The sequence below is a fragment of the Arthrobacter sp. 01N442 genome (assembly GCF_056399345.1).
The window spans coordinates 57,672-115,342 of sequence record NZ_JBFTRD010000001.1; the positions used below are offsets into that span (position 1 = coordinate 57,672).

General features: G+C 68.0%; 50 protein-coding genes (2 of these 50 cut by a window edge). 40 read left to right on the plus strand and 10 right to left on the minus strand.

Annotated features, from left to right (window positions below; genetic code table 11):
* The 14 genes from AC1DNC_RS00250 to nusB form a co-directional block, all read left to right on the plus strand.
* Positions 1-926 carry the 3' portion of a replication-associated recombination protein A gene (locus tag AC1DNC_RS00250; RefSeq protein ID WP_476860579.1) on the plus strand. It extends 526 nt beyond the left edge of the window, so only the last 926 of its 1,452 coding nucleotides appear in the window; the start codon falls outside the window, past its left edge; its stop codon occupies positions 924-926.
* Positions 927-1,155: 229 nt separating this feature from the next.
* Positions 1,156-1,782 carry a 30S ribosomal protein S4 gene (gene rpsD / locus AC1DNC_RS00255; protein WP_476860580.1) on the plus strand — a complete coding sequence of 209 codons (627 nt, stop codon included), beginning with the start codon at positions 1,156-1,158 and terminating at the stop codon, positions 1,780-1,782.
* A gap of 146 nt (positions 1,783-1,928) precedes the next feature.
* Positions 1,929-2,303 (plus strand): DUF948 domain-containing protein, encoded by a 375-nt coding sequence (locus AC1DNC_RS00260; protein WP_476860581.1) that lies wholly within the window; start codon positions 1,929-1,931, stop codon positions 2,301-2,303.
* Positions 2,304-2,325: 22 nt separating this feature from the next.
* Positions 2,326-2,580: a hypothetical protein gene (locus tag AC1DNC_RS00265; protein ID WP_476860582.1), complete on the plus strand. Its 255-nt coding sequence runs from the start codon at positions 2,326-2,328 to the stop codon at positions 2,578-2,580.
* A gap of 182 nt (positions 2,581-2,762) precedes the next feature.
* Positions 2,763-5,441: an alanine--tRNA ligase gene (gene alaS / locus AC1DNC_RS00270; RefSeq protein ID WP_476860583.1), complete on the plus strand. Its 2,679-nt coding sequence runs from the start codon at positions 2,763-2,765 to the stop codon at positions 5,439-5,441.
* Positions 5,442-5,456: 15 nt separating this feature from the next.
* Complete coding sequence (ruvX, locus tag AC1DNC_RS00275) at positions 5,457-6,074, plus strand: Holliday junction resolvase RuvX (RefSeq protein WP_476860584.1); 618 nt, start codon at positions 5,457-5,459, stop codon at positions 6,072-6,074.
* Positions 6,055-7,761, plus strand: coding sequence for an endolytic transglycosylase MltG (gene mltG, locus AC1DNC_RS00280; protein ID WP_476860585.1), 1,707 nt, complete (start codon positions 6,055-6,057; stop codon positions 7,759-7,761). Before ruvX ends, mltG begins: the two co-directional genes overlap by 20 nt.
* Positions 7,758-8,636: a shikimate dehydrogenase gene (locus AC1DNC_RS00285; RefSeq protein WP_476860586.1), complete on the plus strand. Its 879-nt coding sequence runs from the start codon at positions 7,758-7,760 to the stop codon at positions 8,634-8,636. Before mltG ends, AC1DNC_RS00285 begins: the two co-directional genes overlap by 4 nt.
* A gap of 26 nt (positions 8,637-8,662) precedes the next feature.
* The gene (aroC, locus tag AC1DNC_RS00290; RefSeq protein WP_476860587.1) at positions 8,663-9,862 is read left to right on the plus strand and encodes a chorismate synthase; all 1,200 of its coding nucleotides are present in this window, start codon (positions 8,663-8,665) and stop codon (positions 9,860-9,862) included.
* 59 nt (positions 9,863-9,921) lie between these two features.
* Positions 9,922-10,476 (plus strand): shikimate kinase, encoded by a 555-nt coding sequence (locus tag AC1DNC_RS00295; RefSeq protein ID WP_476860947.1) that lies wholly within the window; start codon positions 9,922-9,924, stop codon positions 10,474-10,476.
* Positions 10,473-11,564 (plus strand): 3-dehydroquinate synthase, encoded by a 1,092-nt coding sequence (aroB, locus tag AC1DNC_RS00300; protein ID WP_476860588.1) that lies wholly within the window; start codon positions 10,473-10,475, stop codon positions 11,562-11,564. Before AC1DNC_RS00295 ends, aroB begins: the two co-directional genes overlap by 4 nt.
* The gene (locus tag AC1DNC_RS00305; protein ID WP_476860589.1) at positions 11,564-12,082 is read left to right on the plus strand and encodes a tetratricopeptide repeat protein; all 519 of its coding nucleotides are present in this window, start codon (positions 11,564-11,566) and stop codon (positions 12,080-12,082) included. Before aroB ends, AC1DNC_RS00305 begins: the two co-directional genes overlap by 1 nt.
* 206 nt (positions 12,083-12,288) lie before the next feature.
* Positions 12,289-12,852 (plus strand): elongation factor P, encoded by a 564-nt coding sequence (gene efp, locus AC1DNC_RS00310; protein ID WP_018773146.1) that lies wholly within the window; start codon positions 12,289-12,291, stop codon positions 12,850-12,852.
* Complete coding sequence (gene nusB / locus AC1DNC_RS00315) at positions 12,852-13,262, plus strand: transcription antitermination factor NusB (RefSeq protein ID WP_175321028.1); 411 nt, start codon at positions 12,852-12,854, stop codon at positions 13,260-13,262. Before efp ends, nusB begins: the two co-directional genes overlap by 1 nt.
* A gap of 101 nt (positions 13,263-13,363) precedes the next feature.
* On the opposite strand, the gene AC1DNC_RS00320 is transcribed toward nusB, so the two are convergent.
* Entirely contained in the window at positions 13,364-14,641 is a 1,278-nt protein-coding gene (locus tag AC1DNC_RS00320; RefSeq protein ID WP_476860590.1) for a PrsW family intramembrane metalloprotease, read from the minus strand.
* A 200-nt stretch (positions 14,642-14,841) separates the two neighbouring features.
* Between AC1DNC_RS00320 and pyrR the strand changes: the two genes are divergently transcribed.
* The 13 genes from pyrR (at position 14,842) to AC1DNC_RS00385 (ending at position 31,072) form a co-directional block, all read left to right on the plus strand.
* Positions 14,842-15,456 carry a bifunctional pyr operon transcriptional regulator/uracil phosphoribosyltransferase PyrR gene (pyrR, locus tag AC1DNC_RS00325; RefSeq protein WP_476860591.1) on the plus strand — a complete coding sequence of 205 codons (615 nt, stop codon included), beginning with the start codon at positions 14,842-14,844 and terminating at the stop codon, positions 15,454-15,456.
* A complete protein-coding gene (locus AC1DNC_RS00330; protein WP_476860592.1) occupies positions 15,453-16,460 on the plus strand; it encodes an aspartate carbamoyltransferase catalytic subunit in 1,008 nt (335 codons plus the stop codon). The genes pyrR and AC1DNC_RS00330 overlap by 4 nt, the downstream gene beginning before the upstream one ends.
* Positions 16,460-17,845: a dihydroorotase gene (locus tag AC1DNC_RS00335; RefSeq protein ID WP_476860593.1), complete on the plus strand. Its 1,386-nt coding sequence runs from the start codon at positions 16,460-16,462 to the stop codon at positions 17,843-17,845. The genes AC1DNC_RS00330 and AC1DNC_RS00335 overlap by 1 nt, the downstream gene beginning before the upstream one ends.
* Positions 17,845-18,363, plus strand: a complete 519-nt coding sequence (locus tag AC1DNC_RS00340) for a PH-like domain-containing protein (RefSeq protein WP_476860594.1) — start codon at positions 17,845-17,847, stop codon at positions 18,361-18,363. Before AC1DNC_RS00335 ends, AC1DNC_RS00340 begins: the two co-directional genes overlap by 1 nt.
* A gap of 34 nt (positions 18,364-18,397) precedes the next feature.
* The gene (carA, locus tag AC1DNC_RS00345; protein ID WP_476860948.1) at positions 18,398-19,642 is read left to right on the plus strand and encodes a glutamine-hydrolyzing carbamoyl-phosphate synthase small subunit; all 1,245 of its coding nucleotides are present in this window, start codon (positions 18,398-18,400) and stop codon (positions 19,640-19,642) included.
* Complete coding sequence (carB, locus tag AC1DNC_RS00350) at positions 19,642-22,968, plus strand: carbamoyl-phosphate synthase large subunit (protein ID WP_476860595.1); 3,327 nt, start codon at positions 19,642-19,644, stop codon at positions 22,966-22,968. Before carA ends, carB begins: the two co-directional genes overlap by 1 nt.
* Positions 22,961-23,827: an orotidine-5'-phosphate decarboxylase gene (gene pyrF, locus AC1DNC_RS00355; RefSeq protein WP_476860596.1), complete on the plus strand. Its 867-nt coding sequence runs from the start codon at positions 22,961-22,963 to the stop codon at positions 23,825-23,827. Before carB ends, pyrF begins: the two co-directional genes overlap by 8 nt.
* A 1,018-nt stretch (positions 23,828-24,845) precedes the next feature.
* Complete coding sequence (mihF, locus tag AC1DNC_RS00360) at positions 24,846-25,163, plus strand: integration host factor, actinobacterial type (RefSeq protein ID WP_476860597.1); 318 nt, start codon at positions 24,846-24,848, stop codon at positions 25,161-25,163.
* 39 nt (positions 25,164-25,202) lie between these two features.
* Positions 25,203-25,775: a guanylate kinase gene (gmk, locus tag AC1DNC_RS00365; RefSeq protein WP_476860598.1), complete on the plus strand. Its 573-nt coding sequence runs from the start codon at positions 25,203-25,205 to the stop codon at positions 25,773-25,775.
* Between the two features lie 39 nt (positions 25,776-25,814).
* Positions 25,815-26,078, plus strand: a complete 264-nt coding sequence (gene rpoZ / locus AC1DNC_RS00370; protein ID WP_138769242.1) for a DNA-directed RNA polymerase subunit omega — start codon at positions 25,815-25,817, stop codon at positions 26,076-26,078.
* A gap of 26 nt (positions 26,079-26,104) precedes the next feature.
* A complete protein-coding gene (locus AC1DNC_RS00375) occupies positions 26,105-27,385 on the plus strand; it encodes a bifunctional phosphopantothenoylcysteine decarboxylase/phosphopantothenate synthase (RefSeq protein WP_476860599.1) in 1,281 nt (426 codons plus the stop codon).
* A 79-nt stretch (positions 27,386-27,464) separates the two neighbouring features.
* On the plus strand, positions 27,465-28,700 hold the full coding sequence (metK, locus tag AC1DNC_RS00380) for a methionine adenosyltransferase (RefSeq protein ID WP_476860600.1): 1,236 nt from the start codon (positions 27,465-27,467) through the stop codon (positions 28,698-28,700).
* Between the two features lie 176 nt (positions 28,701-28,876).
* Complete coding sequence (locus AC1DNC_RS00385; protein ID WP_476860601.1) at positions 28,877-31,072, plus strand: primosomal protein N'; 2,196 nt, start codon at positions 28,877-28,879, stop codon at positions 31,070-31,072.
* 79 nt (positions 31,073-31,151) lie between these two features.
* Here AC1DNC_RS00385 and AC1DNC_RS00390 read toward each other — a convergent pair whose 3' ends face one another.
* The 4 genes from AC1DNC_RS00390 to AC1DNC_RS00405 are packed head-to-tail and all read right to left on the minus strand — an operon-like array spanning position 31,152 to position 35,048.
* Complete coding sequence (locus tag AC1DNC_RS00390; protein WP_476860602.1) at positions 31,152-32,231, minus strand: glycosyltransferase family 4 protein; 1,080 nt, start codon at positions 32,229-32,231, stop codon at positions 31,152-31,154.
* Positions 32,228-33,157, minus strand: a complete 930-nt coding sequence (locus tag AC1DNC_RS00395) for an alpha/beta fold hydrolase (protein WP_476860603.1) — start codon at positions 33,155-33,157, stop codon at positions 32,228-32,230. Before AC1DNC_RS00395 ends, AC1DNC_RS00390 begins: the two co-directional genes overlap by 4 nt.
* Positions 33,158-33,167: 10 nt before the next feature.
* Positions 33,168-34,037 carry an aldo/keto reductase gene (locus tag AC1DNC_RS00400; RefSeq protein WP_476860604.1) on the minus strand — a complete coding sequence of 290 codons (870 nt, stop codon included), beginning with the start codon at positions 34,035-34,037 and terminating at the stop codon, positions 33,168-33,170.
* A 48-nt stretch (positions 34,038-34,085) separates the two neighbouring features.
* Positions 34,086-35,048 (minus strand): sugar-binding transcriptional regulator, encoded by a 963-nt coding sequence (locus tag AC1DNC_RS00405; RefSeq protein ID WP_476860605.1) that lies wholly within the window; start codon positions 35,046-35,048, stop codon positions 34,086-34,088.
* Between the two features lie 125 nt (positions 35,049-35,173).
* Here AC1DNC_RS00405 and AC1DNC_RS00410 point away from each other — a divergent pair, with 125 nt between their 5' ends.
* The 8 genes from AC1DNC_RS00410 to holA all read left to right on the plus strand — a co-directional run bounded on the left by AC1DNC_RS00410 (position 35,174) and on the right by holA (position 47,453).
* A complete protein-coding gene (locus AC1DNC_RS00410) occupies positions 35,174-36,982 on the plus strand; it encodes a glycerol-3-phosphate dehydrogenase/oxidase (RefSeq protein WP_476860606.1) in 1,809 nt (602 codons plus the stop codon).
* Positions 36,983-37,138: 156 nt separating this feature from the next.
* The gene (locus AC1DNC_RS00415) at positions 37,139-37,891 is read left to right on the plus strand and encodes an MIP/aquaporin family protein (RefSeq protein ID WP_476860607.1); all 753 of its coding nucleotides are present in this window, start codon (positions 37,139-37,141) and stop codon (positions 37,889-37,891) included.
* Between the two features lie 83 nt (positions 37,892-37,974).
* Complete coding sequence (gene glpK, locus AC1DNC_RS00420; RefSeq protein WP_476860608.1) at positions 37,975-39,489, plus strand: glycerol kinase GlpK; 1,515 nt, start codon at positions 37,975-37,977, stop codon at positions 39,487-39,489.
* A 343-nt stretch (positions 39,490-39,832) separates the two neighbouring features.
* Entirely contained in the window at positions 39,833-42,361 is a 2,529-nt protein-coding gene (leuS, locus tag AC1DNC_RS00425; RefSeq protein ID WP_476860609.1) for a leucine--tRNA ligase, read from the plus strand.
* 70 nt (positions 42,362-42,431) lie between these two features.
* A complete protein-coding gene (locus tag AC1DNC_RS00430) occupies positions 42,432-43,457 on the plus strand; it encodes a DegV family protein (RefSeq protein WP_476860610.1) in 1,026 nt (341 codons plus the stop codon).
* Positions 43,458-43,724: 267 nt separating this feature from the next.
* Entirely contained in the window at positions 43,725-44,444 is a 720-nt protein-coding gene (locus AC1DNC_RS00435; protein ID WP_476860611.1) for a ComEA family DNA-binding protein, read from the plus strand.
* Between the two features lie 268 nt (positions 44,445-44,712).
* Positions 44,713-46,506 (plus strand): ComEC/Rec2 family competence protein, encoded by a 1,794-nt coding sequence (locus AC1DNC_RS00440; protein WP_476860612.1) that lies wholly within the window; start codon positions 44,713-44,715, stop codon positions 46,504-46,506.
* Entirely contained in the window at positions 46,440-47,453 is a 1,014-nt protein-coding gene (gene holA, locus AC1DNC_RS00445) for a DNA polymerase III subunit delta (protein WP_476860613.1), read from the plus strand. Before AC1DNC_RS00440 ends, holA begins: the two co-directional genes overlap by 67 nt.
* Before the next feature lie 151 nt (positions 47,454-47,604).
* On the opposite strand, the gene rpsT is transcribed toward holA, so the two are convergent.
* The gene (rpsT, locus tag AC1DNC_RS00450) at positions 47,605-47,865 is read right to left on the minus strand and encodes a 30S ribosomal protein S20 (protein ID WP_476860614.1); all 261 of its coding nucleotides are present in this window, start codon (positions 47,863-47,865) and stop codon (positions 47,605-47,607) included.
* 223 nt (positions 47,866-48,088) lie between these two features.
* A complete protein-coding gene (locus AC1DNC_RS00455; RefSeq protein ID WP_476860615.1) occupies positions 48,089-48,649 on the minus strand; it encodes a type II toxin-antitoxin system PemK/MazF family toxin in 561 nt (186 codons plus the stop codon).
* 302 nt (positions 48,650-48,951) lie between these two features.
* Here AC1DNC_RS00455 and lepA point away from each other — a divergent pair, with 302 nt between their 5' ends.
* On the plus strand, positions 48,952-50,805 hold the full coding sequence (lepA, locus tag AC1DNC_RS00460; protein WP_476860616.1) for a translation elongation factor 4: 1,854 nt from the start codon (positions 48,952-48,954) through the stop codon (positions 50,803-50,805).
* 2 nt (positions 50,806-50,807) lie between these two features.
* A complete protein-coding gene (gene hemW / locus AC1DNC_RS00465) occupies positions 50,808-52,046 on the plus strand; it encodes a radical SAM family heme chaperone HemW (protein WP_476860617.1) in 1,239 nt (412 codons plus the stop codon).
* Positions 52,047-52,083: 37 nt separating this feature from the next.
* On the opposite strand, the gene AC1DNC_RS00470 is transcribed toward hemW, so the two are convergent.
* Entirely contained in the window at positions 52,084-52,503 is a 420-nt protein-coding gene (locus AC1DNC_RS00470) for a DUF4870 domain-containing protein (protein WP_476860618.1), read from the minus strand.
* A gap of 121 nt (positions 52,504-52,624) precedes the next feature.
* On the minus strand, positions 52,625-53,473 hold the full coding sequence (locus AC1DNC_RS00475; RefSeq protein WP_476860619.1) for a DUF3097 domain-containing protein: 849 nt from the start codon (positions 53,471-53,473) through the stop codon (positions 52,625-52,627).
* A 243-nt stretch (positions 53,474-53,716) separates the two neighbouring features.
* Between AC1DNC_RS00475 and hrcA the strand changes: the two genes are divergently transcribed.
* From hrcA to AC1DNC_RS00490, 3 genes are all read left to right on the plus strand, one after another.
* Positions 53,717-54,730 carry a heat-inducible transcriptional repressor HrcA gene (gene hrcA / locus AC1DNC_RS00480; RefSeq protein ID WP_476860620.1) on the plus strand — a complete coding sequence of 338 codons (1,014 nt, stop codon included), beginning with the start codon at positions 53,717-53,719 and terminating at the stop codon, positions 54,728-54,730.
* A gap of 79 nt (positions 54,731-54,809) precedes the next feature.
* Entirely contained in the window at positions 54,810-55,937 is a 1,128-nt protein-coding gene (gene dnaJ, locus AC1DNC_RS00485; protein ID WP_476860621.1) for a molecular chaperone DnaJ, read from the plus strand.
* A 2-nt stretch (positions 55,938-55,939) separates the two neighbouring features.
* Complete coding sequence (locus AC1DNC_RS00490; RefSeq protein WP_476860622.1) at positions 55,940-56,710, plus strand: 16S rRNA (uracil(1498)-N(3))-methyltransferase; 771 nt, start codon at positions 55,940-55,942, stop codon at positions 56,708-56,710.
* A gap of 59 nt (positions 56,711-56,769) precedes the next feature.
* Here the strand turns inward: AC1DNC_RS00490 and AC1DNC_RS00495 are convergent, their stop codons facing one another.
* Positions 56,770-57,671, minus strand: partial view of a GerMN domain-containing protein gene (locus AC1DNC_RS00495; RefSeq protein ID WP_476860623.1) — the 3' portion only. The gene runs 109 nt beyond the window's last position; the window shows 902 of its 1,011 coding nt (coding positions 110-1,011); its start codon lies beyond the right edge, outside the window; the stop codon is at positions 56,770-56,772.

Genomic DNA, 57,671 nt, shown 5'->3' on the forward strand with positions numbered 1-57,671 from the left:
ACCCGTCCTTCTCCGTGGTGTCGCCGCTGCTGTCCCGTTCGCTGCTGCTGACGCTCAAGCCGCTTACCGACGCCGACGTCGAAGGTCTGCTGCGGCGGGCCGCCGAGGATCCGCGGGGCCTGAACGGCAAGGTGGAGCTCGATGGGGAAGCCCTCGCCCACCTGGTCCGGCTATCTGGCGGGGACGCGCGCCGGGCGCTGACAGCCTTGGAGGCGGCGGCCGGCGTCGCCTTCGGAGACGCAGACGACGCCGACGGCGTTCAAGCAGCCGACGGCGCCGGTGAGGCTCCCGTCAAAATCGAACTCAAACACACCGAACGGGCGCTCGACGTCGCCTCGGTGCGCTACGACCGTGCCGGCGACCAGCACTACGACGTGGCCAGCGCGTTCATCAAGTCCATCCGGGGATCCGACGTCGACGCGGCGCTGCACTACCTGGCCAGGATGCTGGAGGCGGGGGAGGACCCCCGCTTTGTGGCCCGCCGGATCGTGATCTCCGCGGCCGAAGACGTTGGCATGGCCGACCCCACCGCCTTGCAGACAGCGGTGGCCGCAGCCCAGGCGGTGCAGCTGATCGGCATGCCCGAGGGGCGCATCATCCTGGCCGAGGCAGTCGTCCACCTCGCCACCGCCCCGAAGTCCAACGCGGCCTACATGGGCATCAACCAGGCGATCGCCGACGTCCGTGCCGGCCTCGGGAACGGCATCCCGGCCCACCTGCGGGACGCGCACTACCCGGGATCCAAGCAGCTCGGCCACGGCAAGGGCTACAAGTATGCCCACGACGCGCCGCATGCGGTGGCCAAGCAGCAGTATCCGCCGGACGACCTCGTGGGCCGGAACTACTACGAACCCACGGCCAACGGCGCAGAACGGGACATCTCCACCCGGCTGGAGCGGCTGCGGAAGATCATCCGGGGCAAGTAGGGCCCGGGGCAAGTAGGGGGGTAGCAGCGGCAAGCAGGCGCCAGGGATCGCCATGGTAGGATGGTTCGTTGTCTGGCAAGGCACGGACGCACAATCCACCAGTTTTCGGCAGTTCATGCTGATTTGATGGGTTTGCCCTGTGCCCAGTAGCAAAAGGCAGCGGTTGGCCGATGCTCTCCATCGTGGAGGCCAGTAACACTGACACACCGCAGATATTGGAAGGACACAAGTGGCTAACAACACTCGTGCTCGCCGTACCGCACGCCTCTCGCGTGCACTCGGCATCGCTCTGACCCCCAAGGCCGCCAAGTACATGGAGCGCCGCCCGTACGGCCCCGGTGAGCATGGCCGTGCCCGCAAGAAGCAGGACTCCGACTACGCCGTACGTCTGCGCGAAAAGCAGCGTCTGCGCGCCCAGTACGGCATCCGCGAAGCCCAGATGACCCGTGCCTTCGAAGAAGCGCGCCGCACCAAGGGCCTGACCGGTGAAAACCTGATCGAACTGCTCGAAATGCGTCTCGACGCCCTCGTGCTGCGTGCAGGCTTCGCCCGCACCATCGCCCAGGCCCGCCAGATGGTTGTGCACCGCCACATCCTCGTCGACGGCATCCGCGTTGACCGCCCGTCTTTCCGCGTCGGTGAGGGCCAGCTGGTCCACGTCCACAGCCGCAGCGAGACCATGCCTCCCTTCCAGGTGGCAGCAGCCGGCGCGCACCGCGATGTCCTGCCGATGGTTCCGGCCTACCTGGACGTCAAGCTTGACGCCCTGCAGGCCCGCCTGGTCCGTCGCCCGAAGCGCTCCGAGATCCCCGTGACCTGCGAAGAGCAGCTCGTCGTGGAATTCTACGCACGCTAGATCCAACGCGACACCTTACGAAGAAGCCCGTGGCAAGCGCCACGGGCTTCTTTGTATGTAAGGTACTTGGGGGAGTTCTCCGCCTGCCGTGTCCGGCAGCGGAGGTCGACGCAGGAATCCACGTAGTTTCAAGGAGATGAACATCTATGTCTGGTGGCGATATTGCCGGCCTGATCGCGGCCGGTGTGTTTGCACTGCTGGTCCTGCTGCTCGCCGTGCCGATCCTCAAGCTCGGGGGAGTCTTCGACGAGGTGCGCAGCAGCATCCGGTCGATCAGCGACGGCGCCACCCCGCTCATGGACGAGGTCACCGCCACCGTCTCCACCACCAACCAGCAGCTGAAGAAGGTCGACGGGATCGCCTCCAACGTCTCCGACGCCTCCGCCAACATCTCGGCCTTGTCCTCGCTGGTCGCCGCGACGGTCGGTTCGCCGTTGATCAAGGTTGCCGCCTTCAGCTACGGCGTGCGGTCCGCGTTCTCGGCGCGCAAGAAGCCCACTTCCGGCCGCCGCAGCCGCTGACCCAACCCTGAGAGGACCTGACATGAACAGAATCATTTGGATGGGTATCGGCGTCGCGATTGGCGTCATCGCCTTCCGTAAGCTCACCGAGGCGCAGTCCACCCTCGGACCGGAAGGCCTCAACCGGGCCGTCGGCCGGCTCGCCGACGGCGTCTACGATTTCGCCGACGCCGTCCGAGTAGGCATGCGGGAGCGGGAAACCGAGCTCCGCACCGCGCTTGGGGTCGATGGAGCCGCTGACGGCGCCATCGCCGGTCGGGATGCGGTCCGGCGTTAGCCGGGAGAGAATTAGAAACAAGGGTGCCCCGCGGGGCGCCTGCCGGAACCAGGCCGGCACATCAGAGTGTTCCGAAAGACCGGCAGCAAGGTGTCTGCCGTCTACTCCGCCGTGAGTACCGCTGGCAAGAATCCGGCCGGAACCAACGACGTAGTGCATATTGAAGGGTAAGTAACCAGGTTATGAAGTCGCAGGAGATCACCAAGCGCTGGATCGACTTTTTTGTCAGCAAGGGCCACACGGCGGTGCCTTCCGCCTCCTTGGTCTCCAGCGACCCGTCCCTGCTGTTCACGGTTGCCGGCATGGTGCCGTTCATCCCGTACCTGACCGCGCGCGAGGAAGCCCCTTACTCCCGTGCCACCAGCGTGCAGAAGTGCATCCGCACCGGCGACATCGAGGAAGTCGGCAAGACTGCCCGGCACGGCACCTTCTTCCAGATGTGCGGCAACTTCTCCTTTGGCGATTACTTCAAGGAAGACGCCATCAAGTTTGCCTGGGAACTGCTTACCACGAGCGTCGACGACGGCGGCTATGGCCTGCCGCCTGAGCGCCTCTGGGTCACCGTCTACGAAGAAGATGACGAGGCCAAAGAGCTTTGGCTGAAGAACACCGGCGTTCCGGCCGCGCGGATCCAGCGGATGGGCAAGGCGGACAACTACTGGTCCACCGGCCAGCCCGGCCCCGCAGGCCCGTGCTCCGAGATCTACTACGACCGCGGCCCCGCCTACGGCATCGAGGGCGGCCCGCTGGCCGACGAGACCCGTTACATCGAGATCTGGAACCTCGTGTTCATGCAGTACCAGATCGACAACGTGCGCTCCAAGGTGGACTTTGACATCACCGGCGAACTGCCGAAGAAGAACATCGATACCGGCCTCGGCATGGAGCGCCTTGCGATGATCCTGCAGGGCGTCGAGAACATGTACGAGACGGACCAGGTCCGCCCGGTGATCGATAAGGCCGCCGCGCTCTCCGGCAAGGAATACACCTCCGCCGAGACCCCGGAAGACCCGCACCACACGGACGACGTCCGGATGCGCGTCGTCGCCGACCACATCCGTTCGGCCCTGATGCTGATCGCCGACGGCGTCACCCCCTCAAACGAAGGCCGGGGCTACGTGCTGCGCCGCCTGATCCGCCGCGCCGTGCGTTCAATGCGGCTTCTCGGCGTCGAAAAGGCCTGCCTGCCCGAGCTGCTGCCCGCGTCCCGGGACGCCATGAAGGGTGTCTACCCGATCGTGGAGACCGACTTCGACCGGATCAGCCGGATTGCTTACGCCGAGGAGAAGGCGTTCCTGCGCACCATCGCTTCCGGCACCGCCCGCCTTGAGGACGCCGTGAAGGAATCCAAGGCCGCCGGACAGCCGCTCTCCGGCGCCGACGCCTTCGCCCTGCACGACACCTACGGCTTCCCGATCGACCTCACCCTGGAAATGGCCGAGGAAGCCGGGCTCAAGGTCGACGAGCCCGAGTTCCGCAAGCTCATGCTCGAACAGCGCCAGCGCGCCCAGGCGGATGCCAAGGGCAAGAAGGGCGCCCACGCCGACCTGTCCGCTTTCCAGGAACTGCTGGCCGGCGGTGAGACCGTCTTCACCGGCTACACCGAACTCGCCGGCGAGTCCAAAGTCCGCGGCATCCTTGCCGGCGGCCGCAAGGTCTCGCAGGCGTCCACCGGCGAGGAAATCGAACTCGTCCTCGCCGAGACCCCGTTCTACGCCGAAGCCGGCGGCCAGGCCGCCGATACCGGCCTCATCACCGGCGACGGCTTCGTCGTCGAGGTCCTGGACGTGCAGCGGCCGATCAAGGGCCTGAGCGTGCACAAGGCAATCGTCCGCGAAGGCGAAATCGGTGCCGACTCACAGGTCCTCGCCGCCGTCGACCGGGAACGCCGGCACGCCGCCGAGCAGGCGCACACCGGCACGCACATTGTGCACGCGGCGCTGCACCAGATCCTTGGGCCGGAGGCGCTGCAGCGCGGCTCCTTCAACAAGGCCGGCTACCTCCGCTTCGACTTCGCCTGGGGTGAAGGCCTGAGCGCCGCCACGCGCTCCGAAATCGAGGAAGTCTCCAACATCGCCATCCGGAACAACTTCCAGGTTCAGACCAAGGTCATGGGCCTTGCCGAGGCGAAGGCCCTCGGCGCCATGGCGCTGTTCGGCGAGAACTACGGCAACGAGGTCCGCGTCGTCGAGATCGACGGCGCCTGGTCCCGTGAGCTCTGCGGCGGCACGCACGTTTCGAACACTTCGCTGATCGGCAGCCTGTCGCTGCTGGGCGAACAGTCCGTCGGTTCGGGAAACCGCCGCGTGGAGGCCTTCGTCGGCATGGACGCGTTCCGGCACCTCGCCGCTGAACGCGCCCTGGTGACCGAACTCACCGAAATGCTGAAGGTTCCCTCCGGCCTGCTCACCGAACGCATCGCCAGCACGCTGAGCAAGCTGAAGACGGCCGAGAAGGAACTTGAGCGGCTGCGCAAGGAACAGCTCACGGCCGCCGCCGCCCAGTTGGTGGGCACTGCCAGGGACGCTGCCGGGGTCAAGGTCATCGCGCACGACGCCGGCCAGGTCAGCGGAGCCGACGACCTTCGCGGCCTCGCCCTGGACCTTCGCACCCGCCTCGGCTCCGAGCCGGCCGCCGTCGCGGTCGCCGGCGTCAGCAATGACCGCCCGGTCATCCTGATCGCCACCAACGAGGCAGCCCGGTCCGCCGGCGTCAAGGCCGGTGCGCTGGTGCGTCTCGCCGCGGGTATCCTCGGCGGCGGCGGTGGCGGCAAGGACGACGTTGCCCAGGGCGGCGGCACCGACGCTGCCAAGGTCGGCGCTGCCCTGACCGCGGTCGTGGACGCCATCACCAAGCGCTGACCCCCGGGACCCTGAATGACTGAAGCAGCCGTGCCCGGCGTCTACCCCCAGGGCGTGAAACTCGGGGTAGACGTCGGCACCGTTCGGGTGGGCGTCGCGGTATGCGACCGCGACGGCATCCTGGCCACGCCGCTGCGGACGCTGACCCGGAACGTGAAGAAGAACACCGACGTCCGGATCCTCGCCAACCTTGCCGTGGAGCTCGGTGCTGTCGAAATTTTTGTGGGCCTGCCACGGACCATGAAGGGCGAGGAGCACGCTTCCGCCCGAATGGCCACCGAATATGCGAAGCTACTGGTCAGTAAACTATCGGAGGCCGGATCTTGCCTGCCGGTGAGGCTGATCGACGAGCGACTGAGCACGGTGACAGCCCACCGCGAGCTGCACCAAGCTGGCATGAGCAGCAGGGACCATCGTAAAGTAGTTGATCAGGTCGCGGCCGCAGGTATCCTGCAACATGCGATCGATATGCAAAAGGCCAGGGGAACGGATGTAGGAAGCCGCGTTAGCGCGGACGACCTCCAACCGGGGCCACCCGGCGACGGCGCTCTGCCCGTCCCGGAAGTACACACGCATTCTGCACAACGCATTCTGCCCAAAATGGAAGGCTACAGTGAGCCCGGTCAACAATGACGACTCCTCTGGTGTTGCCGACGGCGGCGCCGGCCGTCCGCTGACGCGCAAAGAAATCAGGGCACAGGAGAAGTTCCTGGCCACTCAGGGTCACGACGTCATCCCGCCCCAGGCCTTCGAGACCGGACGGGAGGCTCCGGCTGCGCCGCAAGCCGACGCCTCGGCCCCGGCTGAAGCACCCCGGCAGTCCTCCGCCGGCGCCCAGGAGCTCCCGGACGCCGCGCCGACCGTTCACGAGCCGCTGGACGAGGTCCCGGCAGCTGAACCCGTGCACCAGGAACCCGAGCACGAGGAGCCCGTCCCCGCAGCGGAGGGGTACCAGCAGCCAGAGCATGCGGCGTTCCAGCCGGACGAGCCCGTTCACGACGAGCCCATCGACGAAGCTCCCCTCCATGACGCACCCCTCCACGACGAGCCGGTGCACGAATACGCTGGCGGGATGTCCCGCGAGGAGACTCTCCGCCGCGCTGACGCCTTGCAGTATGGCCACAGCCTTCATCACGAGGCGGAAGTCCACCCGGCCTACTCGGACCACCCCGATGATGAGGCCCACCACGTCTACGACGACGAGCCCGGCCACGACCTGATGGCTGGCGCCCCCCGTATTCCCACCACCAAGGGTCCCTCGAAGAAGGTCCGACGGCGCCGCCGCTTCCTGGCACTCGTCCTGACGCTTGCCGTCTTCGTGGTCGCGATCGTCGTCGGAGCTCAGTTCATCAAGCCATTGCTTGGTGGCGACAAGCTCGCTGACTACCCGGGTCCGGGGACCGGCTCGGTGACCATCACTGTTCCGCCTGGCGCCGGACCCCGGTCCGTTGCAGCCGAGATGGAATCCAAGAAGGTGATTGCGAACGCCGACACTTTCGTCAAGCAGTTCGTCGCCGCGGGCGGCGCCCTGAGCCCCGGAACCTTCACGATGCGCAACGAAATGAACAACGCGGACGCCGTGAACGTGCTGTTGAACAAGGGCCAGGAAAAGGTCATGTACTTCGCGCTGAGCGCCGGCATGAGGATCAACGAATCGCTGCAGTCCATCTCCGAAGGCACCGGGATCCCGGTCGGCGAACTCAAGGCCCTCAGCGACTCCCCGAAGCAGTTCGGCGTGCCGTCCAAGGCCAAGAACCTTGAAGGATTCCTCTTCCCGGGTGAATACCGTTTCCCGCTCGGCACCTCCGGCAAGGACGTGCTGCAGAAACTGGTCGGCAGCACCCTCGAGGAACTGAAGGCCCAAGGCGTGACGGACCCGGCCAAGCAGTACGACGTGCTGACGGTCGCAAGCATCGTGCAGGCCGAAGGCGGCCAGGCCGAATACGGAGACGTCGCCGGCGCCATCTACAACCGGCTCAAGCCCAACAACACCGAGACGAACGGGCTGATCCAGTCCGACGCCACGGTGACCTACGGGCTGGGCATCCGGAGCTTCCACATCGACGAGGCCCAGAAGGCCGATAAGTCGAACAAGTACAATACCTACGCCAATACAGGCCTCCCGGCCGGCCCGATCGGTTCGCCGGGCAAGCGGGCCATCGACGCAGCGGCCAAGCCGAAGAAGAACGACTACCTCTACTGGGTCACGATCAACCTGGACACCAAGGAAACCAAGTTCTCCAAGACCCTGGCCGAGCACAACGGCTACGTGGCCAAGTACAACGCCTGGTGCGAGGCCAACCCCGGACGTTGCGTGTGACACTGCGGGCCGCCGTCCTCGGGCATCCCATCAGCCATTCGAAGTCACCGGCCCTGCATCGCGCCGCCTACGCAAGACTCGGCATTGAGATGGACTACGACGCCGTCGACGTCACCGAGGATGCCCTTGCGGCCTTCATGGCCGGCGTCCGCGGCGACGAACGGTGGCGCGGGTTGTCCGTGACGATGCCGCTCAAGGCCGCCATGGCTGCCGAGGTGGACGAGATCCGCGGCATCGCCCGGCAGCTGGGCGTCATCAACACGGTGGCATTCGAGCCCGGGGACGCGGCGCGCGGCCCCCGCCTGGTGGGCTACAACACTGACGTCGCCGGGATCGTCAACGCCCTCCGGTACGCCGGCGCGGCCGCAGAACCCTCCGCCGTCGTCCTCGGTGGCGGCGGGACAGCAGCAGCAGCCATCGCCGCCCTGAAGGAACTCGGAGCGCCGTCCGCGGCCGTCTACGTACGGGACGTCGGCCGTGCCGTCGAAGCCCGGGCCGCGGTCGATGCCGTAGGTCTCCCGCTTGAGGTGCTGCCGCTGAACGCAGCAGCGCCTGCGATGGCAGCAGCCGACGTCGTGATCTCCACCTTGCCGCCGCGGGCCGCGGACGGCTTGGCGGGGGAACTGGCGGCAGAACTGGCCCGGCACGGCGCTCACGCCAGGGGTGTGCTGCTCGACGTCGCTTACGACCCCTGGCCCAGCCGGCTCGCCGCGGCCTGGACGGACGCGGGCGGACGAGTGGTCCCCGGCCTCGAAATGCTGCTGTACCAGGCGGTCGAGCAGGTTCGACATTTCACCGGCCTGGAGGGCGCCGTGCCCGCTGAAGTCATAGATGTGATGTGTGACGCAGTCGGGGCACCCCGACGGGTGTTCTAAGTGCCTCGCATGGCAGGATGGATTTTATGTTGCGTTGGTTGACTGCCGGAGAATCCCATGGTCCGGCCCTGGTCGGAATTATCGAAGGCGTCCCCGCAGGTGTTGAACTCACCCGGGACCAGATCGTCGAGGCGCTGGCCCGACGGCGCCTCGGATACGGCCGCGGTGCCCGGATGAAGTTCGAACAGGACGCTGTGACGGTCCTGGGCGGCGTCCGGCACGGCCTGACCCAGGGCGGTCCCGTCGCTATCCAGGTCGGCAACACCGAGTGGCCCAAGTGGGAGCAGATCATGTCCGCCGATCCGGTGGACCCCGAAGCCCTCGCCGACCAGGCCCGCAACGCGCCGCTTACCCGGCCCCGGCCGGGCCACGCCGATTTCACCGGCATGCAGAAGTACGGCTTTGACGAGGCCCGTCCGGTCCTGGAGCGCGCCAGCGCCCGGGAAACCGCCACCCGCGTGGCCCTGGGCGCCGTCGCCTCCGCGTTCCTCAAGCAGCTCGGCATTGAACTGGTCTCCCACACGGTGTCCGTTGCCAGCGTTTCCGTCCCGGAAGGCCGGCCGCTGCCGGTGCCGGACAACGTGCTGGCGCTCGACGCCGACCCGCTGCGTTGTTTCGACCGCGAAACCTCCGATGCCATGGTCGCGGAGGTGGACATGGCGCACAAGGAAGGCGAAACCCTCGGCGGCGTCGTCGAAGTCCTCGCCTACGGACTGCCCCCGGGACTGGGCAGCTACGTGCACTGGGACCGGCGTCTTGACTCGCGCCTGGCCGCTGCCCTGATGGGCATCCAGGCCATCAAGGGCGTGGAAGTCGGCGATGGTTTCCTCACCGCCTCGCGCCGCGGCTCCGCAGCCCACGACGAAATCGTCAAGGACCAGGACGGCAGGATCATCCGCACGTCCAACCGGGCCGGCGGCATCGAAGGCGGCATGAGCATCGGTGACGTGCTCCGGGTCCGGGCCGCGATGAAGCCAATCGCCACGGTGCCGCGCGCCCTCAAGACGGTCGACATCAGCACCGGCGAAGCGGCCAAGGCACACCACCAGCGCTCGGACGTCTGTGCCGTCCCGGCCGCCGGCGTGGTGGCCGAGGCCATGGTGGCGCTGGTCCTCGCCGAAGCAGTCACGGAAAAGTTCGGCGGCGACTCCGTGCAGGAGACCGCCCGCAACATCAAGGGTTACCTGGACAACATTCCGGCGTCCCTGGACTCGATCGGGCACTAGTGGCGGCCCGTCACGCGCCGCAAAAGGCCCTGAACCGGCCGGTCGCCCTGATCGGCCCCATGGCCGTCGGCAAGTCCGCGATCGGGCAGCAGCTCGCACTGCAGCTCGGCGCCCGCTTCGTCGACACCGACGTCGAGGTGGTTGCCCAGCACGGCACCATCGCTGATATTTTCGCGGGAAGGGGCGAATGCGCATTCCGCGAACTGGAGGCCCGGGCGGTGGCGCAGGCCATCGAAGAGGCGGCGGCCAGCAGCGCCAAGGGCTCTAGCACCGTAATCTCGCTCGGCGGCGGGGCTGTCCTGGACTCGGGAACGCAGCAATTGCTCGCCAACTGCATCGTGGTGTACCTGGAATGCGATGCCGCCACGGTGTCCGAACGGATCGCGCGCAACTCGGGGCGGCCGCTCCTGGCCGGCGACGCGATGGAACGTTGGCGGACACTGTTCGCCACCCGGCAGCCGGTCTACGAACGGCTCGCCGACCTGACGCTCGACGTCCGGAGCGGCTCTGTCCAAGAGCTCGCGCGCGGGCTCGAAGAAGCCCTGGAGCAGCACGCCGCCCTCGACAACGAGGCAACGCGCACCCCAGCAGCGACAAGGAAAGTTGAAAAGTGAGCACCGAATCAACCGTCATCAAAGTCACCGGCAAGGCTCCGGGGGACAACTACGACGTCGTCGTCGGCCGCGGGCTGCTGGCAAAGCTGCCTGAGCTGCTGGGGGAGCGCGTCAAGCGCGTCCTCGTCGTCCACCCGCGCGCCCTGCGGCTTACCGGCGACGCTGTCCGCGAGGAGCTGGCCAGCGCCGGCTTCACCGCGCTGACGGCCGAGATCCCGGACGCCGAAGAAGGCAAGCACATCGAGGTGGCCTCCTTCTGCTGGCAGGTGCTGGGCCAGAACGACTTCACCCGCTCGGACGCGATCGTCGCCGTCGGCGGGGGAGCGGTGACCGACCTCGCCGGATTCGTCGCCGCGACCTGGCTGCGCGGCGTCAAGGTCATCCACATGCCCACGAGCCTGCTCGGCATGGTGGACGCGGCCGTCGGCGGCAAGACCGGCATCAACACCGCCGAAGGCAAGAACCTGGTGGGCGTCTTCCACCCGCCGGCCGGAGTCCTCGCCGACCTGGACACCCTGGACACGCTGCCCAAAAACGAGATCATCTCCGGCATGGCCGAGGTCATCAAATGCGGTTTCATCGCCGACCCGGCCATCCTCGAACTGATTGAAAAGGACCCCGCCGCGGTGTCCGATCCCCGCTCCGAAACCTTGCGTGAGCTGATCGAACGCGCCATCGCCGTCAAGGCACGGGTCGTCTCCGAGGACCTGAAGGAAACCGGGCAGCGGGAAATCCTCAACTACGGGCACACCCTGGGCCACGCGATTGAACTCGCCGAACGTTACTCATGGCGGCACGGCGCCGCCGTCTCGGTGGGCATGATGTTCGCTGCCGAACTGGCGCGCAGCGTCGGCCGGCTCAGCGACGCCGACGCCGACCGCCACCGGGACATCCTGGAGAGCCTCGGTCTGCCAATCACCTACCGCCGTGACCGTTGGCAGGCACTGCTGGACGGCATGCGGCGGGACAAGAAGGCACGCGGTGACCTGCTGCGCTTCGTGGTGCTCGACGGCGTCGGACGCCCGGGCATCCTGGACGTGCCGGACACGTCGCTGCTCTTCGCGGCATACCAGGAAATCGCTTCCTGATGATCAGCGACAATGGCGGCACCAGCGAGTGGCCCGACGCCGGGTTTCCCGGCATCAGGATCAACCCGCTAACCCTCATGCCGCAGGTGGTCAACGAGGAAGCCTGCGCGGAGGCGCTGGCGGCCTCGACCGACCCCACGGACCTGATCTTCGTGCGCCTCGTGGAGGGCCACCCGGGCGAGGCCGCCGAGTTGCTCGCCGAGGCCCGGTACAAGGATCCCGATTCGTTCCGGCTGCGGATGTTCGAGGCTGAGGTCCTGCGGGTATCACACCGCTCTGACCGCGCGGTTGAGCTTTACCGCCAACTGCTTCCCGAAGCGCAGGGCACCCCCGACGAGGCCGTGGTCCGCCAGCACCTGGGCCGGTCCTACTTCGCCGCCGGCAACATCGCCGCCGCCGTCGAGTCCTTCGCCAAGGCGCTGGACCTGCGGGTGGCAGGCTCCGCGGACGCTGCGCTGATCTATTCATCGACCGTGGCGCTGCAGCGCGCCCGGGACGTGCTGGATTTGGCCTGCTAAAGATGCCGGCTTGGGGGGCCTGCCAAAGACGGCCGCCAACGGCGCCTGCCGGCGGCCTGCATGGGCCGTCCGGCAGCGATCCGGCAAAACCGGTAGAATGGTTCTTGGATTTTTGATAAACACGCGCTGGCGGGCCGAATCGGCATGCCTGCCTGGCATTAGCGGCTGGCGGCTAGAACCAGTCAACAAGGAAACCTGAGGATACTGTGGCAACCACTAACGACATCAAGAACGGAACCGTGCTGAAGCTTGAGGGCCAGCTCTGGAACATCATCGAATTCCAGCACGTCAAGCCCGGCAAGGGCGGCGCCTTCGTCCGCACGAAGATGCGCAACGTGATGTCCGGCAAGGTCGTCGACAAGACCTTCAACGCCGGCCTCAAGATCGAGACCGCAACGGTTGACCGCCGCGATTACCAGTACCTGTACCAGGACGGCGCCGACTTCGTGTTCATGGACACCTCGGACTTCGACCAGCTCACCGTGTCCGCCGCCACCGTCGGCGACGCGACCAACTTCATGCTCGAGAACCAGATGGTGAACATCGCCATCCACGAGGGCAACCCGCTGTACATCGAACTGCCGCCGAGCGTCGTGCTGGAAATCACCTACACGGAGCCGGGCCTGCAGGGCGACCGCTCCTCGGCCGGCACCAAGCCCGCGACCCTCGAGACCGGCTACGAGATCCAGGTGCCGCTGTTCGTCGAGAACAACACCAAGGTCAAGGTCGACACCCGCGACGGCAGCTACCTTGGCCGGGTCAACGACTAGTGAGTGCACGCGGTAAGGCCCGTAACCGGGCCCTGGATGTTCTCTTCGAGGCGGAGCAGCGCTCCACCTCCGCATTCGATGTGCTGCGTTCCCGTCGTGAACAGACGGATCAGATCATCAACCCCTACACCCTGGAAATCGTCGAGGGGGTCGTGTCCCACCAAGCCGCGATCGACGAATTCCTCGAAACCTACTCGCAGGGCTGGTCGCTGGAGCGGATGCCCTCGGTGGACCGCATCATCCTGCGGATCGGCACCTGGGAACTGCTCTACAACGACGACGTCCCCGACGGCGTCGCCGTGAGTGAAGCCGTGGCGCTGGCCAAGACGCTGTCGACGGACGAGTCGCCGTCGTTCATCAACGGCCTGCTCGGCCGCCTGCAGCAGCTGAAGCCGTCCCTGCTGGCCTGACGGCCCCATGACCGCTCCTCGAAGGGCCGGTGCCCGCCTCACGGCGGACACCGGCCCTTCGCGTATGCCGGCCGGTCCTTTGCTGGAGAGGTTCCCGCCGCTTAGCGCAGCAGCGCATCCCTCGAGGCCACGACCTCGCCGAGCTGATGCTGTTCGTCGAGCTGGTGCGCCGGCACGTCCCGGCCGCTGAGGATCCGCTGACGGGTGAACGCCAGGCGGGTGGCGGCCTGCAGGAACGCCCTCATCTCCGGGGCCCGGCCAATCGACCTGGCCCAGCGGAGGGCAGCGCGGCGCCCGCCGGGGGTCGCCAGCATTGCCACCTCCTGGCTGTTGAACCAGCCGGCCGCTGCATATTCCTGGAGCCGTTGGCGGGTCAGCTGGCGTTCGGCAACTCGCAGCAGGACCACGACCAGGACTGCCAGGAGGAAGATCGGCACCTGGACCAGGATGTACTGGGCCAGGAAATTCTGGCCCATGGAGTTCCAGCCGCTGTGCAGCAACATCGCCGGAACCAGGCCCACCCGGAAGGCCAGGAACGTCAGGCCGGAATGCCAGCGCCGCGCCGCGAAGCCCAGGACGAGCCCGGTTGTCCCGGTGAAAATGGCGTGAGCGAACGGGGACATCACGCCGCGCAGGAAGAACACGATGGCCAGGTCCGTGCCCGGGGTGCTGGACTCGGCGATTGCCCGGCCGAAGTACAGGATGTTCTCGGTGAAGGCGAAACCGCCGGCAATCGTGAACGCGAATACGACGCCGTCGACCGGGCCGTCGAACTGCTTGCGGGCAAAAATTAGGAGCAGCAACAGGCCGAGCGACTTGGCGAATTCCTCCACCACCGGTGCCTGCACCGTGACGGCGAACGTCCGGTAGTCCAGCCCGGACGCCGGGCCTGCGGCGAGCGCGAAGAACGGCTGGATCAGCATCGTCACGGAAATCGAAACGAGCGCGCCCCACGCGAAAGCGAAGAACAGCAGCCGCTTCGGTTCGGGCTCCCAGCGGTCAATGAAGCGGACGGCCAGCAGGACGGCACTGAGTGGCAGCAGCGAGGCGATGAAACCCACGACGAAGCCGCCCGGGCCGGTGTTTTCCAGCACGAAGGGAAGCACCAGGAACAGGCTGACGAAAGCGAGTACCCCGCCGCCGAGCACCAGCGCGGCCATGCCGGCTGAGGCCCGGGCCCAGGTTGCCCCGGCGTAGGCTGCTGGAAGCGGCGGAGGACCCTGCAACCGGCCCTGCAGTTGGCCCTGCAACTGGCCGGAGCCCGGCGTCGGCCGGTAGTTGTCCGGCTGGACGTGACCCATCCAACTGGGGTTCGCCTGCTGCGGCTGCCGGGGGCCGCCGGGCGCCTGCCGGGCGGGCGGAGGATCGAAGCTCGTCATGCCACGAGCCTAAGGTGCGCGCGGCCCGGCCGCCTATTACGCCCCTGGCACACCCCGCGCGCACCCGCGCAGACCTCGCGCCGGTGTGACGGACGCCGCGTCCGCCGGGGCCGGGTGGCGGCAGCCCGTGTGGTAATTTGAGAGAGCAAATGATCCTTTTTTAATTCCGTCCCGTGAGGCGGGGAAAGGGGAGACGAGCGTTGACTTCTGTTCCAGAAGCACCGGTTCCGGCCAAGGTCCAGCTCAGCAGGGTTGTCCTCAACCAGGCTGACATCGACCGTGCACTCACTCGTATCGCCCATGAGATTCTCGAGTCCAATAAGGGCTCCCAGGACCTGGTCCTGCTGGGCATCCCGCGGCGCGGCTATCCGCTCGCCGTCCGGCTCGCCGCCAAAATTGCCGCCGCCGATCCCGCCGTGGATCCCGCCGCAATCGTCGGCCAGCTGGACGTGACCATGTTCCGCGACGACCTCTCGCACCAGCCCACCAGGCCCCCGTACCCTACCCAGTTGCCCCGCACCGGGATCGACAACAAGGTAGTGGTGCTGATCGACGACGTCCTGTACTCGGGCCGCACCATCCGCGCCGCCCTGGACGCGATCATCGACCTGGGCCGGCCCCGGATCGTCCGCTTGGCCGTCCTGATCGACCGGGGCCACCGTGAGCTCCCAATCCGCGCCGACCACGTCGGCAAGAACCTCCCCACCTCTTCCGCGGAGAAGGTTAGGGTCCGGCTCGAAGAAACCGACTCCGCCAGCGGCGGGGAAAACAGCGGCGGCGCCGTGAACGAAGTCGTTATCGAGGCGACGGCATGAAGCACCTGCTCTCGACCGAAGACCTCAGCTACGCCAACGCGATCCGCATCCTCGACACCGCCGAGGAAATGTCCGCGGTGGGGGAGCGCGAGGTCAAGAAGCTCCCGGCCCTGCGTGGCCGCACCGTGGTCAACCTCTTCTTTGAGGACTCCACCCGCACCCGCATCTCGTTCGAAGCTGCGGCCAAACGGCTCTCCGCGGACGTCATCAACTTCGCAGCCAAGGGATCGTCCGTCTCGAAGGGCGAATCACTGAAGGACACGGCCCAGACGCTCGCCGCCATGGGCGCCGACGCCGTCGTGATCCGGCACTGGGCCTCCGGCGCCCCGCACCGGCTGGCAGCCACCGACTGGATCGACGCCGCCGTCATCAACGCCGGCGACGGCACCCACGAGCACCCCACCCAGGCGCTGCTGGACGCCTTCACCATGCGCCGCCACTGGTCGCGGCTCGCCGGCAGACCGAGCACTGGTGCGGACCTGAAGGGCATGCGGGTCGCGATCGCCGGCGACGTGCTGCACTCCCGTGTGGCCCGCTCCAACGTCTGGCTGCTGCGCACCCTGGGCGCGGAAGTCACGCTCGTGGCGCCGCCCACGCTGCTGCCCGTCGGCGTGGAACAGTGGCCTTGCTCCGTCAGCTACGACCTCGACGAAACCCTCGCCCGGGGCGTGGACGCGATGATGATGCTGCGCGTGCAGGGCGAACGCATGAACGCCTCGTTCTTCCCCACCACCCGCGAGTACTCGCGGCGCTGGGGCTTCGACGACAACCGCCTCCGCGCCCTGGACAGCCTGGGCCTGAAGGACACGATCATCATGCACCCGGGTCCGATGAACCGCGGACTGGAAATATCCTCCGCCGCCGCCGACTCGCCACGCTCCACCGTGCTGGCACAGGTGCGCAACGGCGTGTCCATCCGGATGGCCGCCCTCTACCTCCTGCTCTCCGGGGACACCCGCGAACCAGCAACCTCCACCGCCGCCTACTCCAAGGAGAGCCACTGATGGCATCACAGCAACAGGACACAGGCAGCACTGGCGCCTACCTCATCCGGGGCGCGTCGATCCTCGGCGGAGCCGCCGAGGATCTGCTGATCCGCGACGGCGTTATCGCCGCCCGCGGCCAGGACTTGTCCGCGGACGGCGCCTTTGGGAAAGCAACAGTCATCGAGGCGGCTGGCCTCGTCGCCCTGCCCGGCATGGTGGATATCCACACGCACCTGCGCGAACCGGGCCGCGAAGACGCCGAAACGGTCGAGACAGGCACCCGCGCCGCGGCACTGGGCGGTTACACCGCCGTGCACGCGATGGCCAACAGCACCCCGGTGGCGGACACCGCCGGCGTCGTCGAGCAGGTCTTCACCCTGGGCCGCACCGCCGGCTGGGTGGACGTCCGCCCGGTCGGCGCCGTCACGGTCGGCCTGGCGGGCGAGCAACTTGCCGAACTCGGCGCCATGGCCGACTCCCGCGCCCAGGTCCGTGTCTTCTCCGACGACGGCATCTGCGTCAGCGATCCGGTCCTCATGCGCCGCGCCCTCGAATACGTCAAGGCGTTCGACGGCGTCGTCGCCCAGCACGCGCAGGAGCCCCGCCTCACCGCCGGCGCGCAGATGAACGAGGGCGTCGTCTCCGCGGTGCTCGGCCTCACCGGCTGGCCCGCCGTCGCCGAGGAGAGCATCATCGCCCGCGATGTCCTGCTCGCCCAGCACGTTGGATCCCGGCTGCACGTCTGCCACGTCTCCACCGCGGGTTCGGTGGAAATCGTGCGCTGGGCCAAGTCGCGCGGCATCAACGTCACCGCCGAGGTCACGCCCCACCACCTCTGGCTGACCGACGAACTGGTCCGCAGCTACGACCCGGTCTACAAGGTCAACCCGCCGCTGCGCACCGATGAGGACGTCCAGGCTCTGCGCGCCGCGCTGGCGGACGGAACGATCGACGTCGTCGGCACCGACCACGCCCCGCACCCGAGCGAGCACAAGGAGTGCGAGTGGGCGCAGGCCGCGATGGGCATGACCGGGCTGGAAACTGCCCTGTCCGTGGTGCAGCACACCATGATCGAGACCGGGCTGATGACCTGGGCCGACTTCGCCCGCGTGACCTCCACCACGCCGGCCGCCATCGGCCGACTCCAGGACCAGGGCCGGCCGCTGGAAGCGGGCGAACCCGCCAACGTCACACTCGTGGACCCGGCTGCGCGCTGGACCGTGGACCCTTCTAAGATGGCAACCATGGGCCGTAACTCTCCGTTTGCCGGCCGGGAACTCCCGGGCAAGGTGGTGGCCACCTTCTTCAAGGGCCACCCGACGGTCCTGAACGGGGAACTCAACACACCGTACCGGTGGCTCCCCGAAAGCCCGGATGCCCCCGCCACGGCGGTCCAGCCCTGATGGTCAAGGAACTCTCCCTGCTTTTTACGCTGGCGCTGATCGTCGTCGCGCTGGTCCTGATCTGGGTCGGCTGGCGCAACCGGCTGCGACGCCAGGCGGACGTCGAGCCGCTTCCGGCCGTCCCCGCGGAACTCGGCGGGCCGCTCGCCGCGGCCGAGGGACAGTACGTCGCCTCCACCACGGCCGGCGACTGGCTGGACCGGATCGCCGTCCACCAGCTGGGCCTGCGCACCAACTCCCACCTCAGCGTCCACCGCGAAGGCGTGCTGTTCGACCGCTCCGGTGCCGGCCCCGTGTTCATCCCGGCCGCCAGCCTCACCGGCGTCCGGCAGGAAAGCGGCATGGCCGGAAAGTTCGTGGAGAAGGACGGACTCCTGGTCCTCAGCTGGATGCTCGGTGCCAAGGAGCTGGACACCGGCTTCCGCCCCCGCCGGGCCGAGGACAAGGCCCTGCTCCTCACCACCCTCAAAGATTTGATCTCCGCAGCCCCTCAGGCAGAAGCCGATAGTGGAAAGTAGCGACGTGACGGAATCCCAGCCAGCGAACGCAGAAGTGAAGAAGACAGACGTGTCAGAAGAAACAGTGAACGAAAAGACAGTGACAGCAAACGCAGCAGCAGCCTCCGCCCCCGCCGTGCTCGTGCTGGAGGACGGCCGGATCTTCCGCGGCCGCAGCTACGGCGCCACCGGCACCGCGCTGGGCGAGGCGGTCTTCGCGACCGGCATGACCGGCTACCAGGAAACCATCACCGACCCCTCCTACGCCCGCCAGCTGGTGGTGCAGACCGCACCCCACATCGGCAACACCGGCGTGAACAAGGACGACGCCGAGTCCCGGCGCATCTGGGTGGCCGGCTACATCGTCCGCGACGCCGCCCGCCGCCCCTCGAACTGGCGCTCGGAACGCAGCCTCGACGACGAGCTCGTCGAGCAGGGCATTGTCGGAATCCAGGGCGTCGACACCCGCGCCATCACCCGTCACCTGCGCGAACACAAGACCATGCGCGCCGGGATCTTCTCCGGCGACGCCACGGCGGCCACGGACAAGGAACTCGTGGACGCCGTGCTGGCCAGTGCACCGATGGAAGGCTCCCGGCTCGCCGAGGAGGTCAGTGTCGACGAGGCCTACACGGTCGAACCCGCCGACTGGGGCTGGGAAGGCGAACCGAGGTTCAACATTGCCGCGATCGACCTTGGCATCAAGCGCATGACCCCGATCCGCTTCGCCGAGCGCGGCGTCAGGGTCCATGTCCTGCCGGCCACCGCCACCCTCGAGGACGTCAAAGCCGTCAACCCCGACGGCGTCTTCATGTCCAACGGCCCCGGCGACCCCGCCACCGCCGACAGCCAGGTGAACCTGCTGCGCTCCGTGCTGGACGCCAAGCTGCCCTACTTCGGCATCTGCTTCGGCAACCAGATCCTGGGCCGCGCCCTCGGCTTCGGTACCTACAAGCTGCGCTACGGCCACCGCGGCATCAACCAACCTGTGATGGACCGCCGAACCGGCAAGGTCGAGATCACCTCACAGAACCACGGCTTCGCCGTCGACGCACCGCTGGAGGGTGCCACGAAGGCTCCCGAGGAGCGCTTTGGCCGTGTCGAGGTCAGCCACGTCAGCCTCAACGACGACGTCGTCGAGGGACTGTACTGCCTCGACATCCCCGCCTTCTCGGTCCAATACCACCCCGAAGCGGCCTCGGGCCCGCACGACGCCGCGTACCTCTTCGACCGCTTCATCGAGCTGATGGCGAACACCAAACAAACCTCCACCGACTCCAAGACTGAGGACAAGAAGTAATGCCCAAGAGAACTGACCTGAAAAGCGTCCTGGTCATCGGTTCCGGCCCGATCGTGATCGGCCAGGCGGCCGAATTCGACTACTCCGGGACCCAGGCACTGCGCGTCCTCAAGGAGGAAGGCCTGCGTGTCATCCTCGTCAACTCCAACCCGGCCACGATCATGACCGACCCGGAGTTCGCCGATGCCACTTACATCGAGCCGATCACCCCAGAGGTGGTCGAGAAGATCATCGCCAAGGAACGCCCCGACGCGATCCTGCCCACCCTCGGCGGCCAGACGGCGCTGAACACGGCCATCGCCCTGGACAAGAACGGTGTGCTGGAGAAGTACAACGTGGAGCTGATCGGCGCCAACATCGCCGCGATCGAGCTCGGCGAGGACCGCGAGAAGTTCAAGGGCGTGGTGGAGCGCTGCGGTGCCGAATCCGCGCGCAGCCACATCATCCACAGCATGGACGAGGCCCTCACCGCGGCCGAGGACCTGGGCTACCCGATGGTGGTCCGGCCCTCCTTCACCATGGGCGGCCTGGGCTCGGGCCTGGCTTACAACGAGGATGACCTGCGCCGGATCGTCGGCCAGGGCCTGCAGTACAGCCCCACGTCCGAGGTGCTGCTCGAAGAGAGCATCCTCGGCTGGAAGGAATATGAGCTCGAAATGATGCGGGACAAGAACGACAATGTCGTGGTTGTCTGCTCGATCGAGAACTTCGACCCGGTGGGCGTGCACACCGGCGACTCCATCACGGTCGCTCCGGCGCTGACCCTGACCGACCGCGAGTACCAGCGGCTGCGCGACATCTCGATCGCCGTCATCCGCGAAGTCGGCGTCGACACCGGCGGCTGCAACATCCAGTTCGCCGTCGAGCCGGACACCGGCCGTGTCGTGGTCATCGAGATGAACCCCCGCGTGTCGCGCTCCTCGGCGCTGGCTTCCAAGGCTACCGGGTTCGCGATCGCCAAGATCGCCACCAAGCTCTCGCTCGGCTACACCCTGGACGAGATCCCGAACGACATCACGCAGAAGACGCCGGCCTCCTTCGAACCCACCCTCGACTACGTCGTAGTCAAGGTCCCGCGCTTCGCCTTCGAGAAGTTCCCCGCCGCGGACTCCACCCTGACCACCACCATGAAGTCGGTGGGCGAGGCCATGGCCATGGGCCGGAACTTCACCGAGGCGCTGCAGAAGGCGCTGCGGTCGCTGGAGCAGAAGGGGTCGCAGCTGGACTTCAGCGCCGTCCCCGAATGGGAAGTGCCGGAGCTGATCGAGAAGGCCAAGCGCCCCAGCACCGAACGCCTGCACCAGGTCCAGCGCGCGCTGCTCGGCGGCGCCACCGTTGAGCAGCTGTTCGAGGCGACCGGGATCGACCCCTGGTACCTTGACCAGCTCCAGCTGCTGAACGAAATCTCGCAGGAAATCCGGCACTCCAACGCCCTCACCCAGGAGATGCTGCAGCGCGCCAAGCGGCACGGCTTCTCCGACGCCCAGATCGGCGCCCTGACGCACAACTCCGAGGACGTCGTCCGCGGCGTGCGGCAGGCCCTGGGCATCCGTCCGGTCTACAAGACCGTGGACACCTGCGCCGCCGAGTTCGCGGCGTACACGCCGTACCACTACTCCTCCTACGACGAGGAGGACGAGGTGGCGCTGCACGCCAAGCCGTCGATCATCATCCTCGGCTCCGGGCCGAACCGGATCGGGCAGGGCATCGAGTTCGACTACTCCTGCGTGCACGCGTCGATGGCGCTGCGCAAGGCCGGCTACGAGACCGTGATGGTCAACTGCAACCCGGAAACCGTCTCCACCGACTACGACGTGTCGACCCGGCTCTACTTCGAACCGCTGACCCTTGAGGACGTCCTCGAGGTCATCGCGGCCGAGGAGCGCACCGGCGGCGTGATGGGTGTGTTCGTCCAGCTCGGTGGCCAGACCCCGCTCAAACTCGCCCAGCAGCTCGCCGACGCCGGCGTGCCGATCCTTGGCACCTCGCCGGAGGCCATCGACCTGGCCGAGCACCGCGGCGCCTTTTCCCGGGTGCTCGACGAGGCAGGGCTGATCTCCCCGAAGAACGGCACCGCCGTCTCCTTCGAGGACGCCAAGAAGATCGCGGACGAGATCGGCTACCCTGTCCTGGTCCGCCCGTCCTACGTCCTCGGCGGCCGCGGCATGGAGATCGTCTACGACGAACCGAACCTCTCCCGCTACATCGCCAACGCCACCGAAATCACCCCGGACCACCCGGTGCTGATCGACCGCTTCCTCGAGGACGCCGTCGAGATCGACGTCGACGCCCTCTACGACGGCAAGGACCTGTACCTCGGTGGCATCATGGAGCACATCGAGGAAGCCGGCATCCACTCCGGCGACTCCGCCTGCGTGCTGCCGCCCATCACGCTGGGCAACAACGTGATTGACCGCGTCCGGACCGCCACCCGGGCCATCGCCGAAGGCGTCGGCGTCCGCGGCCTGATCAACATCCAGTTCGCCCTCGCCTCCGACGTGCTCTACGTGCTCGAAGCCAACCCGCGCGCCTCCCGCACCGTGCCGTTCGTCTCCAAGGCCACCGGCGTGCAGATGGCGAAGGCCGCGGCCCTGATCGGCACGGGCGTCACCGTCAACCAGCTCCGCACCGCGTACAAGATGCTGCCGGAGTCCGGCGACGGTTCCACGCTGCCGCTGGACGCGCCGGTGGCGGTCAAGGAGGCGGTCCTTCCGTTCAGCCGCTTCCGCACCCTGGAGGGCAAGGTTGTCGACTCCCTGCTGGGCCCGGAAATGCGCTCCACCGGTGAGGTGATGGGCATCGACAAGCACTTCGACACCGCCTTCGCCAAGAGCCAGGCCGCGGCCAACAACGCGCTGCCCACCGAGGGCAAGGTCTTCGTCTCCGTTGCCAACCGGGACAAGCGCGCCGTCATCATGGCGGTCAAGCGGCTCTCCGACCTCGGCTTCGAGATCGTCTCCACCGGCGGCACGGCCGATGTGCTGCGCCGCAACGGCCTGCAGGCCACCACGGTCCGCAAGGTCGCCGAAGGCTCCAGCGCCGAAGGTGAGGGCACCATCGCGGACCTCATCGTCGCGGGCGAAATCGACATGGTCTTCAACACGCCCTCCGGCGGCGAAGCCCGCGGCGACGGCTACGAAATCCGCGCCGCAGCCACCTCGATCGGCATCCCGTGCATCACCACGGTGGCCGAGTTCAACGCTGCCGTCCAGGCGATCGAGGCGATGCGGACCTACGAGTGGTCCGTCACGAGCCTGCAGGAGCACGCCGCGGCCCTGATGGCCTCGCAGCAGCGGGTCGCCCAGGAAGCGAACGCCGGTGCCTGAGCCCGCCGCCGCTGACCCGGCCGGCCGGGAGTCCTTCGGCTCCCGGCTCGGCCGGGCTATGGCCGAGCGCGGCCCGCTTTGCGTCGGCATCGACCCGCACCCGGCGCTGCTGCAGCACTGGGGCCTGAACGACGACGTCGCCGGCCTGGAACGCTTCTCGCTCACCGTGCTGGAGGCGGTGGCCTCGCTCGCTGCCGCGGTGAAGCCGCAGGTCGCGCTCTATGAACGCCACGGCTCGGCCGGCATGGCCGTGCTGGAGCGCACCCTCGCGGCGTCCGCGGAGGCGGGGGTGCTCAGCATTGCCGACGCCAAGCGCGGCGACATCGGTTCCACCATGGCGGCCTACGCGGACGCCTGGCTGCGCGATGGCTCAGCCCTCGCCGCGGACTCGGTGACGCTGAGCCCTTACCTGGGCTTTGAGTCGCTCCGGCCCGCACTGGATCTTGCGGCCGACGCCGGGCGCGGCGTCTTCGTCCTGGCCCTGACCTCCAACCCGGAAGGCGCTTCCGTCCAGCACGTCGGCGGAGCGGATTCCGTGGCGCGGCGGATCGTCCGCGCCGCAGCGGAGGAGAACCAGCGCTACGCCGGAGACCTTGGCTCCGTGGGCCTGGTGGTCGGCGCGACGGTTGGCACGGCGCTGGCGGACCTGGACCTGGATCTCGCGGCAGTCCGCGGCCCGATCCTCGCCCCGGGCCTCGGCGCCCAGGGGGCCACGGCAGCCGATTTGCGACGCACCTTCGGCAGCGCCTACGGCCAGGTCCTCGGCACCTCAAGCCGGGACATCCTCCGCGCGGGCCCGCAGCCTGCGGGGCTGCGGGAAGCCGCGCAGCGCACCTTGGACGAACTCCGCGCCGTATAGCGATCCGGGCTCGGCTGGTCGGCACTGGGCCGGCCGTGCGGGTTTGCCGCGTCGTTTGCCACAGAAGGCCTCTACGGGGCCGGTATTGCGGCCCTTTGTGGCAAACGCAGGGCGCCGGGCGTCCGTTAGGCCGGCCCCGGCATGTCTGCGGCCCTAGCTGCGCCGATACGCCACAGATGGCCGCTACGGACCCGGCATTGCGGCCATCTCTGGCGGACGGTTGGCGCCACACCAGCCTCCACGCTGGGACAGACGGGTTGGAACTGGTCCGCGGTCCTAGCTGCGCCGATTTGCCGCAGATGGCCGCTTTAGACGTGGTGTTCCGGCCATCCGTGGCGAACGGTTGGCGCCGCGCCGGTTCGCCACAGATGGCCGCTACGGACTCGGTATTGAGGCCATCTCTGGCGAATGGGTAACGGCTACCGGCTCGCCAGGCAGGCAAAGGGTGGTCCGCAGCCTTAGATGTGCCCATCGGTCGCAGATGGCCGCTTTAGGCCCGGTATTCCGGCCATCTCTGGCGGACGGTGGGCGCCACACCACCAACCCTCCACGCTGGGTCAGCCGGGTCGGAGTCGGGCCGCTGCCTTGAATGCGCCGATTCGCCACAGATGGCCGCTACGGACCCGGCATTGCGGCCATCTCTGGCGGACGGTTGGCGGCACACCGCCAACCCTCCACGCTGGGTCAGCCGGGTCGGAGTCGGGCCGCTGCCTTGAATGCGCCGATTCGCCACAGAATGCCGCTATAGACCCGGCATTCCGGCCATCTGTGGCAAACGGCCGGCGTCGTCTGTCCCGGCGGATCCTTCCGCCGCCCCGCAACCCCCACGTCCACGCCCCGGCCACCAAGGCGTCGGCCGCAGCTGTAGCGCCGGACGTGGTCCATTGCTTTCCTGCGACTCCAGACTGTAAGTTCAGGACAAGTCCGCGGTACCAGCCGGGGTACGCGCGGCTGTCTCGCGGTCACGTCTGACCAGGCCGTTCGCGTGGTCTCGGCTGACAATGCAGGGAGGACCTCAGTGAGCTTGCGACCCCTCACGCCGCAGGAGCGTGCCGACGCCCTGCACAAGGCCGCCGCCGCCAGGCTGGCCCGGGCGAACGCAAAGGAGCGGCTGAAGTCGGGGAAGCTGTCAATCGCCGAGCTGCTCAGTGAGGGGGAGACGGACGAAGCGATCGCCCGGATGCGGGTAGTGGAACTGCTCGAAGCGCTGCCGGGCATCGGACACGTGCGTGCCGCGGCGATCATGGACCGGCTCGGGATTGCCGCCTCACGCCGGGTGCGGGGGCTGGGAATCCACCAACGCCGGGCGCTGGTAGATTTTATAGACGAGAAATAGCTTGGTTTACCGAGCTTCCCCAACCGCCCAAAGGAATACGTGACCAAGAAACCCGGACTGACAGTCCTCGCCGGTCCGACGGCTGTCGGCAAAGGCACAGTGTCCACCTATATTCGGGACAACTATCCCGAAGTCTGGCTCTCAGTATCGGCAACCACGCGCCCGCCGCGGCCCGGTGAAATCGACGGGGTGCATTACTACTTCAAAACCAAAGAGGAGTTCGACGCCCTCGTGGCGGCCGGAGAACTCCTGGAATGGGCGGTGGTGCACGGGCAGAATACGTACGGCACCCTCAAGAGCACGGTAGACGCGGCCATTGCCGAGGGCCGCTCGGTTCTGCTGGAGATCGACCTGCAGGGCGCACGGCAGGTGAAGAAGGCTGTTCCGGACGCACAGTTCGTCTTCCTCGCCCCGCCGAGCTGGGAAGAATTGGTGCGCCGCTTGGTGGGCCGCGGCACTGAATCCGCCGAAGAACAGCAGCGACGGCTGGAAACCGGTAAAGTAGAACTAGCCGCTGAACCGGAGTTCGATCACACGGTCATCAATGATGACGTACGTCGGGCAGCGGATGAGCTTGTTTCACTCATGGGGCTTACGCCGCACCCGCACTAACCGCAGGGTCGGATTGGCCCGTTAGAATTTGGAGAATTCGTGTCCACGAACCTTGAAGGCATCATCAACCCGCCGATCGACGAGCTGCTGAAGGCTGCCGATTCGAAGTACGGACTGGTGATTTTCGGTGCCAAGCGCGCCCGGCAGATCAACGCCTACTACGCCCAGCTGCACGAGGGCCTGTTCGAGTACGTCGGCCCGCTGGTCGACACCAAGCTGAACGAAAAGTCGCTGTCCATCGCCCTGCGCGAGATCAACGAAGGCAAGCTCGTTTCCACGCCGATCGAAGCCGCCGCAGAGTAACAACTCTGCTGCCTGACGGAGGTCACGTGCGCATAGTCCTCGGAGTCGGGGGAGGGATTGCCGCCTACAAGGTGGCATCGCTCCTCCGGCTTTTTACTGAAGCCGGCCATGACGTCACCGTTATTCCCACCGAGGCCGCCACCCGCTTCGTCGGCGTGGCCACCTGGGAGGCACTTTCCGGGCACCCGGTGAGCAACAGCGTGTTCGACGAGGTGCACACGGTCAACCACGTCCGGCTCGGACACGAGGCGGAGCTGATCGTGGTGGCCCCGGCGACGGCGGACCTGCTGGCCCGTGCTGCCTCCGGCCAGGCCAACGACCTGCTGACCAACACGCTGCTGATGGCTGGCGGGCCGGTCCTGATGGCCCCGGCCATGCACACCGAAATGTGGCGCCACCCGGCGACCCAGGCCAACGTCGAAACGCTGCGCAGCCGCGGGGTCACTGTGCTCGAACCCGCCACCGGCCGGCTGACCGGCGCTGACTCCGGCCCGGGCAGGCTGCCCGAACCCGAGGCGATCTTCGCCGCAGCGCTGGCCCTCGCCGGCGCTCCGGCGGTGCCCAATACCCCCGAGCTTCCGACGTCGGACACGGCCCTTCCAGCCGCAGCGCACCAGAGTCTTGCCGGGCTCACCGTCACCATCAGCGCAGGCGGCACCCGCGAACCCCTGGATCCGGTCCGTTTCCTGGGCAACCGGTCCTCCGGCAAGCAGGGCGTGGCGCTGGCCGCCGCCGCACGCGACGCCGGTGCCCGCGTCCGGCTGCTCGCCGCACACATGGACGTCCCTGCCCCGGCCGGCGTCGACGTCGTCAAGGTGGAGACCGCGCTGGAACTGCGCGAGGCCGCCCTGCACGCGGCCGCCGACTCCGACGTCGTCATCATGGCAGCCGCCGTGGCGGACTTCCGCCCGGCCGATGTCTCCGGCACCAAAATCAAGAAGCGCGACGACGTCGCCGATCCGGTGATCTCGCTGGTCCGCAACCCGGACATCCTCCGTGAGCTCGTCGAGGTCCGTGATGCGGCCTCCCGCAACCAGCTGATCGTGGGCTTCGCAGCCGAGACCGGCGATGCCGAAGGCGATGTCCTCGAGTACGCCCAGGCCAAGCTGCGCCGCAAGGCGTGTGACCTGCTGGTGGTGAACCAGGTAGGCAAGGACCAGGTCTTTGGCCAGGACAGCAACTCCGTAGTCATCCTTGCGCGGTCCGGCTCCGAACCCCAAGAGGCGTCGGGTTCAAAATCCGACGTCGCGGCTGCCGTCATTGACCGCATCAGCGCCGAGTTAAGCCGGGTTGTCCCGCCCGCATGAGCGCTGGCGTAATCAAGGTCTCCTTAGTAGGGGGACACACGCCGCCGGACGTCCGTTTTCTAACCAGTAAGGTAGTTGAGTGACTTTACCGCTGCACATCCCAGACTTCCACGGGTCCACGCCCGCTTCGCTCCGGCTCTTCACGTCCGAGTCGGTGACCGAAGGACACCCCGACAAGATCTGTGACCAGATCAGCGATTCGATCCTCGATGCCCTGCTGGCCAAGGATCCGGAGTCCCGTGTCGCCGTCGAGACCCTGGCCACCACCGGCCTGGTCCACGTGGCCGGCGAAGTCACCACGGACGCCTACGTGGAAATCCCGCAGATTGTCCGCGAGACCATTCTGGGGATCGGCTACGACTCTTCCGCGAACGGCTTCGACGGCGCCCGCTGTGGCGTGTCCGTCTCCATCGGCCAGCAGTCCAACGACATCGCCGGCGGCGTGTTCAACTCCCTCGAAGCCCGCGAAGGCCGCCAGGAAGACGACTACGACCTGCAGGGCGCCGGCGACCAGGGCATCATGTTCGGCTACGCCAGCGACGAGACCCCTTCCTACATGCCGGTCCCGATCTGGCTTGCGCACCGGCTCTCCGAGCGGCTCACCGAGGTCCGCAAGTCGGGCCAGCTGGGCTACCTGCGCCCCGACGGCAAGACCCAGGTCACCGTGGGGTACGACGGCGACCGTCCCGTCTCGGTCGAGACCGTCGTGATCTCGAGCCAGCACGCGGAAGGCGCCAGCCTGGACCAGCTCCGTGCAGACCTCGCCGAGCACGTCGTCGACCCGGTTATGGCCCTGTCCAACCTGGACACCTCCCGGTCCCGCAACATCCTGAACCCGGCCGGCGCCTTCGTGATCGGCGGCCCGGTGGGAGACGCCGGCCTGACCGGCCGCAAAATCATCGTTGACACCTACGGCGGCATGGCCCGGCACGGCGGCGGCGCCTTCTCGGGCAAGGATCCGTCCAAGGTGGACCGCTCGGCCGCCTACGCCATGCGCTGGGTCGCCAAGAATGTGGTGGCTGCCGGTCTCGCCAAGCGCGCGGAAATCCAGATCGCCTACGCAATCGGCCAGGCCCGCCCGGTGGGCACCTACGTGGAGACGTTCGGGACCGAAACCGTCGACCCGGCCCGGATCAGCGCCGCGATCGCCGAGATCTTCGACCTGCGCCCGCGCGCCATCATCGACGCGCTGGACCTCAAGCGTCCGATCTACGCCAAGACGGCCGCGCACGGCCACTTCGGCCGCGAGGAGCCTGACTTCACCTGGGAACGACTCGACCGGGTGGACGAGCTGAAGGCGTTCTTCAACGCTTAAGCTTTGGCCAAACGTGCCGGACGTCGGAGCCCTGGGACGTCGGCGTTTTTGAATGTCAGAGCTCTGTGATGTGCTGTAGCCAGGCCGCCGAACGGCGGCCTGGCTACAGTTTTAAGATTGATCGATAGCCCGGCCGCTGATGCGTCCGGGGAGGGCGCCGAAGGGAGGCAGGAACCGTGACGCCACCTCGCTCTGCCGCCGCGCCGGAGGAGCCGCTTCAGCTTTCGCTGCTGCACGGCTTCCCCGCTTCCGCGGCCGCGTCCGGGCCCGCCCTGGCCGCTGACCTCCCGGTGGCCCGGGTGCTGCTGGAATCGTCCCTGCCGCATCTGGACCGGCCTTTTGACTACAGCGTTCCGGCCGAGCTGGATGCCGCCGCCCAGCCGGGCGTCAGGGTGAAGGTCAAATTCAGCGGCCAGGAACTCGCCGGCTACCTCCTCGAACGCGCGGCGGCGTCCGACGCCGGCCACCCGCTGGTGCCGCTGTACAAGGTGGTGTCCCCGGTACCGGTGCTGATTCCGGCCGTGGCCGAACTGGCCAGGAGGGTCGCGGCGCGCTACGCCGGCACCGTCAGCGATGTCCTCCGGGTGGCAGTCCCGCCGCGGATGGCCAAGCTGGAAAAGGAGTTTGCCCCCGACGGCCGGTTGGACCCGCAGCTTTTCGCCCACGGCGACGGCGGGGAGAGCGACGGCGGGGCAGGCGGGGCCAGCAGGTCCGCTGCTGAGCAGCCCGTGGCGCCGTCTGGCTGGGCGGACTACCACAACGGCCCGGCGTTCCTCCAGCACCTGGGGGCGGGGGAGTCGCCCCGTGCCGCGCTGAGCGCCCTGCAGGGGTTTGGTCCCGGCAGCTGGCCCCGGCTCGTCGCGGAAGCCGTTGCCGCCGTCCGCCGTTCCGGTCGCGGCGCCGTCGTCGTGGTGCCGGACTACCGGGACCTGGACCGGGTCGAGGCGGCCCTGCTGGAAGTCCTGCCGGCCGGCGACGTCGCCCGACTCACTGCCGACGACGGCCAGACCCCGCGCTACCGCAGCTTCCTTCGGATCCTCAGTGGCGCCGCGGGGGTGGCCGTGGGGACCCGCTCCGCCGCCTACGCGCCGGTGCAGAACCTTGGCCTGGTGGTGTGCTGGGACGACGGCGATGACCTGCACATTGAGCAGCGTTCCCCGTACGCGCATGCCCGTGAAGTCCTGCTGCTCCGGGCGGCGCACGAAGGTGCCGCGTGCCTGCTGGCCGGGCACGCCCGCAGCACGGAGTCGCAACGTCTGGTGGAGTCCGGGTGGGCCTGGCCGGTCGAGGCGGATCGCTCGGTGATGCGCCGGACCGTCCCGCGCGTCGTGAACACCGCCGACAGCTTTGAGCAGGAGCGGGATCCGCTGGCGCGGATCGCGCGGTTGCCCGGCGCCGCCTGGCGCGCAGCGAAGGAGGGCCTGGAACGTGGTCCCGTCCTGGTCCAGGTCGCACGGGCCGGGTACGCGCCGTCGCTGGCCTGCGAACGCTGCCGGGAGCCGGCACGCTGCACCGCTTGCAATGGCCCGCTGGCAATTTCCGGGCCCGGCGGCAGCGCCGCGGTGCCCGCATGCCGCTGGTGCTCCGCGGCCTCCCCGGACTGGCACTGCATCCATTGCAACGGTGTCCGGCTCCGGCGGGGCGCCACCGGAGCGCTGCGGACGGCGGAGGAACTGGGCCGGGCTTTTCCGGGAAAGCCCGTCGTTACCTCCTCCGGCGACCGTGTACTGGCCACTGTGCCTGACACCAGGGCCCTTGTGGTTGCGACGGTCGGCGCCGAACCGGTGGCGGCAGGCGGGTACGCGGCCGCACTGCTGCTCGACGGTGACTCCCTGCTGCGCCGGGAGAACCTCCGGGCGGGGGAGGACGCCGTGCGGCGTTGGTTCAACGCCGCAGCCTTGGTCCGGCCCGCCTCGGACGGCGGACTCGTGGTCATCACGGCCGAGGACGCCGCCGGCGTCGGAGCCTTGCTGCGCTGGGACCCGGCGGGGTACGCCGGGCGCGAGCTGGCGTTGCGGAAAGAGTTGTCGCTGCCGCCGGCGGTCCGGATCGCGTCCGTAACCGGCGGCCGCACCGCCGTCGGGCACTTCACCGATGCCGTGGGGCACGCGCTGGCGAAACAGGCCATCGTGCTGCGCTCGGCCGGGCCGGCACCGCTGCCCGGAGCGGGGTCCGGAGCTGGGTCCGGAACATCGAAGCCGGGTGCCGGTGCGGAGCGGCACGGCGGCGAGGATGTCCGGACGCTGCTGTTCATCCCGTACGCGGAAGCCGCCGAGGCCACGAAGGCCCTCCGCGCGGTGAAGGCCGCCGCAGCAGCCAAGCGCACTGACGACCCGGTCCAGGTGCGGCTCGACGGCGTCGACGTGCTCTAGGGGCGCCGTTTCGACGGTTGCCTGTGCCATAGACGCTTCCGCGCGTCGAACTGGCAGGGAAGCAGCGAAATGGCCGGGGCTACCGGCGTTTCCGAAGCGCTACGGCCTCCTCGGCGGCGGCCAGCAGGCGCTTCGCGGAGGCATCCCAGCTGAACTCGCCCGCACGCTGCACGGCCCGGCCGGAACGCTGCTTCCAAAGCTCGGGCTGCTCAAGTTCCCGTACCGCGGCGGCAAATGCGGACGGCGAGTCCGGCTCAACGTAGCTGACCGCGTCCCCGCCCACCTCGCGGAAGATTGGAATGTCGCTGGCGATGACCGGCGTTCCGTGGGACATGGCCTCCACCAGGGGCAGGCCGTAGCCCTCGGCCTTGGAGAGGCTGACCAGCGCCGTGGTGCGGGCCAGAAACTCCTCATATTCGGCATCCGTGACGCCGTTGTGGAACACGATATTGGCTCCTGCCGGGGCCAGCGCCTGCAACTCGGCCCGGCGTTCGGGCGTGATCCGGCTCAGCAGGTGCAGGGTCATCTCCGGCAGTTCCGCCATGCCCTTGATCAGGGTCTCGACGTTCTTGTACGGCATGAAGGAACCCATGTAGAGCAGCGATTTGTCGGCGCCGGCGCCGGGGTCTCGAGGCGTCAGTCCGGGCTGCGGGGCGTTGCCGACGATCCGGACCGGCCGCTTGGTCAGCCGGTACTTGGCCATCAACGATTCGGTGGTGGAGCTGATGGTTGCCACGACGTCGGCCCGGTTCAGCAGGACGCGCTGGGGCCAGAACGCCTTGTGGTAGAGCCGCCAGAGGACGCGGACCGGGGCCGGAAGGAACCCGGGAGGGGCCGGGTGTTCGTAGTAGATCAGGTCGTGCAGGGTCAGGACCAGGGCGTACTTGCGGCCCCAGCTGCCCATCGTCTGCATCGGGCAAACCACGACGTCGGCCCCGAGCGGGTTGACTTTGGCGGCCACGAAGAGCTCGGCCGGGGAGAGCGGGCTGTTTATCAGGGTGTACGGCACGTCCGGCAGCAGTGCCAGCTGGCGGGTGTCGCTGATCAGCATGGAGACGTCGGCGATCTTGGCGGTCGCGGCGATCAGGCTGGCACCGTACCGGCTGATGCCGTCGTGGTGGTCGAGCCTGGTGAAGCGGGCGTCAATGAGGATTTTCACGCGGTGCGGTCCTTCAGGAAGCGTCGGATGAAGCCCGCGGCGGGCTCCGGGGTTTCGTAGTGGATCAGGTGCCCGACGCCGGGAATGACTTCGAGGGTTCCGTCCGGGAGCAGCGGGAGCAGCTTGTGCTGGTCGGGGAGGGTGGCGATCTCGTCCTTCTCGCCGGCCACCAGCAACACCGGCAGCTCCAGTCGCGGCGCCACCTCGGCCACGTTGCTGCCCACCGAGGCCTTGAAGGCCTCAAGGAGGCTGTCGCGGTCGGCGAAGGCGGAGAAGTAGGCGCTGTGCTGGTCGTGGACGAACCGACGGAGCGCCTTGTCCTGGGTCTTGGCCATGGTCTCACTCATCACCCGGACGATCAGCTGGTTGCGCAGCAGGGCGTTCCCGAGTCCGCGGGGGAGCCGGGCGGCGGCCTCGTAGTACAGCACCGCGGCTTTGGTCATGAGGCCCTTGGGGCCCTCCAGCGCGGGCGCGGCGATGGGGTTGATCAGGACCAGTTCGGCGACGGCGCCGGGATGGTCCGCCACGAAGTGGCTGGCGATGATGGAACCGAAGGAGTGGCCCAGCAGCACGGTGTCCGGTCCCAGCCCGAGCGCGGCCATGAAGTCGGCGATGAAGCTGCTGTAGCCGCTGACGCTGTGGCCGCCTGCCGGGAACGCTCCGGAGGCGCCAAACCCCGGCAGGTCCGGCATGATGAGGCGCATCTCGGGGAGCTGGTCGACGACCCGGAGCAGGCCGTGGTGGTCGCCGCGGAAGCCGTGGATGACCAGGATGGTCCGCGTGTCGGCGGTCTCTTCGAGCGGCTCGTAGCTCCAGTAGGCGACGCGGGTGCCGTTGAGATCCACCGCGGAGGCGTTGCTGCGCGTTTCGAGTTCGGCGCTAAGCAAGGGAGGCAGGGGGGAAGGCTCGGTGGCCACGGGTTCCATTCGTTCGGTCCTAGTTGACGTCGTCGGGGTTCGAGCCGGTGCGGAATCCGCGCTCCAGGCCGGCCAGGGCCTCCAGGTCCGCGGCGCCGAGGCTGAACCCGAAGATGTCGTGGTTTTCGCGGATCCGGGCGTAAGAGCTGGCCTTGGGGATGACAACGTTGCCAAGCTCCAGGTGCCAGCGCAGGATGATCTGGGCGGCGGTCCGGCCGTGCGCCTCGGCGAGCTCCAGCACCATCGGATCCTGCAGCACCTGGCCTCGGCCCAGGGGGCTCCAGGCCTCGGTGGTGATGCCGAGCGTGGCGTGCAGGGCCCGCAGCTCAGCCTGCTGGAGCCAGGGATGCAGTTCAATCTGGTTGACCGCGGGCACGACCTCCGCGCCCTGGAGCAGGCGGTCCAGGTGTGCGGGCTGGAAGTTGGAGACCCCGATGGCCCGGACCTTCCCTTCGCGGTAGAGCGTTTCGAGCGCGCGGTAGCTCTCCGTGAAGAGTCCGCGCCGGGCGCACGGCCAGTGGATCAGGTACAGGTCCACGTATTCGAGTCCCAGCTTGGCGATCGAGGTGTCGAAGGCCCGCAGCGTCGCATCGTAGCCCTGGTCGTCGTTCCAGAGCTTGGTGGTCACGAAGAGGTCCTCGCGGGCGAGTGAGGGGTGCAGCTCGCCCGATCCGCCGGAAGACGCGTTGAAGGCGGACAGGGCGCCGATGGCCTTCCCGACGCCCGTCTCGTTCCCGTACATGGCGGCGGTATCGAAGTGCCGGTACCCGGCCTCCAGTGCCATGGTCACGAGCCCGGCGGCGTCTTCGGGCGGAACCTTGTAAAGCCCGAACCCGAGGCGGTCCATCATCACACCGTTGTTCAGCGTCAGCCGGGGGGAGATTCTCATAGCAACGACTCTACCCATTCCGGCGGCCCGGCCGCGGGTGCCGGGCCGTCAGGACAGTCCCTCGGAACTGACCAGCCGGCGGGCGCTGGCTTCGTCGAGGATCAGGTCGGTGGCCAGGCCCGCGGCGAGCGCGCCGCGCAGCCCGTTAATCTTGGAGGCACCGGAGACCACGCAGATCCGGCGCCGTACCTGCCGGAGCTGGGCGAGATCCGGTCCGGTGGAGCGTTCGTTGAGCGTGATGCCGTCGGAGGAGCCGTCCGCGCGGAAGAACACCGTGGCGACGTCGCCGACGACGTCGGAACTCGCCAGGACGCTCAGGTCGTCCTCATCGAGGTAGCCGCCCGCGTAGACGTGGCTGGGGTAGTCGGCGTCGACCGATCCCACGCCGAAAATGGCGATGCTCATCCGGGACTGCAGTTGCAGGATCCGTTGCACACTGCGTTCATTCCACATGGCCTTCTTGGTCGCGGCGTGGTCGAAGAACGCCGGGACCGGGAACTGTTCCACGCGCGCTCCGTAGGCGCTGCCGAAGCGCCGCATGATGTCCGAGGCGTAGGTGATGCCCGTGGTCTGCATGTTCCCGGCTCCGTTGAGCTGGACGATGATGCTGTCGTGCGTGATCTTCCGGGTCAGGTGCCGGCTCACCGCGCTCAGCGTGGAACCCCATGCCACTCCGATGATCGCGTTCGAATCCACGAGCGGGCCTATGGTGCGGGCGGCCTGCATCGCTACGCGGTCCAGTGTTTCGGCCTCGTTGAGGGTATCCACCACCGGGACGACGTGTACGTCGACCTTGTACTCGGCGCGGATCATGCTGGCGAGCTCGGGGCCGGTGTCCAGCGGGCTCCGGATCTGGATCTGCACGAGTCCGGATTCCCGGGCTGCCGACAGCAGCCGGGAGACGGTCGAGCGGGACGTCCGGAGCTCGCGGGCGATCGCGTCCATCGTCAGGTCTTGGAGGTAATACAGCTGGGCGGCCCGAAGGGCGTCGGACTGGCGGCTTGGTGACATCGGAGATCCAATCTGCACGTTTGTGCATAGTGCTTGACTCCATTTTCCATTAGTCCAAAGAATAGTGTTGAACGGCGGCGGGCCCAGCGGGCGCGCCGCACAGCACCAAGCCCCAAGGAGCAGTTTTGGGAAACAAGGTTTCATCCGGCAATCCGGCGTCGAATACCCAGCGCACGTCCGTGCAGCAGTTGCGGAACCGGCCGCACGCACAGGTGCTCATCATCGGCGGTGGCATCAACGGAGTTGGAACCTTCCGTGACCTGGCCCTGCAGGGCGTCGACGTTGCCCTCGTCGAACGGGGCGACTTCTGCCAGGGCGCCAGCGGCGCCTCGTCTCACATGATCCACGGCGGCATCAGGTACCTGGAAAACGGCGAGTTCCGCCTCGTCCAGGAGTCCGTCGTCGAACGCAACCGGCTGCTTCGCATCGCTCCCCACTACGTAAAGCCGCTGCAGACCACCATCCCGATCTTCAGCACCTTCTCGGGCATCCTGGCGGCGCCGCTGCGGTTCCTGACCCACAAGCAGGGGAAGCACACCGAGCGCGGCGCTTTCCTGATCAAGCTGGGCCTGAGCATGTATGACTTCTTCTCCCGCGACGGCGGCACGGTGCCGCGTCACCAGTTCCGCGGCCGCAAGCGCGCCCTGGCCGAACTGCCCCGGCTGCACCCCGGCATCAAGTACGCCGCGACCTACTTCGACGCCTCCGTGCACAACCCGGAGCGGCTCACCCTGGACGTGCTCCAGGACGGCGAGAAGGCCGGCGAGGCGGGCGGCAACGGCGCCCGCGCCAGCAACTACCTCTCCCTGGTCTCGATGGGCGGCGCGGCCGGAAACGGCGCCGCGGCTGCCGGGGCGACGGGCGGCACGGTCCAGCTCCGGGACGAACTGACCGGCGAGGTCTTCGATTTCAGCGCCGACGTCGTGGTCAACACCACCGGCGCCTGGGTGGACCTGACCAACCAGGCCATGGGCGCCGCGTCGGCGTTCATGGGCGGCACCAAGGGATCGCATATCGTCCTGGACCACCCGGGGCTGCTCGAGGCATGCCAGGGCCGCGAAATCTTCTTCGAACACACCGACGGCCGGATCGTGCTTATCTACCCGATGGGTGACCGGGTCCTGGTCGGCACCACGGACATCGACGCGGACATGGCCCAGGACGCCGTCTGCACCGACGCCGAGATCGATTACTTCTTCGACCTCATCGGGCACGTCTTCCCGGACATCGCGGTGGACCGTGAGCAGATCGTGTACACCTTCTCCGGCGTTCGTCCGCTGCCCCGGCACGACGCTACGCAGCCGGGCTTCGTCAGCCGCGACTACCGGATCGAGCGCCGCGGACCCGCCAAGGGCGCGGCACCGAAGGCCGGCGACGGCGCCGTCGTGCTCAGCCTCGTGGGCGGCAAGTGGACCACCTTCCGGGCCCTCGCCGAACACCTCAGCAACGACGTCCTGGCCGAACTCGGCATGGAACGGAAGGTCTCAACCGCCAAGCTTGCCATCGGCGGCGGGGCCGGCTTCCCCGACTCTGAGGAAGGCGTCCAGCGCTGGATCAAGGCCCATATGACGGCCGGCCGCGACGCTGACCGGACCGCGGTCCTGCTCACCCGTTACGGCACCCGCGCCGAGGACGTCATGGCGTACCTCGACGCCGGGGCGGACCGGCTGCTGCACTCCACCCGGGAACTGAGTGTGCGGGAGCTGGAGTTCATGGCGCGCAACGAACAGCTCGGACACCTGGTGGACGTACTGATCCGCCGCACCTCGCTGGCCTTCAGGGGCCTTGTCACGGGCGAGTTGCTGAACGAGGTCGCCGAAATTCTTTCCGGACCGCTGGGCTGGGACGCGGCGACGCGGACCGCCGAGATCAACCACGCCCAGGAGGTGCTCCAGCGGTTCCACGGCGTCCAGGTACACAGCCTGGTCGCCTGATAGCTTGCGTGTCCGGACGGGTTTGTCCGGGTGCAAAGACTGCGGGGTTTCCCCCGGGAATCCCCGCAGTGGCCGGCCGGCAGCGCGAAACCGCTGCCGGCCCAACGGCCCTTCAAACTCGCGAAGGGCTGACAACAGAAAATAGAGGAGTCAAAGATGTCTCTTGGAATAGTTTTCCTGTCCGAAGTATTCGGCACCGCAATGCTGACCCTGCTGGGTTGTGGCGTTGTGGCCAACGTCGCGCTGAAAGGCACGAAGGGCAACAACGGCGGGTTCCTGATGGTCACCTGGGGATGGGGCATTGCCGTCTTCGCCGGTGTCTTCGTTGCAGCCAAATCCGGGGCGCACCTGAACCCGGCCGTCACCTTCGGCCTGCTGCTCAACGGCAAGAAGGAGTACGCCCCCGGTGTCGCGGTCGACTTCGGCTCCACCCTTACCTACTTCGGCGGGGAACTGCTCGGCGCCTTCCTGGGTGCCGTCGTGATGTGGCTCGCCCACAAGCAGCACTTCGACGTTGAGCCCGAGCCCGCCTCCAAGCTGGGCGTGTTCTCCACCGGCCCCGCGATCCGCTCCACCCCGTGGAACCTCATCACGGAAATCATCGGCACCTTTGTCCTGGTCTTCGTCATCCTGACCTTCGGCGGGACCCCCTCCGGACTCGGCCCGCTGGCTGTAGCCCTGTTGGTTGTCGGCATCGGTGTCTCCCTTGGTGGCCCCACCGGCTACGCCATCAACCCGGCCCGTGACCTTGGCCCCCGCATCGCCCACGCACTGCTGCCGATCAAGGGCAAGGGTTCCTCGGACTGGAGCTACTCGTGGATTCCGGTTGTCGGACCGCTGGTTGGCGGCGGCCTTGCCGGCATCGTGGCAGCCGTGGTGCCGATCATCGCGACCGCGGCGGCTTCCTAGTCCTGCCGGACCGCACCTGCTGAACCAAAACCGCTCGAATCGCATCAATTCAACCGCCAGGCCCAACAGACAAGGACGTCAGCATGAACCAGTATGTAATCGCCATTGACCAGGGAACCACGAGCACCCGCGCCATCGTGTTCGACCACAGCGGCAACATCGTTTCCTCCGGCCAGATGGAACACGAGCAGATCTTCCCGCAGGCAGGATGGGTGGAGCACGATCCCGCGGAGATCTGGAACAACACCCGCGAGGTCATCGCCTCTGCACTGTCCAAGGCCAACCTGACCCGCCACGACATTGCCGCCGTCGGCATCACCAACCAGCGCGAAACCGCTGTGGTCTGGGACAAGACCACGGGCAAGGCCGTCTACAACGCGATCGTCTGGCAGGACACCCGCACCCAGGCGATCGTCGATGAGCTGGCCAAGGACGGCGGCCCGGAACGCTTCAAGCAGAAGGTGGGCCTGCCCCTGGCGACCTACTTCTCCGGCACCAAGATCAAATGGATCCTGGACAACGTCGAGGGCGCCCGCGCCAAGGCCGAGGCCGGCGACCTGGTCTTCGGCAACACTGACAGCTGGGTGCTGTGGAACCTCACCGGCGGAACGGACGGCGGCGTGCACGTCACCGACGTCACCAACGCTTCGCGGACCATGTTCATGGACCTCGACACGCTTTCCTGGGACCAGGAAATCCTGGACGCGTTCGGTGTCCCGGCCTCGATGATGCCGGCCATCAAGTCTTCGTCCGAGGTGTACGGCACGGTGCACACCTCGCAGCTGCTGCGCGAAGTTCCGGTCGCCGGCATCCTGGGCGACCAGCAGGCGGCCACCTTCGGCCAGGCTGCCTTCGACACCGGCGAAGCGAAGAACACCTACGGCACGGGCTGCTTCCTCATCTTCAACACCGGTGAGGAAATCGTCCACTCCAAGAACGGGCTGCTGACCACCGTCGGCTACAAGCTCGGCGACGCCAAGCCGCACTACGCCCTGGAAGGGTCGATCGCTGTCACCGGTTCGCTGGTGCAGTGGCTGCGCGACAACCTGGGCATGATCAGCAGCGCCCCGGAGGTCGAGACCCTGGCCGCTTCGGTCGAGGACAACGGCGGCGTTTACATCGTTCCGGCCTTCTCCGGCCTGTTCGCACCGTACTGGCGCTCCGACGCCCGCGGCGCGATCGTCGGCCTGACCCGGTTCGTGAACAAGAACCACATCGCCCGCGCGGCCCTGGAGGCCACCGCCTTCCAGACCCGCGAGGTGCTCGACGCCGTCAACGCCGACTCGGGGGTTCCGCTGACGGAGCTGAAGGTCGACGGCGGCATGGTCGCCAACGACGCGCTGATGCAGTTCCAGGCGGACATCCTGGGCGTGCCCGTGATCCGGCCGAAGGTCGTGGAGACCACCTCGCTCGGCGCAGCCTACGCCGCCGGCCTGGCCGTCGGATTCTGGAAGGACCTTGGCGAGTGCTCGGCCAACTGGTCCGAGGACAAGCGCTGGGAACCGCAGATGGATCAGGCGGAGCGTGAGCGCCAGATGCGTCTCTGGAAGAAGGCTGTCACCAAGTCCATGGACTGGGTCGACGAGGACGTGAAGTAAGACCCAGCCTCTGTCGAGGGAGGCCGCACCCGCCCTGCCCGCTTCGCGGTGCCCACCACACCCTGGCGGGGTGCGGCCTCCCTCTCCAGTGCGTCCTGCTTCAGCCGCTCGTGGCGACTACGGTGAGGGGTTTGTGGGTGCGCTAGAGTAGTCGTATGCGTGCGATCCTCCTGCTTAGTTAGCCGCCCGGCATCCCGGTGAAGACCGGATTGCCGAGCGGCAGCCCCTCCGTGTCGAGGGGCTTTTGTGTGTCCGGGACATTTACCGGCCCGCAGCAGGGGACCAAGGGATCAGGCGGGACAGTCCTGATCCGACAAGATCGAAAGAACAGAAGAGGCCAGCAGTGAGCGTTCAGCCGGAGACAGAGACCGGAACAGCAGCAGCCGCCGCGAGTGAAGGCCCCGAAGAGGGCGCCTACAGCTTCGCCGCCATGGAGGCCAAATGGCCGCAGGTCTGGGAGGACCTCAAGGTCTTCACGCCCCTGGACGACGGCTCGAAGGAACGCCGCTACGTGCTGGACATGTTCCCGTACCCGTCCGGCGACCTGCACATGGGCCACGCCGAAGCGTTCGCGATGGGCGACGTCGTCGCCCGCTACCTGCGCCAGCAGGGCTTCGACGTGCTGCACCCGATCGGCTGGGACTCCTTCGGCCTGCCGGCGGAAAACGCCGCCATCAAGCGCAACGCGCACCCCAGCGAGTGGACGTACGCCAACATCGACACCCAGGCGGCATCGTTCAAGCGCTACGCCATCTCCGCGGACTGGTCACGCCGGCTGCACACCTCGGATCCCGGCTACTACCGCTGGACCCAGTGGCTGTTCAAGCGCTTCTACGAGCGCGGACTGGCCTACCGCAAGAACTCCCCGGTGAACTGGTGCCCCAAGGACCAGACCGTGCTGGCCAACGAGCAGGTCGTCAACGGCGCCTGCGAACGGTGCGGCACCGCCGTGACCAAGAAATCCCTGAACCAGTGGTACTTCAAGATCACCGACTACGCCGACCGGCTGCTGGACGACATGGACGAACTGCGCGGGCACTGGCCCGAGCGGGTCCTGGCCATGCAGAAGAACTGGATCGGCCGATCCGAGGGCGCCCACGTCAACTTCGTGGTCGAGGCCGACGGCGACAAGCCCGCCAAGGACGTCACCGTCTTCACCACGCGCCCGGACACCCTGTACGGCGCGACGTTCTTCGTGGTCGCCGCAGACGCGCCGATCGCCGTCGAACTGGTCACCGAGGAACACGCCGCAGCCCTGGACGCCTACCGCGAGCAGGTCAAGGCGCTGTCCGAAATTGAGCGCCAGTCCACCGAGCGGGAAAAGACCGGCGTCTTCACCGGCCGCTACGCCATCAACCCGTTGAACGGCGAGAAGCTGCCGGTCTGGGCCGCCGACTACGTGCTGGCCGACTACGGCACCGGCGCCATCATGGCCGTGCCGGCCCACGACCAGCGCGACCTGGACTTCGCCAAGACCTTCGACCTGCCCGTGCGGGCAGTCCTGGACACCGGTGAGGAAGACCCGGCAGTGTCCGGCACGGCGACCACCGGCGAGGGCACCCTGATCAACTCCGGTGCGCTGGACGGCCTGCCCAAGGCCGAGGCTATCCCGGCCGCCATCGCGATCCTGGAGCAGCAGGGGACCGGGGAGAAGTTCGTGAACTTCCGCCTGCGTGACTGGCTGCTGAGCCGGCAGCGCTTCTGGGGAACCCCCATCCCGATCATCCACTGCCCGGCCTGCGGCGAAGTCCCGGTTCCGGACGACCAGCTGCCGGTGACCCTGCCGGAGGACCTGCGCGGCGAGGACCTGTCCCCGAAGGGCACCTCCCCGCTGGCCGCCGCGGAAGCCTGGGTCAACGTCGAGTGCCCCAGCTGCCACGGCCCGGCCAAACGAGACACGGACACCATGGACACCTTCGTGGACTCGTCCTGGTACTTCCTGCGCTTCGTTTCGCCCGACTACACCGAGGGCCCCTTCGATCCGGCCAAGATCAACGACTGGATGCCGGTCGGCCAGTACGTCGGCGGGGTGGAGCACGCCATCCTGCACCTGCTCTACGCCCGCTTCTTCACCAAGGTCATTCACGACCTGGGCCTGATCGAGGCCGACGAGCCCTTCAAGGCGCTGCTGAACCAGGGCCAGGTGCTCAACGGCGGCAAGGCGATGAGCAAGTCCCTCGGCAACGGCGTGGACCTGGGCGAGCAGCTGGACAAGTTCGGCGTCGACGCCGTGCGCCTGACCATGATCTTCGCCTCCCCGCCGGAGGACGACGTCGACTGGGCGGACGTCTCGCCGTCGGGCTCCGCGAAGTTCCTGGCCCGCGCCTGGCGCCTGGGCCAGGACGTCACCAGCGAGCCCGGCGTCGATTTCGCCGCCGGGGACCGTGCCCTGCGCACTGTCACCCACCGCACCATCGCCGACGCGCAGGCGCTGCTGGACCACAACAAGTTCAACGTCGTGGTCGCGAAGCTGATGGAGCTGGTCAACGCGACCCGCAAGACCATCGACAGCGGTGCAGGCGGCGCAAACCCGGCCGTCCGCGAGGCGGTCGAGGCCGTAGCGGTCATCCTGAGCCTGTTCGCGCCCTACACCGCCGAGGACCTGTGGAACGTGCTGGGACACCCGGCCTCGGTGGCCAATGCCGGTTGGCCCACGCACGACGAAACCCTGCTGGTACAGGACACGGTGACCGCCGTGGTCCAGGTCCAGGGCAAGGTGCGGGACCGGCTCGAGGTGTCCCCGGGCATCTCCGAGGACGAGCTGCGCGAACTGGCGCTGGCCTCGGAGAACGTTCAGCGCGCAATGGACGGCCGCGGAATCCGCACGGTGATCGTGCGGGCACCTAAACTGGTCAACATCGTTCCGGCCTAGCCGGACCAGCCGTTCGTGAACCGGCCGCCGGCAAACGCCGGCGGCCGGAACTCTTTCCAGGAGGTGCTTCGTGCCTGACCGAGAGCCCCCGGGCTGGCCGTGGCTGCGAGAGCGCCTGGCCAGGCTCCGCCAAGCCGCCCGTCCCGGGGCGGTCACCGAACCGGTGCACGCCGTGGCGGTACGCACTGCGGTGGTCACTGACTCGGCTGCCGCCCTGCCGCCGGAGTGGGTGCGGGACTTCACCGCCGACGGCCGCCTGACAGTGGTGCCCATGCCGGTCATGGTGGGCGCCGAGATTTACGGCGAGGGCGAGGACGACATCGCCGAGACCATTGCCGTGGCGCTGGCCAGCGGCCTGCCGGTCCGAACGTCGAGGCCCTCACCCGGCCAGTTCGAACAGGCCTACCGCGCCGCGTCGGCGCGCGGCTTCGAGTCCGTGGTCTCGCTTCACATTTCCGGTGAGCTCTCCGGTACCGCGGAGTCCGCCCGGCTCGCCGCGGCCAAAGTGGAAATCCCGGTGACGGTGGTGGATTCCCGGACCGTTGGCATGGCGCAGGGCATGGGCGTGCAAAGCGCAGTGGTCGCGGCGGCCGACGGCCGCGGGGCGGAGGAGGTCAGCGCCTTCGCCCAGGAACGCCTGGCCCGCACCAAGGTCTACTTCTACGTTCCGAGCCTGGAGCAACTGCGCCGCGGAGGCCGGATCGGGGCGGCCGCCTCGCTGTGGGGGACCATGTTCGCGATCAAGCCGATTCTGGCGGTCGACGGCGGCAAAGTCGTACCGCTCGAGAAGGTCCGGTCTGCCGCACGCGCCATCGCCCGGCTGGAGGAAATCGCCGCCGCGGACGCGCTGTCCCGCCCCAGCGGCGAGGCCAGGATCGCGGTGCACCACTTTGGCAACCGGGCCGAGGCGGAGCAGCTCGCCTCCCGGCTGGCGCGGCTGCTGCCCGAGTGCCCGCCGGCCCAGATCAGCTCGCTCCCTGCCGTGCTGGCCGCCCACGCCGGGCTCGGCGTACTCGCCGTGATCGTGGGGGAGAGCAGCACCCCGCTGCCCGCCGCTGGGCCGTCCTCTGGAGCTCCCGGGACTCTTTCCACATAGCCCGTCAGTGCCTGTCAAGTGGCCGGCTGCCGTCCCTAGGCTGGTTGCATGTCGCGTCGATACGCCGGAGCCGGAGCCCGCAGCGGAACTCGCCGGGAACCGACGCTGGCCCGGCACCGTTGGGCCGCCAGCCTCGGCCCCGCGCCTGATGAAGGCCAGCCCGGTAAAGGGCGTCTCAGTGGAGCGCTGCTCGGTGATGCACCCGCTACGGGAGCTCCGGCTGAGGGGTCCCCGGACTGGGACGCTTCGGGGCAAGCCGCTGTTGCTGTGGAGCGAACGCCCGCGACGTTCAGGTGGCGCAGCGGCCGGAACGCCGCCGTCCTGCTCGCCGTGATCTCAATGCTGTTGGCAGGCTGGTTCTGGTGGCAGGCGGTCGACGGCGCACCCCGGGTCCAGCCTCTGGGCCAACCACCCGGTCCGGAGATGTCGGACGCGGCCGGGCCAGGCGGGGACAATGGGACGGTTTCCGACGGGGCGCCAGCGAACGCGGACCCGGCAGCCGCGGGCTTACCTGGCGCGACGTTGGCCAGCGTTATCGTCGTCCACGTGGCTGGTGCCGTGGCCAGGCCCGGGGTGGTGCTGCTACCGCGCGGAAGTCGCGTCCACGAGGCCATCAAAGCCGCGGGCGGGAGCACCCGCACGGCCGACCTGGACCGGCTCAACCTTGCCGCCATTCTTGAGGACGGCCAGAAAATCCTCGTTCCCGTGCTCGGGGGCCCGGACCCGGTGGAACCTTCCGGCCCCTCCACGGCTACCGGCGGCGCCGGGACCTCCGGCAGCGGTGAGGCGCCAGCAGGAAAGATCAACCTCAATACCGCCGACGTCGAGGAGCTGGCGACGCTGCCACGCGTCGGGCCGGTGCTGGCCCAGCGGATTGTGGACTGGCGGAAGCAGCATGGCGGCTTTGGCCGCGTCGAGGAACTCGACGCAGTCGAGGGCGTGGGCCCCAAGTTGCTCGAAGCCTTGCTACCGCTGGTGCAGGTCTGACATGCCCGGGCACCCGCCGCCTCGCTGGCAGGCCTACCGGGACGCCGCAGCCGGTTCGCTGAATGGGAGCCAGGATCCGTCGGGCCCGGTCCCCGTACCTGTAGCGGTGCCGGGAGCAGCCCCGTCAAGAGCCACGTTCACAGCCCCGACGGCGGGCGGGACGCCCATCGAGTCGTCCCACACGGGGATACTGGCTGCTGGCGTCCTGGCCGGGGCCGTCTGGCGCATGCGCGAAGTGCTGGGTCGCCTCTTGGCGGCAGGCGATCCCGTGGCTTCCGGCCGGCAACGGCAGCGGCGGACCGACCTCCGCCTGGTGCCCGCCGTGCTGCTCGTATGGGCAACGGCCGTGGCCGGCGTATGGCTGGAGCCCGGCGCCCTCGCGGCCCTGTGCGCCGGGTTGGCGACGGCAGCGGCTGCCCTGTTGCTGGGTCCGGTAGCCCGCCGTAGAAGGCTGGCGGCCCGCAGCTTCCGGGCAACCCTGGCCCTCGCACTGCTGCTCTCGTGTGCCGCCGGAGCCCATTCGGCTGTGGCGTCTTCGCAGCGGAACGACGGCGCCGTCGCCGAGGCCGTCGCTGCGCGTGCGTCCGTGGTGGCCGAGATCGCCGTTGCGGGCATGCCACGGCGGCTCGCCGCCCCGGGCGGCTCCGGGCCGCGCAGCTCCAGGTCGGGCGGCTCCGGGCAGTCAGGCCGGTGGGCCGTACCGGCAACGTTGCTCGTCCTGGTCTTCGACGGCCGACGCGTGGAAGCCTCCGCGAAGCTGCTGGTTCTCGGCGGGCAGGACTGGGAACACGCCGCGCCGGGCCAGCGCTTCCGGGCCACCGGGAGCCTCAAGCCGGCCGGTGCAGGCGAGGCGGAAGCCGGAATCCTCGCAGCGTCCTCAGCGCCGCAACTTCTGCGCACCGCCGACGGCTGGGAACGCATCCCTTCAGGCCTGCGAAGCGGTTTCAATGCGGCCGCCGCGGGCCTTCCCGGCGACGCGAGCGGACTCCTGCCCGGGATGGTGACCGGCGATACCGGTGGGGTGGACCCCGAGCTCGCCGCGGCCATGAAAACGGTCGGAATGACCCACCTGACTGCCGTGAGCGGAGCCAACTGCAGCCTGGTGCTCGGGGCGCTGCTGCTGGCGGCGCGCATCCTGCGGCTGCCCCGGCCGGTGGCTGCTTCCCTCGCCCTCGCCGGGCTCGGGCTGTTCGTCCTGATGGTGGGCCCCGACGCCAGCGTTCTGCGGGCCGCACTCATGGGGGCGATCGGCCTCGCGGCTCTTGCGGTCGGCCGAGCCGGGCGCGGCCTGAGCCTGCTGTGCGTGGCCTCGACCGGACTGCTCCTGGCGGACCCGGCTCTGGCCACCGATTTCGGGTTCGTGCTCTCCGTATCGGCCACCCTGGGCATTGTCGCGGCTGGCAGGGCGATAATGGGGTGGCTGCCCGCCGCCGTGCCACGCTGGGTGGCTGCCGGACTCGCGGTGCCGTTATCCGCCCAGCTCTTCTGCGGACCGGTGATCGTGCTGCTCCAGCCGCAGTTCTCCAGTTACGCGCTGCCCGCGAATCTGGCGGCCGCAGCACTGGTGGCACCGGTGACGCTCCTCGGTACGGCTGCCGTGCCGCTCGTGCCCCTAGTCCCGGCGTTGGCGGCTCTTCCCATCGCCCTTGCCGGAACCATTGCAGCGGGTGTGGCCGGCATCGCCCGCTACTTCGCGGCCATGCCGGGAGCGGTGTTGCCCTGGCCGGAGGGCGCCTTCGGCACCGCCACTATGGTGCTGTTCTCCGGTCTGTCACTGGCCGCTTTGTGGCTCGTGACCCACCCCTCAGCCGCCCTGCTCCTGGTCCTGAAAATGCATGACCAAACCACACTGTGCCTCACCCGCATTGCCCAGCTTCGTCCGGGCCCGCCCGGCACCGCCCGCGCCCAGGCCTTGGCCGGCCGGCGCGGCTTGGTGGTCCGCCCACGCCGTGGCACGCTTAGAGTCTGCAAACCAACTTCCCGGAGGAACCAAGAGTGGCTGCTGCCCAAACCCAACGCACCCGGACCACGGCCGCGAACACCGCCACCTGGCGCGACGTGACGCCCGCGCCGGTCGTGCTGGTCGGCGGACCCGAGGACTATCTGGGTTCCCGTGCGCTGGACCGGATTCGCTCCCAGGTCCGCGCCTCCGCTCCCGACGTCGAGGTCACCCGGCTCAATGCCGGCAATTACGAACCCGGCATGCTGGCCATGAACGTCAGCCCGTCCCTTTTTGGCGAACAAAAGCTGATTGAGGTGGAAGGCCTGGAGGCGATGAACGACGCTTTCCTCACCGATGCCTTGAAATATCTTGCCCAGCCCGAGCCGGACGCCGTGCTGGTGCTGCGCCACGGCGGGGGAGTGCGGGGAAAGAAGCTCCTAGACGCGATCAAGGCGGGCGGCTGGCCCGTGGTCGATTGCCAGCCGTTGAAGAAGGACGCGGACAAGGCGGCTTTTGTCACCACTGAATTCAAGGCCGGCTCCCGGCGGATCGAGCCCGACGCCGTGCACGCCCTGGTCAACGCTGTGGGGGCGAACCTGGCAGAACTGGCCGCGGCCTGCAGCCAGCTGATCGCCGATGCCACCACCGCCGTTGACTCCGAAATGGTGGACCGCTACTACGGCGGAAGGGTGGAAGCCACGGCTTTCAAGGTCGCCGATGCGGCCATGGCCGGCAACGCTCCGCTGGCCCTCTCCACCCTCCGGCACGCACTGGACACCGGAGCCGACCCGGTGCCGATCGTCGCCGCCCTCGCCGCGAAGCTGCGGTCCCTGGCCAAAGTGGCGGGGGCGCAGGGCTCATCGGCCCAGATCGCCAAGCAGCTGGGCATGCAGCCCTGGCTCGTCGAACAGGCTCAGCGGGACGTCAGGCGCTGGACGCCCGAGGGCCTGGTCCGGTCCATCCAGGTCACGGCCGAAGCCGACGCCCAGGTCAAGGGGCTCTCCCGCGACCCGGTCTACGCCGTCGAGCACGCTGTCACGGTGATCGCGGGTTCGGTGCGCCGCTAGCGAGGGGTTCACTCCACCGGGCGGCTCGGCACATCACTCCGCCCGGTCTGTGCGCCGTCGGCCTCGATCGGCCGTCGCGGCGCTTTAACTGGCTGTGGCCGGCACCCAGGGGTGCCGGCCACAATCGTCAGTTCAGTTGAACTGGAAAACCTTAGAGTGCGTTGACCTTCTTGGAGATCGCGGACTTGCGGTTTGCAGCGTTGTTCTTGTGAAGAACACCCTTGCTGACAGCCTTGTCGAGCTTCCGGCTGGCAGTAACCAGTGCAGCAGTAGCGGCATCCTTGTCGGTGGACTCAACGGCGGAGTTGACGGCGCGGATGGCCGTCTTCAGCTCGGACTTGACTGCGTTGTTGCGCAGGCGAGCCTTTTCGTTGGTCAGGATGCGCTTCTTCTGGGACTTGATATTAGCCACGTGTGAACTCTCTTTTTCAATGCGGAAAATGGTCTAGAGGGCTTTCAGATTGGCCATTGACTGAGCGGCGTGGGGATACCTATGGCGACCAACCATCTGTGGCCGTCGACCTGCACGGACACACAGCTGTCAATAATAGCAGAGACGCGAACCCGGTGGCGATTTCCGGGGCGCCGCGCGGGTCGGGAGCGTCCGACGCCGGTGCGGCCGCCCCGCCGCGATGTCAGGACCAGCCGTGCCGGTTGCGCAGCGCCGCGGAGATATCCCGGAACCGCCCGGCGTCGAGGATTGCGCCCTCGCGGCGGACGTCCTGCGGGTTGATCTGCAGGATTCGGTCCAGCCGTGCTTCGCTGGGGCGCCACTGCCGGTCCCAGGGGCCGGTGCCGATGTCGACGTAGTCATCCGCGCGGCGCGCGTCGCCGTCGTGATCCTTGCTGGTGAGCATAAGGCCCAGAAGGTAGCGGCCCCGGCTTCCCACGAGCAGCACCGGCCGGTCCTTGCCCTGGGAGTGGTCCTCCTCGAACGGCACCCAGGTCCAGACGATCTCGCCTGGCTCGGGCCGGCCATTCGCGGCGGGGCTGTACTGTACTTTGGCTTTGCCCACGAAGTCGCCCGGGTAGACGCCGGTCAGGCCGGCGGGACCGCGGCCCACCTGCCGCGCGGGGGCCTTGCCTGGGGCCTTTCCGGTGGGACGGCGGGTTGGGGCGAGCGCGCCGCCGAGCCGGTCAAGGAAACGCAGGGCGCCGCGGACGGCGTTGCCGAGGGAACGAAGATTCAAGGCCATGGGGAAACCCTACCGGCCGTCCGCCGACGGCCCGCGAGGACGGGCCGGACCACCCTCGAAGACCGGCGGGACGTCCGGTGAGGACGGGCAGTGGCGGTCCCCGCCGACCGTCCCGGCTCGCTACCGGCGCGAATGCATGGCTACCCGCCGGGACGTGGGAGACTATAGGAACGAGAAATGCGGCTTGCCGCAGCACGGTGGACCCAGCAACGCGAAACACCCGCTGCGCCCGTCCGTAGAACAGTCCGGCTGTACAGACCACTAATACAGCCCCCAAGTATTGCCAAGAGTAAGGACCCTGCGTGTCTCCCATGGCCCGCACCGCCCCGGTGCCTGCCGCAACAGATCCGGCCCTCATCCGGAACTTCTGCATCATTGCGCATATTGACCACGGCAAGTCCACACTGGCCGACCGCATGCTCCAGTACACCGGCGTCGTCCAGTCCCGAGACATGAAGGCCCAGTACCTGGACCGGATGGACATCGAGCGCGAACGCGGCATCACCATCAAGTCCCAGGCCGTCCGGATGCCGTGGGAGCTCGACGGCACCAGCTACGCGCTGAACATGATCGACACCCCGGGCCACGTCGACTTCACCTACGAAGTTTCCCGCTCGCTCGCCGCCTGCGAAGGCGCCGTGCTGCTCGTTGACGCCGCCCAGGGCATTGAGGCCCAGACCCTCGCCAACCTCTACCTGGCGATGGAGAACAACCTCACGATCATCCCGGTCCTGAACAAGATCGACCTGCCCGCCGCGCAGCCGGAGAAGTACGCCGAAGAACTGGCCAACCTGATCGGCGGCGACCCGGACGACGTGCTGCGCGTCTCCGGCAAGACCGGTGCCGGCGTCGAACTCCTGCTGGACAAGATCGTCCGCGACCTTCCCGCGCCGGTGGGCGACCCGAACGCCCCCGCCCGGGCGATGATCTTCGACTCCGTCTACGACACCTACCGCGGGGTCGTCACCTACGTCCGCGTGGTGGACGGCATGCTGCACCCGCGCGAACGCATCCAGATGATGTCCACCCGCGCCACCCACGAACTGCTCGAAATCGGCGTGAGCTCCCCGGAACCCACCCCGTCCAAGGGCCTGGGCGTCGGCGAGGTCGGCTACCTCATCACCGGCGTGAAGGACGTCCGCCAGTCCAAGGTGGGCGACACCGTCACCAACCTGGCCAAGCCGGCCACCGATTCGCTGCCCGGCTACGCCGACGCCAAGCCGATGGTCTTCTCCGGCCTGTATCCGCTGGACGGCACCGACTACCCCGTGCTCCGCGACGCGCTCGAGAAGCTCATGCTCAACGACGCCGCGCTGGTCTACGAACCGGAGACCTCCGCTGCGCTGGGCTTCGGCTTCCGCGTCGGGTTCCTGGGCCTGTTGCACTTGGAAATCACCCGCGAGCGGCTCGAACGCGAGTACAAGCTGGACCTGATCTCCACCGCGCCGAACGTTGAGTACGAGGTGACGCTGGAGGACAAGAAGGTGGTCCACGTGACCAACCCCAGCGAGTACCCCACCGGCAAGGTTTCCGAGGTCCGCGAGCCGATGGTCTCCGCCACGATCCTCGCGCCCAACGAATTTGTCGGCGCCATCATGGAACTGTGCCAGAGCCGCCGCGGCGTCATGGGCGGCATGGATTACCTCTCCGAGGACCGGGTGGAGATCCGCTACAGGCTGCCGCTGGCCGAAATCGTCTTCGACTTCTTCGACATCCTCAAGTCCAAGACCCGCGGCTACGGCTCGCTGGACTGGAAGGCCGACGGCGACCAGGTCGCCGACTTGGTCAAGGTGGACATCATGCTCCAGGGCGAACAGGTCGATGCCTTCAGCGCCATCACCCACCGCGACAAGGCTTACGCCTACGGTGTGATGATGACCGGCAAGCTGCGCGAACTCATCCCGCGCCAGCAGTTCGAGGTGCCGATCCAGGCCGCCATCGGTTCCAGGATCATCGCCCGCGAGAGCATCCGGGCAATCCGCAAGGACGTCCTGGCCAAGTGCTACGGCGGTGACATCACCCGAAAGCGCAAACTGCTGGAAAAGCAGAAGGAAGGCAAGAAGCGCATGAAGATGGTGGGCCGCGTCGAGGTGCCCCAGGAAGCCTTCATCGCCGCGCTGACCACGGAAGAGTCCAAGGACAAGGCCAAGAAGTAGCCATGCCAAGCGCACTTCCCCTCGGTGACCCGGCGCCGTCGGACGGGCTCCTGCCCGGCCAGGCGGCGGCGGGCGCCGCGGACCGGGCCTTCGGGCTCTACGTCCATATCCCGTTCTGCGCCGTGCGCTGCGGCTACTGCGATTTCAACACGTACACCGCCACCGAACTCGGCGGCGGCGCCTCGCAGGATGCTTACGCCGGCACCGCCGTCGCGGAGGTGGATTTCGCCGGTCGGGTGCTGAAGGCTTCCGGCTTGCCGGAACGCCGGCTCAGCACGGTGTTCTTCGGCGGCGGCACGCCGACGCTGCTTCCCGCCTCGGACCTGGCGCGCATCCTAGGCGCCGCGATCGATACCTGGGGGCTGGAGCCCGGCGCCGAGGTCACCACGGAAGCCAACCCCGATTCGGTCACGCCGGAATCCCTGCAATTGCTCGCCGACGCCGGCTTCACCCGCGTCTCCTTTGGCATGCAGTCGGCCGTACCGCACGTCCTCAAGGTCCTGGACCGCACCCACACTCCCAGCCGTGTGCCGCAGGTCGTCCAGTGGGCGCGCGAGGCGGGCCTCGCAGTGAGCCTGGATCTGATCTACGGAACCCCGGGGGAGTCGCTTGAGGACTGGCGGTACTCGCTGGAAACCGCCCTGTCCTACGACCCGGACCACATCAGCGCCTACGCGCTGATCGTCGAGGAGGGCACGAAGCTCGCTGCCCAGATCCGCCGCGGTGAAGTGCCCGGCATCGACGACGACGATCACGCCGCCAAGTACGAGCTGGCCGATGAACTGATCTCCGCTGCCGGCCTGGGCTGGTACGAGGTCAGTAACTGGGCGCGAACCCCGGACCAGGCCTGCCGCCACAACCTGGCCTACTGGCGCGGGGATGACTGGTGGGGCATCGGCCCCGGCGCGCACTCACACGTCGGCGGGGTCCGCTGGTGGAACGTCAAGCACCCCACCGCCTATGCCGGCCGGCTGGGCTCGGGCGTCTCGCCTGCCGCGGGCCGGGAGACCCTCGACGCGGAGACCCGGAACGTGGAACGCGTCATGCTTGAAGCGCGTCTGTTCACCGGCCTTGAGATCGCTAGCCTGGGAGGCCTGGGGGACACCGGGCGTCATGCGGTTGCCGGGCTGATTGCGGAGGGGCTGGTGGACCCCGCAGCGGCCTTCAAGGGCCGGCTGGTGCTCACGCTCAAAGGCCGGCTTCTCGCCGACGCAGTGGTCCGACGGATCCTGCCCGACTAGGCAGTCAGGGCGCGAGCGCCTGAAGCGCCTAACCGCGCTACTTGATCCAGCGGAGGTTGTACTCGTACCGGTGCGGCTGGCCGCGGTTGACGTGGATGCCGGCGGCCACTGAGAAGCAGGCGAGGGCGATCCAGATGGCGGTTGCCAGGACGGCGAACAGGTTGCCCACCACGGGGACAAAGACGAGCAGGTTGGCCACCACGGCGGCGATTGTGGGCGGAAGCGTGAAGTTCAGGGCTTCCTTCGACTCCTGTGCCGTGAACGGGCCGCGGTCCTTGAAGATCAGGTAAATCAGCAGCGCGGGAATGCAACCCAGGATGCCGCCAAAGTGCGCCAGGGTAGCCCACTGCCGGTCTTCACTCGCCGTCAGCGGCAGGGCATTTGCGGGAACGCCATGATACTGCGACTGGCCATGGCCGGCCTGGTGGTCCGTGTGGTCGCGTGCGTCTTCTGCCACGTTTCGTCCTTTGGATTGCGGTGGAGCGTTGGTACCTCTACGAGCCGCGGCCGCAACAAAATGCAGCGGCCGCTCTTCCAAGAATACTTGCTCGCGACGCGTATGAAGCACGCGGACGGGGCTACGGCACCGTGAGGAAGTCGATGACCTCTTCCACCCGGCCCAGCAGGGAAGGCTCCAGGTCTGCGTAGCTGCGCACCGCGCCGAGGAGTTTTTGCCAGCCCAGGCCGATGTCCTCCTTGGTGCTGTGCGGCCAGCCGAAGGCGGTCAGGATGCCGGTCTTCCAGTCCACGCCGCGCGGGATGACCGGCCACCGTTCTATGCCCAGCACGGCGGGGCGGATCGCCTGCCAGACGTCCACATACGGGTGCCCGACGATCAGCACGTTCCCCGCTGCGCCCGGCGAGGCCATCACTGCATCGGCGATGCGTGACTCCTTTGAGTCGGGAACGAGGTGGTCCACCAGCACGCCGAGGCGGCGCCCCGGGCCGGGCCGGAAATCTTTCACAGCGGCAGCCAGGTCGTCGATGCCGTGCAGCGGCTCAACCACGATGCCCTCGACGCGGAGATCGTCACCCCAGACTTTCTCCACCAGTTCGGCGTCGTGCTTGCCTTCGACCCAGATCCGGCTGGCCTTCGCGACCTGGGCGCGCTGGCCCTCCACCCGGACCGAGCCGGATGCCGTCCGTGCACCGGGGGCCGCTGCCGGTACCCGCGGGGCGGGCGGCATCAGCCGGATGGGCTGCCCCTCGAGCAGGAAGCCGAAGCCGAGCCGGAACGAACGGGATTTGCCGCGCCGGTCCTCGAGGGCCACCACGTGCATGCCGCCGGACTTCTCCACGCGGGTTACGGCGCCGACCCAGCCTGACTGCACGTCCTCCAGCACCATGCCGCGTTCCACCGGGATTTCGGGCAGCTGGGCCTTGGCGGGCGCGGAGAGATCCTGCGGGCCCCAGTTCTGGTACGACATCGGTTACACACTGCTTTGCACTTGGGAATCACTTGGGAATTACGGGGTAGGGAACGGCGGCGCGGCCTGTGGTGTGCCGGGAAACACCGGTCCCGGTGGTCACGCCCGCAGCGAATCCAATGCTAACAACGGCGCGACTCATATTAGACTGGTTAGCACTTAGGCATGTCGAGTGCTAACACCGGGTCTTCTTTCACGCCCGGCGGCACCGGCGAACCGATACGGGTCGATTGGAGGTGGAGCGTGAGCGAGCCACGCAAACTCGAAGTACTGCGCGCCATCGTGGAGGACTACGTCCATTCCCGCGAACCGGTTGGATCCAAAGCCCTGGTGGAACGGCATCACCTGGGCGTGTCCAGCGCAACGATCCGCAATGACATGGCCGCGTTGGAAGACGAGGGCCTGATCACCGCGCCGCACACGAGCGCCGGGCGGATTCCCACGGACAAGGGCTACCGCCTGTTCGTGGACCAGATTTCGGCGGTTAAACCGCTATCCCCGGCAGAGCGGCGCGCCATCCAGGCCCTGCTCGAAGGGTCCGATGACCTCGACGACGTCCTCGACCGGACGGTGCGGCTGCTCTCGCAGCTGACCAACCAGGTCGCCGTCGTGCAGTATCCGCTCCTGAGCCGTGCCCGCGTCCGGCACATCGAATTCGTGCTCCTGGCGCCGCGCAAGGTTCTCACAGTCCTGATAGCGGACACCGGCAAGGTGGAGCAGCGGGTGATCGACGTCGGCCAGGACTTTGGCGACGAGGCCCTCGCCGAACTCCGCGCCCTGTTCCTGGCAAAACTCTCCGGCACCCCGCTGAGCCTGCTGCCCCAGTCGCTGCAGGCTGTGGTGGACAGCTGTCCGCCCGTGCGGCGCGGCGCTGCCCAGGCCCTGGCCCGCGGACTTGAATCGCTTGCCGCGAGCAGTCGGGAGGAACGGATGGTCATGGCCGGTACCGCCAACCTGGCCCGGTCAAACGTGGACTTCCCGCTGAGCATCGGCCCCGTGCTGGAGGCCCTCGAGGAGCAGGTAGTGATGCTGCGCCTGCTCAGCGACATGGCCCAGGACCCGCGCGGTGTCACCGTCAGTATCGGCCGGGAGAACCCCTACGACGGCCTCTCCGAAGCATCCGTGGTGGCCACCGGCTACGGTCCGGACGCCACGGCCAAGGTCGGAGTGCTCGGCCCCACCCGGATGGATTATCCCACCACCATGGCCGCCGTCCGTGCGGTGGCCCGCTACCTTTCGCGGATCCTCGGGCCCTGACCGGCCGGACCGTGCACCGGACTTCTCGCCACTACAGGCAGTACCCCACTGGCAGTACAAAAAGGAAGAGATACACACTTTGAGCAGCCACTATGACGTTCTTGGAGTCTCCCGTGAAGCGACGGGGGAAGAGATCAAGAAGGCCTACCGCAAGCTTGCGCGCACCCTGCACCCGGACGTGAACCCCGGCGACGACGCTTCCGAGCGCTTCAAGGCGGTGACCCACGCCTACGAGGTGCTGTCCGACCCGCAGAAGCGCCGGGTCTACGACACGACGGGCAACGAGAACGGTACCGACAACGGCTTCGGCGGCGGGTACGCCGGCCAGGGCTTCGCCTTCCAGGACATCTTCGAGACCTTCTTCGGCGGAGCCGGCGGCCAGGGCGGCCCGGCCTCCCGGGTGCGCCGCGGCCAGGACGCCCTGATCAGCGTCCGGATCGACCTGCGCGACGCGGTCTTCGGCGTCAACAAGAAGCTCGAAGTCGACACCGCCGTCACCTGCCCCACCTGTGAGGGCTCCTGCTGCCGTGAAGGCAGCCACCCCGAGCGTTGCGACATCTGCGGCGGCAGCGGCCAGGTCCAGCGCGCAGTGCGCTCCATCCTCGGCCAGGTCATGACCACCGCCCCCTGCGGCAGCTGCGAAGGCTTCGGCACCGTGATCAAGGACCCGTGCAACGAATGCGCCGGCCAGGGCCGGATCCGCAGCCGCCGGTCGCTCACCGTCAAGGTCCCCGCCGGCGTCGCCACCGGCACCCGCATCCAGCTCTCCGGCCAGGGTGAGGCCGGCCCGGCCGGCGGTCCCTCCGGTGACCTCTACGTCGAGATCCGGGTCAACAACGACCCCACCTATGTGCGCGAAGGCGACGACCTGCACGCGAGCCTCAGCATCCCCATGACGGCCGCGGCGCTTGGCACCGAGCTGACCCTGGAGACCTTCGACGGATCTCAGGAAATCGACGTCAAGGCTGGCACCCAGTCCGGCGAGGTCATCACGCTCCGCGGCCTGGGCGTAACGCACCTGCGCGGCTACGGCCGTGGCGACCTGAAGGTCCACCTCCAGGTGGACACCCCGGCCAAGCTCGACGCCGCCCAGGAGGACCTGCTCCGCCAGCTCGCCAAACTCCGCGGCGAGCAGTTCACCGAGGGAAAGCTGGCCGCCAGCGGCGGCGTCTTCGCCAAACTGCGGGACCGGCTCGGTAACCTGTAGCGGTGAGTAACCCGGTTTTCTTCACCCCCGCAGGCACCTTGGACCAGCTGGTTCCCGGTGCGACGTTCGTCCTCGAAGGCACCGAAGCGCGCCACGCGGTGACGGTCAAGCGCCTGGCCGTGGGGGAGGCCGTGGACATCGCCGACGGCGCCGGCAAGCGCATCACCGGCACCGTGACCGCCGCCGCCCCGCAGGAGCTGACGGTGGAGTGCGGCGAAGTGGCGGTCGAGCCAAAGCCGGGCGTTTCCCTGGTGCTGGTGCAGGCGCTGGCCAAGGGCGACCGGGACGAGCTGGCGGCCGAGATTGTGACGGAACTGGGAATCGATGCCGTCGTTCCCTGGCAGGCCGAACGCTCGATCGTCCGATGGAAACCAGAACGCGCCGCGAAGGCACACGCCAAATGGCAGTCAGCCGTGACGGCGGCGGCGAAGCAGGCCCGCCGGGCCTGGATCCCGGAGGTCCGCGCCGCGGTGGACGGCAACGGCCTGCAGGCGGCCGTTGCCGCCGCGGACCTAGCCGTGATCCTGCATGAGGACGCGGTTCGGCCCCTGCGGCAGGTGCTGGAGGCGTGGTCCCAGCAGCTGACCGACGACGGCGTAGCCCGGGAGGTGCTCCTGATCGTGGGGCCCGAGGGCGGCATCAGCCCGCGCGAGGTAACGCGGCTCTGCGATGCGGGGGCCGTCACGGCCCTGCTGGGCCACCACGTGCTGCGTTCCTCTACCGCCGGACCCGCCGCCACCGTGCTCGTCAGCGACATTCTGGGACGTTGGTAACGGCAGCCCGCTGCCGGCACCGCTCCGACGCCGGCCGGAGTGCCGGGCGGAGATAACCCTTAGCGGACAGTGAACCCGCGGGTATCGACGTTCAGGTCCTGGACCTTGCTGGCGGGGTCGATCTGCGACACGCGGACCTCATACTCACCCGGACCCAGGTTCAGCGTGAGATTGAACAGCCCGGACTCCGAGGCGTCGGCCGAGGCGGTGGTGTTGCCGTCGAGGTAGGGCGTCTTGCTGGCGCCGTCGACCCGCATTATCTCCCAGCGCAGTTTGCCGCCCGGGACCGTGCTCCGGCCGGAAATCTTGACCTTTCCGTCCGCTACCTCGGTGCCCTCCTGCGGATCGATGATCCACACGGGGGCCACCATTCCGGCACTGCGTGAGGTCGGTGAACCGAGCCGGACCCGGTTGAAAGCGACGTAGTCGGTGTGTCCATCCACGAGGATGACGACCTGGATCTGCTGTCCGGTGTCGGTCAGCCCCGCGCTGGCACCGGCGGCTGTGGCTGTATAGACGAGCTGCTGGATCGCACGTTCGGCTATGTCGGCGTCGACATTGCTGTTGAACGCATCGGCCGACACGTCCACCGTGATGACGTTCTTGCCGGAAATCGAGGTGGCCAGCATCCTGGGGTTCTGCCACGGGGTGAAGAAATCGGGATCGAGCGGCTTCTGCGACATCATCACCCGCAGGGCCCGCGTGATCGGGTTGTCCTCTTCGGACACGTCGCGGAATTCGCGGTACAGGAAGACGTTGTTGTTGCTGCGCCCGATCCAGTAGACCGGTGCCTTGTTCGAAGCCTGCGTCGATTCCAGCGGGGCGCTGGTGGTCGCGACGCCCGCCGCAGGTCCGGGGACGGTGTGCGTCGGCGTGTTCGAGTTCGTGATTCCGGGCTGGGGCGTGGCCACGCAGCCGGACAGCGCCAAGGCCGCGGGCAGCACAAGATGCAGCAAGCCGC

Bases quoted from the DNA above. Each gene is read 5' to 3' on its own strand.
- AC1DNC_RS00320 (WP_476860590.1), bottom strand. From the start codon at position 14,641: ATGACGAGCTTCGATCCTCCGCCCGCCCGGCAGGCGCCCGGCGGCCCC.
- AC1DNC_RS00405 (WP_476860605.1), bottom strand. From the start codon at position 35,048: ATGTCACCAAGCCGCCAGTCCGACGCCCTTCGGGCCGCCCAGCTGTAT.
- aroC (WP_476860587.1), top strand. From the start codon at position 8,663: ATGTTGCGTTGGTTGACTGCCGGAGAATCCCATGGTCCGGCCCTGGTC.
- carB (WP_476860595.1), top strand. From the start codon at position 19,642: ATGCCCAAGAGAACTGACCTGAAAAGCGTCCTGGTCATCGGTTCCGGC.
- AC1DNC_RS00330 (WP_476860592.1), top strand. From the start codon at position 15,453: ATGAAGCACCTGCTCTCGACCGAAGACCTCAGCTACGCCAACGCGATC.
- AC1DNC_RS00260 (WP_476860581.1), top strand. From the start codon at position 1,929: ATGTCTGGTGGCGATATTGCCGGCCTGATCGCGGCCGGTGTGTTTGCA.
- ruvX (WP_476860584.1), top strand. From the start codon at position 5,457: ATGACTGAAGCAGCCGTGCCCGGCGTCTACCCCCAGGGCGTGAAACTC.
- AC1DNC_RS00265 (WP_476860582.1), top strand. From the start codon at position 2,326: ATGAACAGAATCATTTGGATGGGTATCGGCGTCGCGATTGGCGTCATC.
- AC1DNC_RS00395 (WP_476860603.1), bottom strand. From the start codon at position 33,157: ATGGAACCCGTGGCCACCGAGCCTTCCCCCCTGCCTCCCTTGCTTAGC.
- AC1DNC_RS00340 (WP_476860594.1), top strand. From the start codon at position 17,845: ATGGTCAAGGAACTCTCCCTGCTTTTTACGCTGGCGCTGATCGTCGTC.
- AC1DNC_RS00475 (WP_476860619.1), bottom strand. From the start codon at position 53,473: ATGTCGTACCAGAACTGGGGCCCGCAGGATCTCTCCGCGCCCGCCAAG.
- AC1DNC_RS00455 (WP_476860615.1), bottom strand. From the start codon at position 48,649: ATGGCCTTGAATCTTCGTTCCCTCGGCAACGCCGTCCGCGGCGCCCTG.
- glpK (WP_476860608.1), top strand. From the start codon at position 37,975: ATGAACCAGTATGTAATCGCCATTGACCAGGGAACCACGAGCACCCGC.
- AC1DNC_RS00400 (WP_476860604.1), bottom strand. From the start codon at position 34,037: ATGAGAATCTCCCCCCGGCTGACGCTGAACAACGGTGTGATGATGGAC.
- AC1DNC_RS00335 (WP_476860593.1), top strand. From the start codon at position 16,460: ATGGCATCACAGCAACAGGACACAGGCAGCACTGGCGCCTACCTCATC.
- hemW (WP_476860617.1), top strand. From the start codon at position 50,808: ATGCCAAGCGCACTTCCCCTCGGTGACCCGGCGCCGTCGGACGGGCTC.
- alaS (WP_476860583.1), top strand. From the start codon at position 2,763: ATGAAGTCGCAGGAGATCACCAAGCGCTGGATCGACTTTTTTGTCAGC.
- AC1DNC_RS00295 (WP_476860947.1), top strand. From the start codon at position 9,922: ATGGCCGTCGGCAAGTCCGCGATCGGGCAGCAGCTCGCACTGCAGCTC.
- AC1DNC_RS00415 (WP_476860607.1), top strand. From the start codon at position 37,139: ATGTCTCTTGGAATAGTTTTCCTGTCCGAAGTATTCGGCACCGCAATG.
- AC1DNC_RS00305 (WP_476860589.1), top strand. From the start codon at position 11,564: ATGATCAGCGACAATGGCGGCACCAGCGAGTGGCCCGACGCCGGGTTT.